Origin of the sequence: Pedobacter arcticus A12 (assembly GCF_000302595.1) — a bacterium.
Taxonomy (GTDB): domain Bacteria; phylum Bacteroidota; class Bacteroidia; order Sphingobacteriales; family Sphingobacteriaceae; genus Pseudopedobacter; species Pseudopedobacter arcticus.
Map to the genome: position 1 here is coordinate 1 of NZ_AKZJ01000015.1, position 57,671 is coordinate 57,671.

The following is a 57,671-nucleotide window of genomic DNA, read 5'->3' on the forward strand; positions in this document are numbered from 1 at the left end:
AATATGGACAATAAAAAAAGCCAGTATAGTGATTACTGGCTTTGAAATTATTATGTTGTTAATTGCTTACGCAGTTATTTTATTGATCTCGATTTTGATTTTTGAGCGTGTTGCTTCTGTTACTTTTACTAACGGCAAACGTAGGTTGTCTTCACAGATGCCTAAGTTTTTCATTCCTGCTTTAACGCCAGCTGGGTTTCCTTCTGCGAAACATAGGTATGTAAATGCTAGAAAACTGTAATGAGCCGATTGTGCTCCTTTAAAATCCCCTTCCAAACATTTACGGACCATTGCAGAGAGTTGCGCTGGTATGGCGTTCCCTATGACTGAGATAATCCCTGAGGCGCCCAAAGCAATCATCGGAAGGGTAACGGGATCATCGCCAGAAATCAACAAAAAGCCTTTTGGTTTGTGAGCAGCTATCTCGTTAAAAATATCAAAATTTCCCGATGCTTCTTTTACACCGAGTATGTTTTTAACATTGTTTGCTAAACGTAAGGTAGTCTCCGCGGACATGGTTACGCCCGTACGGCCTGGAACATTGTATAATAAAATTGGCAATTTACTAGCCTCAGCTACAGCCTTATAATGCTGATAAATACCTTCCTGATTTGGTTTGTTATAATAAGGCACCACAGAAAGCACAGCTTTATAGCCTGGCAAATCAAATTTGCTCACTGCGTCAACAATCTCGGCGGTATTATTACCTCCGATGCCTGCCATTAATGGAACTCGGTTGTTGGTAATCTTTGCTGTAAATTCAAAAATTTCTTGCTTCTCTTCCGCGGTTAAGGTAGCAGATTCGGCAGTAGTACCCATTACCACAATATAATCCACTTTACCTGCGATTAGGTGTTCGATGGTTTTCTCTAAAGCATTATAATCAACGCTTAAATCTTCAAGAAAGGGGGTAACCATGGCTACACCTGTTCCGTAAAAAATGCTCATTTTATTTTATCTAAATAGTATTTTAATTCGGTATTAAAACCGCTGATGCTTTGTTGTTGAGTGGCTAACATAAAATCGTAAAAAGCTGAATGTTTTTTATGATATGCGCCGACTTTGAAAAATGATTTTGAGAGCGCTGTAATGTAAACCAAAGGGAAACAAATTTCAGTGCACAAGTTAATCAGAATATCAAATTCATTGTTTACAAAGTTGATTATTTTTTCGCGTTTTGGCACAAAGTTCCAATTGATATCTTCTTTGGTGATGAGCTCAATATTGCTAGGAAAGAGCGTTTTTAAGTTAATGTTGGATGTGAAGGCCAGAAGACGTACTTTTTTATTTTGCTTTTGAAACTCGAGGGCTACTTTTTCAATTTCATCCAGCTGTTTCTGGTTTTCTACGGTAACAACGATGCCAATATACTGCGCAGCTTTAAGCGAGATAGATTTATTTTTTCTGCTGATTTTTTTGATTTCTTGTTTTAATTTATGAAACCCAGATTTTATTCTGTATTTACTTAATAACGCTCTCATTTTATCAGTTCTAACAAATCCTGCACTGTAATAATGGGGATCTGTAATTTATTTGCTTTTTCTAATTTAGCTGGTCCCATATTTTCGCCAGCTACAAGGTAATTTAATTTGGCAGATATGCTGATTAAAATCTTACCGCCGTTTGCTTCAATAATGTCTTTAAGATCATCTCTTGTGTATCCTTCGAAAACACCGGAAATGATAAAGGTTTTGCCTACTAAATTTTCGCTTTGTAAAACTACTTCCTTTTCTTCTATTTCAAAATTTAAACCGGCTTGTTTTAGTTTTTCGAGCTCTTCTTTGTGCTTGGGATTGTTGAAATACTCAATTACACTTTGTGCAATGCGTTCGCCTATTTCATCTGCAGTAATCAATGCTTCAAAATCTGCCTCGGCAATGCGCTCAATGGTTTTAAAATGTTTTGCCAATTTTAATGCAACTGTTGCCCCTACATAACGTATTCCTAAGCCAAATAATACTTTTTCAAACGGCATTTGTTTCGATTTCTCGATACCTTCAAGTAAGTTAGTAATGGATCTTTCGCCGAAACGTTCGAACTTTTTTAAATCTTCTTCGTGATTTTTTAGGGTGTAAATATCACTGATGTGCGTAAGCAGATTTTTTTGATAGAGCGCTTCTACTGTCTCTGCACCAATACCTTCAATATTCATAGCCTTACGGCTGATAAAATGCTGAATGCGACCAACTATCTGAGGTGGACAACCTTCGTCATTTGGACAGTAATGTACCGCTTCGCCTTCTGTACGAACCAAAGGCGTATTACATTCTGGGCATTTGTGGATATATTCAATTTTTTTAGCTCCAGGCAATCTTTTATCTAGGTTTACCTGAATTATTTTTGGAATTATTTCCCCACCTTTTTCAACTAAAACGGTGTCGTTTTCGTGTAAATCCAACCGTTCAATTTCGTTGGCATTGTGTAACGTGGCCCTTTTTACTGTTGTGCCAGCCAGTAAGACGGGTTTCAAATTGGCAACCGGTGTAACAGCACCTGTCCGCCCAACTTGGTAAGTCACTTTTTCCAAAACGGTTTCAACTTCTTGTGCTTTGTATTTATAGCTGATTGCCCAACGTGGGGACTTGGCGGTAAAACCTAACTCCTGTTGTTGTGCATAGCTGTTTACTTTGATTACAATTCCGTCGATATCGTAACTTAGCTTAAATCGTTTTTGTTCCCAATTTTGGATAAAAGCTAAAACATCCTGAATGTTATTGCAGAGTTTGCTTTCTTCCGAGATTTTGAAGCCCCAACTTTTTACAGCCTGTAAACTCTCCCAATGCGTTTTAAACGGATTGTTATCACTATAAAAAAAATACAGGAAACAATCTAATGGACGTTTTGCAACCTCGGCGGAGTCCTGCATTTTAACCGTTCCGGATGCAAAATTACGTGGATTGGCAAACGCTTGTTCTCCGTTTTCTATGCGTTCTTGATTTAGTTTTTCGAAAGCGGCGTGGTGCATAAAAACTTCGCCACGGATATCGAACTCCTTTGGCATTTTATTGCCATGGACTGCTGTTGGAATGGTACGAATTGTTCTTACGTTTGAGGTAACTTCATCGCCTTTTGTGCCATCGCCACGGGTAACTGCCCTGGAAAGTTTGCCGTTTTCATAAGTCAAACTCATGGATAATCCATCAAACTTTAACTCGCAAACGTATTCGAAATTTTCGCCGATTGCTTTTTTAATGCGTTGGTCAAAATCAAGTAAATCCTGCTCGTTATAGGTGTTGCCCAATGACATCATTGGCCATTTGTGTATAATGGTTTTGAAGTTTTTAGTAATTTCTCCGCCTACTTTTTGCGTTGGCGAATCGGGATTTAAATATTGTGGATTTGCCTTTTCTAAAGCTTCTAATCGTTTCAATTTCTGATCAAAATCATAATCAGAAAGTGTAGGCATAGCCAATACATAATAGTTGTAATTATGCTGTTTTAGCTCTGTTACTAATGAATCAATCTGCGCTTTTATATCGTTAGCTGACATGGGAACGAAGATACATTTTTGTGAGACGCTGTCTAAATTTCAGTCAAAAATATTTATGAAACATAACCGTGATTTATTTGAAGACTTACTTAAATATTCTTAACTACATAACTATCTTTCCATTAATTATTTGCGGACTTTTTACAGAAAGTCTGAAGAGGTCAAAGTTGGTTTAAAATTTCTATGTCTATAAGTAGTTAATTTTAAACCGATTACTAAAGTTAAATCCCTAAAACTGCCTTCAATTTTGGGTAACCTGTCTTACTTACCGGAATTTTTTGTCCGGTTTTTAAAATCAGCAGATGACTATCTTTTTCGTAGGCTTCAATTTTAGTTATTTGATCTATTTTTACTAAATGCGAGCGGTGAACACGTACAAAAAAAGCTGGATTTAGGTTTTTTTCGAAGAAAGCAAGCGTTTGGTTTTTCAGGAACTCACCTTCGGCCGTATGAATTTTCACGTAATCATCATCTGCAGTTATGTGGGTGATATCATAAATAGAAATCACTTTTATTTTATTGCCCAGTTTAATTACGATACGCTCGTTTTGGGTTTGGCTTGTTGCGGAAATAGCTTCTACAATATGTTGAACTGGTTTAGTTTGTTCCTCTCTGTTGCTAGATAAAAATTTATCTATTGCTTTTTTAAAGCGCTCTTCGTTAAAGGGTTTTAACAGATAATCCACTGCGTTTGCTTCAAATGCTTTGAGGGCAAATTCATCAAAAGCAGTGGTAAATATGATTGCAGGTAATTCATCTAGTAGTTCTAAAAGCTCGAAACCTGTAATTTTAGGCATTTGTATATCTAAAAAAACGAGTTGTGGTTGGTGCTGATTAATCGCCTTTAATCCCTCGAAACCATTCCCGCATTCTTCTACTACTTCTATTTTTGGAAAGTTTAAAAGGTATTCCTTAATAATATTCCTGGCTAAAGGTTCATCGTCGATAATTAGTGCTTTAATCATATTTGTGGTATTTTTAAAATGCTGATGAACTTCCCATCACGTTTTTCGGTAGTCAGCAAATCGGTGCGGTTGTATATAAGCTGTAACCTACGTTGGGTACTTGATAAGCCGAAACCTGTGCCTTTGTTGGTATGCGATGTTTGGGGGTCAAAGGGGTTGGTGATGGTGATCTGTAAGTAGCGATGTTGCGAAATTGCAGAAATATTGATGGTTACTTCGTCCAAAGTGTCATACAAACCAAATTTTATTGCGTTTTCTACTAATGGTTGTAAAAGCATGGGCGGTAAAGTTTTGCTTAAAACAGTGTCATCTGCTGAAATCTGTGTATTTAAGCGATTACCGAAACGTACTTTTTCAATATCGAGGTATAGTTCCAGATGTTGGAATTCCGTTTTTAAGGCGGTTAAAGTATCGTCTTTTCTTAAAGTACCTCTTAGAAAATCAGATAGTTGATGCACCATTTTACGGGCTTCTTTTGGTTGAGTAATGGTTAAAGCACTGATAGAATTTAAGCTGTTGAACAAAAAATGCGGTTGCAGTTTTTCTCTTAAAGATGACAACTCAATTTCTTTAGTGAGTTTATCTGATTCGTTTTTTCTGCGGGCAAATTCATTATTCTCTTCTTGTGTATACCACAATATGCTAATGGTTGCCATACTGCCTATAAACAACAGTGCGAACATAAATCGCACTGGCAGTGAGAGCTGTAGAAAAAAATGGTTATCACCATTGTAAAGTGCTATGTTATCAAATATAAGTATAAGTGCATACACATAAATACCTGCTAAAACCTTACACCAAACAATTACAAAAAGGTATTTATAGCCTTTCGGTTGATAGTAAGAAAGGCTGTTGCTGATTAACCAGCAACATAGGGCCAGCAGGATGTTGGCTATAATGCTATCGTTTATTGCGGTTCTGTTATCAATATGAAACAGTGTGAGCGTGTAATATTGGAATGCTGTGAAAACCGCAACCAGAAAGAGGAATACCCATTTGAACTTACTATTTGATAATGGAGAAGCGGTCACTTTATTCCTGGTAAATTGATTTTCGGTTTTTTAATTGCGCTGCCTTTACGCTAACTAAAGCTAAGTATTGTTCTACTTGTTCTGGCTCGTTAATTTTATAATGGATTTCTTTGCCATGGGCAATTTCGCCAATATTTTCTATTTCTGTAACTGCAACAAATTTCCATGCTACCTGATGGTTATTGCTGTTAATAATTTCTTCTTGTTGCATTGACCCTAGTTGATAAGCCATTTCTAACGCAAGTTCTTCGTTTACTGCTTCTATCAAGCGTAGTTGCTCATCAAATTGAGGGTGTTTACTGTCTTGAGTTTCTATCTCAAATATTAATTTAGCTACAAACCAGTTCATTTTATCGTTATTTAAAAATTACGGATGTCTATTCCTCCAAAAATGGACGTTCCTTTAATTACTAAAATTTTGCTTTTATCGGTTAAAACCTGAGTTAATATTCGTTTATCGTCGATACCCGCAAATATTGTTGTTGATATTTCTGTAACCACTTCCCAGGATGGGGGAACAATGATTTTTGTTCCGCCGAATACTTGCGTAACATCTAAAACTGCAATTCCATTGATATCGGCATGTTGAAAATTTAATTCGGCGCCACCCATAATATTGGTAACATCGCCTCCTTTAAAGTTTTTGGAAAGGATATTTTTTTTAGTACCGCCAAAGACAGAAACGCTGTCTATATATTCTTCACCCGCAACGTGGTACTTGTTTTTTTCTGTTGCAGGTTCTTCATTTTTTGGTGTTTCGGCATAAGCGAAGTGATCGGTATTTGGGTTGCCATAGCGTTTTTCCCATCGCCTCCTTCTTTTACAATCATTCTTTTTAAAATCCTTTCCAAAAATGAATAATAGACCAAGACCTATTAAAATTATTGGCCAAGTATATTGTGATACCGATAATTCGGGAGAAATTCGTTCAGCAAGGAATACGGACCCAATCAAGATCATTATAATCCAACCGTTGTTTCTAAATCGGTGTTTTATTCCGCTTGCGATACCAATAACAATTAAAAGCATTGGCCAACTTGCTAGCCATGTTGGAAACTGTAAGCCCATTTGTTTAGCTAATAAAACCAAACCGACTAATAAAATTACAGAACCTAACACTTTTTTTCCGTGTTGGTTTGGTGTTTTCTCTATTTCTGGATTTTCCATTTCTTTTGATTTAATGAGATAAATGTAGGTGTTGTTTTGCTTTTGGCTGAACGGTTTTCGATGGAATAGGCTGGAAATTCGGTGAAATGGGGTGATTTGTCGGTGAGCCTCGGCCGAAGCTTAAGGAAATTGGTGATTTTAAGCTGTTTCCAATGTTATGATTTAAGCATTTCGTCATTTTGAGAAGTGAAAACGATTAGTTCATCGAAGATAAACCAGACAAATAGATTACAAATTCTATGATCTTACCTTGCTTGTGAGACGTCTCGTCGCACCTCGACGTGACGGGGAACTCACTTAACTTAATAGCATTGGACATGTTCCAAATGGAATCTCGAACAATTTGGTTTTTAAAACTAATTTAGATTGGAAGAGTCTATTTTAAATTCTTCCAATCTAGATTAGCAAATGAGATTGTTAGATCGATATGATTAAAACAAACCCAACTGCCCTTTATCATCCAGTTTAATGTCATCTGGGTTGGTGATTTCAAAGTCCACTTTTTTAACAGGTTTTGGATTTGATGTGAAAGCTGGTTTTTTAACTTCTTCCGTTTTTGATGCTTCTTTGGGTGTTATTTCTTCTAACTTTGGAGTTTCTTCAGGTTTTTCTGCTGGTTGAGCGCTTTCTGTTGGTTTTACTTCTTCTTCCGATTTTTTATCTTCGTTCGGTAAATTATCTTCAGCGTTGTCGTCGTTATCATCTCCATTATCATCTTCGTCATGCTCTTCAATAATTTCAACTTCTTCATCTTCAACCACTTCATTTTCTTCCGAAATTAAAGTGATATGTTGCACATCATGCGGGCTTAATTTGTTCCCTTGTGCTTTCATTCCTTTTACATCAATTGCTTCGGATAAATCAATTTCCTGCTCGTCAAAAATCTGCGATTTACCTTTTAAAGCTTCCACTTTAACAATTGGATGGTCGGAAGCGCTTAGGATAAGCATTTTAGAACCTGGCTCTTCACTAATAAAACCTGCTCTCTTACCAATTGCTAAATCCTCAAACACAAAACGTTTAATGTAATAGTTTTTAGATTTTCCATCGAGGTGGATGCATGCGAAAACTTTTTCCGGACCAAATTTTTCAATACGAACCATTTTATCATCAAAGTGATTGGTTAAATCGAAACTCGATAGTTCGTAACTACCATCGTTAAACACACAAAGTATTTTGTCCTCTGCTTGGAATTCGCCCAAATAACGTCCGTGTCCGTTTTCATTGAGTCGTTTTGTGATGGGATCGTACCAGATTTTTCTTCCTGCCAAAGTAGAAACACCTTTGGATTTTAAAGTGATTTTTTTGATTGCAAATTTGGTAAGGATATTTCCTTGGGACGCTCTTCCTTTAATGGCCGTTTCGGCAAAATCGTGATCGAAAGTTAGTTTTCGTAGTTTCGACATCGGCTTTAAAGACACATTAATTACCTCTGCTTCTCCATTTGGATTTGCGGTAAAATAAAGAGTTTTGCTCCCTTTCGAGCCTTTGGTTAAATCGTATTCTTTATCGCGGGTAACGCCACCAATTGCGAAACGTTTAATATAAGCAACGCCGGTTTTACCGTCTTTATAAATCATATTATAGATGGTACGCTCATCGTTTTTCTTGAAAACGCCGATGTGTAGAATTCCTTTTCCTACAAAGGTTTTATCCTGTACTTTGGTTACCAAGCAAACGCCATCTTCTCTAAAAACTACAATATCGTCTAAATCGGAACAATCAAAAGCGTATTCGTCTTTCTTTAAACCTGTGCCAATAAAACCATCAATTCTATTTAAATAAAACTTGGTATTTGCCAAAGCAACTTGTGCTGCTTCTACCTTGTCGAAAGCTCTGATCTCCGTTTTACGCTCTCTGCCTTTGCCAAATTTTTCTTTTAATCGCTCAAAGTAAGCAATTGCATAGTCGGTTAAATGCCTTAGGTCGTGTTTTACACCTTTAATTTCCTTTTCGAGATTGGCCATTTGTTCATCCGCTTTTTTAACATCAAAACGGGTAATGCTACTCATTGGCTTATCAATCAGTTTCTTGAAATCCTCTGGTAAAATCTCGCGATATAAGCTTGGTTTAAAAGGTCCAAATAATCGGTGTAAAACTACCAGAACCTCGTCAAAATTTGTAGAATTTTCATAGTCGGCATGTTTGTACATCCCTTCCTGAATAAATATTTTCAATAGCGAACTAAAGAAAATTCGCTCCATCAAATCGTGAAGTTTAATCTCTAATTCACGTTTTAAAAGGTTTTTTGTGTAATGTGTACTTTCGACTAAAATATCGTTGACGCTCATGAAATGAGGTTTGTCGCCTTTTATGATACAGGTATTTGGCGATATAGAAACCTCGCAATTGGTAAAGGCGTAAAGCGCATCAATGGTTACATCCGGAGAAATGCCGGGAGCCAGATGCACCACAATTTCTACATCTTTTGCAGTGTTATCCTCAATTTTTTTGATTTTGATTTTCCCTTTGTCATTGGCGGAAATGATACTGTCAATCAGCCCGATAGTGGTGGTTGAAAAAGGAATTTCGGTGATAACTAAAGTCTTTTTATCGATTTCCGATATTTTCGCCCGAACTCTGATTTTTCCCCCTCGCTGACCTTCGTTATAATTAGAAAAATCGGCCATCCCACCAGTTAAAAAATCGGGGATAATATCTGGTCGGTTGCCTTTTAAAACTTCAACGGAAGCATCAATAAGCTCAATAAAGTTATGGGGCATAACTTTGGTAGCCAAGCCTACAGCAATACCTTCTGCTCCTTGCGCTAATAAAAGTGGGAATTTTACCGGTAAAGTAACAGGTTCTTTATTTCTACCGTCGTAAGATGATTGCCACTCGGTAGTATCCGGATTAAAAACAACTTCTAAAGCAAATTTAGATAAACGGGCTTCAATATAACGTGGTGCTGCTGCAGAGTCTCCAGTAACTGGGTCCCCCCAGTTTCCTTGGGTATCAATCAGTAAGTTTTTCTGTCCAATCTGTACCATTGCATCACCGATGGACGCGTCGCCATGCGGATGGTACTTCATCGTATTACCAATTACATTGGCCGCCTTATTGAAACGGCCATCGTCCATTTCTTTTAATGAATGGAGAATACGCCGTTGCACCGGCTTTAATCCATCAAAAATATGAGGAACAGCCCTGTCCAAAATCACGTAAGAAGCGTAATCTAGAAACCAGTTCTCGTATAGTCCGCTAAGGGAGGTGACGTTGTGTAAGGTTTCTTCTTTTTCGTAATTGTTATCGTCCATTGTTTTTTGTTGACCGCCGAGTTTTTTGGGCTGGGTGGCTAGTGTTTTTTTTAACCGCAAAGGACACGGAGGTCACAGAGCTGGGGTGTTATTATATTATATTCACTGCTTAGTTTTATTTACTAAGTGGCTAGTGTTTTTTTTAACCGCAAAGGACACGGAGGTCACAGAGCTGGGGTGTTGTTTATTTTTCTAATATTCGTTTATTACTCTTTTAACTCCATCTTTCAATAATAAAGTATTGAAATTGATAAGTAATCCTAGTTTACATTCCGATAATTTTAAATATGTTAAAAGTTGAGCTAAGTATATATCTTTCAATTCCTTAACTGATTTAATTTCTAAAATAATTCTATTTCCTACAAATAAATCTAATCTATAACCACATTCTAATTCAATACCATTATAAAATATCGGTAACGGCTTTTCTTTTTCAACAAATAACCCGCTCTTCTTTAGTTCATAAAACAGGCACTCTTGATATGCAGATTCTAACAGGCCCGGTCCAAGTTCTTTATGGACTTTGATTGCCAGACCAATCACTTTTGTAGCCAAAGAGTTTTCTAATTCCATTTTAAAATTTAAAATAATTAATTCTCCATCCAACTCTGTGATCTCTCCGTTCTCCGTGGTTAGAATTACACTTCAAAAGCAAAAACTGTGGTTATCCCCAACCTACAATCAACAAAAATAAAAGGTAATAAACTCTTTACCCCTTTTGCTTTCCATGCTAAGTTTATCAAGGCTTTTAACATTCTCAAAAGCAATTTTAATTTCCTTTTTTACCAATGATCTAGTTCTGAAATTTGATATATAGCTTCAACTTTAAGCACAATTAGGCTACCGATTCCTCCAAAGCTTCCGCTGCTGCTTTTGCATCAGCAATAATCTCTGCATCATCTTTTTCAACTCTTAAATTTTGTACAATATGCTGTTGCCTGTCCATGGTGTTTTTGCCCATGTAATATTCCAACAGATTCTTAATTTTGGTTTCTCCATGTAAAATTACGGGATCCAACCTAATATCCTCGCCAATAAAGTTTTCGAATTCGTCTGGCGAAATCTCTCCCAAACCTTTAAATCGAGTAATTTCTGGTTTCCCTCCAAGCTTGTCAATTGCCAAAACACGTTCTTCATCGCTGTAGCAATAAATAGTTTCCTTTTTATTACGAACCCTAAATAGAGGCGTTTGCAAAATAAAAACATGACCAGTTTTTACCAAATCCGGAAAAAACTGCAAAAAGAAAGTCATCAGCAATAAACGGATGTGCATTCCATCCACATCGGCATCGGTTGCAACCACGATATTGTTATAACGCAACCCATCTAATCCGTCCTCAATATTTAGCGCATGCTGTAATAAGTTAAATTCTTCATTTTCATAAACTACTTTTTTGGTTAAACCATAAGCGTTCAAAGGTTTCCCTTTTAGTGAGAAAACAGCCTGCGTTTTAACTTGCCGAGCTTTGGTAATAGATCCCGAAGCAGAATCTCCCTCCGTAATAAATAAAGTGGTTTTTTTACGATCTTCTTCGCTCAGCTTTTCATCATCCAAATGCCACTTGCAGTCACGTAGCTTACGGTTGTGTAAACTTGCTTTTTTTGCTCGGTCGTTGGCCAGTTTTTTAATTCCCGCAATATCTTTACGCTCACGTTCTGATTGTAAAATGCGTTTTAATAAAGCATCAGCTGCTTCTGGGAATTTGTGCAGATAGTTATCAAGTTCTTTTTTAACAAAATCATTGATGAATGTACGCACCGTAGGTCCGTCTGGACCAACATTTAAAGAGCCTAATTTGGTTTTTGTTTGCGATTCAAAAACAGGTTCCTGAATTCTAACCGAAATTGCTGCTACAATAGATGCCCTAATATCCGAAGCATCGTATTCTTTTTTGTAAAACTCTCTGATGGTTTTAACCACTGCTTCTCTAAAAGCTTGTTGATGGGTTCCACCTTGAGTAGTATGCTGACCGTTTACAAACGAATAATATTCCTCGCCATACTGTTGCCCATGCGTCATCGCAATCTCAATATCTTCACCTTGCAAATGAATTATTGGGTAACGGTTAGCTTCCGCATCCGTATTTCTGGTCAATAAATCGTATAAACCGCGTTCCGAGAAAAATTTTTGTCCGTTAAAGTTGATCGTTAAACCTGCATTTAGAAACACATAATTCCAGATCATGTTTTCTATAAACTCAGGAATGTAGCGGTAGTTCCTAAAAATAGAGTCATCCGGAATAAAAATCGTAGCCGTTCCGTTCCGTTGCGTAGTGTCAATTATAGAGTTGTCTTTAGCTAGCTCTCCTTTTTCAAATTCTGCTTTTTTAGTTTTCCCATCGCGGTAAGATTGTACCGTGAAAAAGTTCGACAATGCATTAACCGCTTTTGTACCCACTCCATTTAGCCCTACAGATTTTTGGAAAGCTTTAGAATCATATTTACCACCGGTATTAATTTTCGATACGCAATCGATCACTTTTCCCAATGGAATTCCACGTCCGTAATCCCTAACTGAAACCTTGTGGTCGCTTACAGTGATGTCGATAATACGTCCTGCGCCCATCACAAACTCATCAATAGAGTTATCTACAATCTCTTTCAGCAATACGTAAACGCCATCATCATAAGCAGAACCGTCGCCCAGTTTACCAATGTACATTCCCGGACGAAGCCTAATATGCTCTTTCCAGTCTAAGGACCGGATACTGTCTTCGCTATAATTTACACTTAATTCAGCCATTTGTTAGATTTGAGTATTGAGATAGGAGATACGAGATTCTGCAAATCACAATGAACCTTTACAAAGCTAAAATTTTGTGCAAAATAGACAAGTATAAGATTTCAACATATCAAGAATTATGGATAATAAAAGACGTTTTTTACTTGAAAGAAGATTTTTCAGTCGGAAATGAAGTGAATACTTTTGAAAAGTAAATACAGTTTTTCATAGGTTCCGCTAGTCCCGTGTTCTGCTTTACTCCTCGGTAATTTCCATAAACTCCAATTCCCTGCGGGGTATCACTGCCACTTGGGTTTAATTAATTTAAGACTATGCTTAAAATCGAGTACTAAAAAGCGATCTCTATTTTTTAATTTAAATTACTTCCGTTCAGGAGAACCAATAGAAACTTTAAAAAAAGTGCTTGGTTCTGCAAGGTAAGCGTCGGCAATTCCAATATCGCTCACTAATTTTTTTGAAACACGCTTTAGGTGTATTTTAACTTCAAAAATATCTTCGAAAGGATTAGAGTTGAATTTTATGGTGTTCCGGTCTTTGTAGGAAGCAATAATTTTTGATTCTCCATTTTCATGGAAAAATTCGGAATCTACAAAGCCTTTTCTGAATTGGGGAACCTCCTCTTCTTTGGTTGCGCCCGGTTTGTTCATGCAAATAAACAGAGAAAGCTCATCACAAAATTTGAGAAGTTTAAGTTGATACTGTAGTAAGCGGGTATGCGGAATCTTTAGTTTAGCAATCAAATGGTTTTGACGCAACTTTTCACGTTCAATAAACTGCCTTGCTGTTTCCGAAGCTGATGAAGATGCCAAATTACTATAGTGCATACTGCAAAGTAAGGCTGCATAAGAGTTCGCTTGGTTTACCTGTTCAATGCCCAGTTTGTAGAAGTAAAGCTTTAGTTTTTCTGGGAAATCTAAAAACGTAAAAGGTTTTTGGGTAACGTCGTTTAATAAAGGATGAGAATCTGGAATAACCCATGCCCGGTCATGCTGGTGGACCGCAAACTTAAATGATTCGAAATGCTCTACCGCTATAAATTCTTTTTTGAAATGACTGAGTAGTTCACCTGCAATGTATGCATGGTCGTGTTGGGTGATTAAGATGTAATTTTCTGAATCTTCGCGAAGTATCATTTTGAATTAAAAAAAATAAAAATACAAATCTTTACAGTTAAAAAGCACCTGTTTTTGATGTCAGATAAAAAACAGATTATGTATTTTATATTTGAATTGTTTTAAGTGTATTAAAATTATAAATTTTTATATTTATTTTTATAAAAAATACATGTTTATTCTTTAAAAATTAACATTATGATTATCGGTATACCAAGAGAAATGAAAAATCATGAAAATAGAGTAGGCTTAACGCCTTCCGGTACTCATGAATTGGTCAAAAGAGGCCATGAAGTGCTTATAGAGACGCACTCTGGCGCTGCCAGTGGTTTTCGTAATGATGACTATGAAGAAGCTGGTGCTCAAATTATCCAAACTGCCGACGAAATTTGGGGAAGAGCAGATCTAATTATTAAGGTAAAGGAACCTGAGGTACCGGAGTATAAAATGGCTAAACGTGACCAGATTATTCTTAGTTTTTTCCATTTTGTATCAAACCGTAAATTAACATATGGGATGATTGATAGTGGGGCTATTTGTATGGCATACGAAACAGTGGAAACCACCAATAAGGTTTTGCCAATATTAGTTCCAATGTCTGAAGTTGCAGGACGTATGGCTATTCAGCAAGGTGCCCGATACCTGGAAAAGCCGGTAATGGGGCGTGGTATTTTATTAGGTGGTGTCCCCGGAGTTACACCCGGGAAAGTGTTGATTATTGGAGCTGGTGTTGTTGGTGTGCAAGCTGCTAAAATGGCTTCTGGGTTGGGTGCTCATGTGACAATTATTGATATTGACATACAGCGCTTAAGGTATGTTAATGATGTGTTGCCACCTCATGTGGTTACAATGTACAGTAGCGAATATAATATCCGTAAGCTAGTTGCTAATCATGATTTAATTGTGGGTGCAGTTCTTCTTCCCGGTAGAAAAACGCCCAGGGTGATTACGCGTGATATGCTTAAATTAATGCGTCCTGGAACTGTTGTAGTTGATGTTTCTGTAGATCAAGGAGGTTGCATTGAAACCTGTAAACCCACCTCGCATGAAAATCCAACCTATATTGTAGACGGAATTCTGCATTACTGTGTCCCTAATATGCCTGGTGCGGTGCCTTATACTTCAACTATGGCATTAACTAATAGCACATTTCCTTATATTCTACAAATCGCAGATAAAGGGTGGAAAAAAGCTTGTTTGGATAATTACGAGCTTTTAAAAGGATTGAATATTATAAAAGGAGATGTAGTCCACCGGGGCGTGGCGGAAGCATTTGACTTACATTATAAATCAGTACATCACTTTTTAGATACCGGAGAGATTGAAGAGTAGGCCATCATTTAAATCCTGTTCCGAGTGAGAAGGATTTGTCTGTTTTATGGTTCAGTTAGGGATAGGCAAAAATCGTGTTTAATTCATACACGAACGCTAAAAACAAAAAAAGGTAGCAGAAAAACTTCTGCTACCTTTTTAAAAAGCGATTGAAACGTTACCTGCTCATTCCAAATTTAGCTTCGTAATTTTTCATTTTATTTTCGAGCTCTTTATTTAAGGCGGGTTCGCCGTATTGTTTGGTCATTTCTACAAACTGCGATAGCACAAACAGGTTTAATTGGATATCTCTGCTACCTAAATTTTCTTTTCGCTGTATAATGCTATAATGGTAATTCAATTCTTGTGTAACTAAGTTTTCGGTTTGTTTTAAAAGGCTAGTTGCATCAGTTTTTAAGCCTAACTCGTACATTAATTTAATCAGCTCGTATTTACTTAAAGCAAAGTTACTGTCGTAAGTTGTGTAAATAGGCAACACTTTTAAGCATTGTTTTACCACATTTCTAGCAAGGTCTGTTTTATCCTCAAAAATCAAGTTTTTAGCTAGTTCCGTGAATTTATTCACTGATAAAAACACCATTTTTTGAGACTCGGGATCTAGATAAGGAGATGTTTTTATAGTACCCCAATCAAACTTTTCCATCAAGTTTTTGTACATCTCTGTAGTATTCACTGCTTCAGTGTCGCCAAGTGGACTGTCTGATGGGATTTTTGCTTTTGTCTTTGGTTCTAATCTTAAAGCAAAACCTTCGTTAAACAGGTAATTATCCAAACCTAAGAAATTACTGCTAGGTACGGTAAACGCAAAATAAATTGGACGTTCCCAATTGTTATGGGCCAATATATCTACAATAGCTAACTGCCCTTTAGTTAAATAGTTTCCAGGGAAAGTCCATTCCATTGCCGGAACAATTTTACCGGCTTCGTTTGCATCAACGGTTTTGGTGGATAATACAGCTGCAGGGTCAATAGTTAACTTAAAGTTCTTTGTTGGTAAAAAGTTCTCTGACTTGCCACTTTGGTATTCTACTTTTGCTTCAGGGTTGCTTGACGTAACAAATTCAAAAACATCCTTAAGCTCTTGCGCTCCTTCTAAATTAAAGTTCTGGTAAAAAAGAACATCTCTGGTGCCAGTTTTGTACATTTCTGGCTTCATGGTAATTGGGAGCGGAGCTGATTCGTTAAACGGCCTTCTCAACTGGTTAATGTACCAATCGGTGTCAAATAAACTTAGGTTTACAATCCTAATATCTGGTCTAAAGTTTTCTACTTCCTGTACGTACCAAAGCGGGTAGGTGTCATTATCTCCATAAGTAAATAAAATGGCGTTTGGAGCACAGCTGTTTAAGTAGTTGCGGGCAAAATCTCTAGCTGTAGACTTTGTTGAACGATCATGGTCATCCCATTCTTGGCTCGCCATTAATACAGGAGCTGCCAATAATCCTATTGAAGTAGCCAGAATAGCTGCGGTTTTTGGTGTAACTACTTTTCGTAACCATTGCGATATCGCAAACACGCCTAAGCCAATCCAAATTGCGAAGGCGTAAAAAGAACCTACATAAGCGTAATCTCGTTCACGTGGCTGACTGGGAGTTTGGTTAAGATATATAACGATGGCTAATCCAGTAAAGAAAAACAACAAGGCTACAATCCCGGCGTCTTTCTGGCTGTATTTAAAGTGCCAAAATGCACCCAACAAACCCAAAATAAGCGGCAAGAAAAATAACTGATTATTTGATTTGTTTTTTGTGATGCTGTCTGGTAATTGAGACTGGTCTCCTAAGCGCATGGCATCTAAAAATTTAATGCCACTTATCCAGTTTCCGCTGGTGTAATCGCCAATGCCCTGGCTGTCATTTTGCCTGCCAGCAAAGTTCCATAAGAAATATCGCATATACATAAAGCCGACTTGGTAAGTGCCAAACCAACCAATATTTGTGGACATATTAGGGCTTTCTTGCGGACCTAAATTCATCCAGTCTCTGTAAACAGCGGGATGGTTTCCGTCATCACTATACATACGAGGAAACAAAGTGTTTTTGTCATACACATAAGCTTGTTTCTGTCCGGCAATTTCATATTTTTTTTCGCCTTTTACGTAGATGTTTCCGTTCTGTTTAGTTTCAATAGGTTTCGAATCAAAATATTGACCATACAACAACGGACGATCGCCGTATTGCTCTCTGTTTAAATAACTTAAGAAAGAGAAAGCATCTTTAGGATCGCTATTGTTTAAAGTTGGGTTGGCTTTTGCCCTAACCACAATCATTACAAAAGAGCTATAACCGAATAGGATAAATATGAAAGACAGCATCGCCAGGTTTAACGTTGGTTTTTTCTTTTTGATAGAATAAACGGTTAACCAAATGGTAGCTGTTAATAAAAGTAATGCAAAAACGGTAACTCCAGAACCAAAGCCAAAGCCAAGTGTGTTTACAAAGAAAAGATCGAAATTGGCTCCTATTTTTATCATGTACTGGATGATGCCGTACTGTATAAATCCTAAAATCAAAATCCCAACCGCCATTGCCATTAACACACCTTTTGTAGTAGCAACCTTGTTTTTTCTAAAATAATAAACCAAAGCCATAGCGGGTATTACCAGCAAGTTTAAAAGGTGGATACCAATTGATAAGCCCATTACATAAGCAATAAAAATCAACCACTTATCTGCGTAAGGCTCATCCGCATGTGCATCCCACTTTAAGATTGCCCAAAAAACAACTGCTGTTGATAAGGAAGACATTGCGTAAACTTCGGCTTCCACTGCAGAAAACCAAAAAGAATCTGAAAAGGCATAAGCCAATGCACCTACCAAACCAGCACCCATAATTCCAATAATTGTAGTTTTATTGAATTTTAGGTCTGTAGTTAAGCTTACTTTTTTACCTAAGGCAGTAATTGTCCAAAACAAAAACATAATGGTTGCTGCACTTGATAAAGCAGAGCTGATATTTACGGCATAAGCAACGTTTTCTGGATTAGTTGCGAACAAGCTAAATATTTTACCAATCATTAAAAACAATGGCGCACCTGGTTGGTGTACTATCTGTAGCTTAAGTGCAGCAGATATAAATTCGCCACAATCCCAGTAACTTGCAGTAGGTTCAAGCGTTAGTATATATACGGTTGCTGCAATTAAAAAGGTAAGCCAACCCAGCAGGTTGTTGATTTTGGAATAGGTCATTTCTATGATTCGATTTTAACCGCCGAAAATAATGAATTGAATTTAATTAATCGGTAATTTAACATTTATTAACCGGCAGGTAAACAAAAGGATCTGAAAAAGAAGCCGTTAGAGAGCTTCTGGAAATATTTTAAAATATATTTGCATCCTTTGTTTAATGCTTCTATATTTGCATTCCGTTTCAGGAAACGCGTTTCTTGGAATTTAATGATTGCCCGATAGTATAAAGGTAGTACAACGGTTTTTGGTACCGTTTGTCTAGGTTCGAATCCTGGTCGGGCAACAATTAAAATTCGGAAATTGAATAACTTGATTTCCGAATTTTTTATTTTAAATCCCCCGAAAGCTCATGCCTTCCACATTTAACAACATCAAACTTTTCTCTGGTACAGGTTCCAAGGCTTTGTCTGAAAAAATTGCGAAGTGTTACGGAAAAGAATTAGGAAAAGTAATTTTATCACGTTTTTCTGATGGTGAGTTTCAGCCACATTATGATGAATCTATTCGTGGTTGTGATGTCTTTTTAATTCAATCAACCTGCCAGCCCAACGATAATCTGTTTGAGCTTTTGATGATGATTGATGCCGCAAAAAGAGCTTCGGCGCATTATATCACTGCAGTTATTCCTTATTTTGGTTTAGCCCGTCAGGATAGAAAAGATAAACCAAGAGTTGCCATTGGTGCAAAGCTGGTAGCTAATTTATTAGTTGCGGCGGGGATTCACCGTATCATGACAATGGATTTACATGCTGCGCAGATTCAAGGATTTTTTGATATTCCGGTAGACCATTTAGATGCTTCTGTAATATTTGTGCCACATATTAAAAGCTTAGGTTTGAAAAATCTAACCATCGCTTCTCCAGATATGGGAGGTAGTTACAGAGCAAGAACTTTCGCTAAGTTTTTTAACGCAGAAGTGGTGATTTGTGATAAAACAAGAAAGCGGGCTAATGAGATCGAATCGATGTCGATTATAGGTGATGTTAAAGGTTTAGACGTTGTTTTAATGGACGACATTATAGATACCGGAGGTACCTTAGCTAAGGCTGCTAGTTTGATTATGGAAAAAGGTGCAAATAGCGTGAGAGCAGTTTGTACGCATGCTGTATTATCTGGAAATGCTTATGCAACTTTAGAGAAGTCTGCATTATCAGAACTGATTGTAACGGATACTATTCCGTTGAAGCATAGCAGTCCGAAGATTAAAGTATTATCAACCGCAGACTTTTTTGCAAAGGCAATTGCCAATGTAAATGAGCATGCGTCAATAAGTGAATTGTTCAAAATAGTTTAAAATTAAGTAATATATACAAATATGAAATCAATCGCAATTAGCGGTTCTCCAAGAGAGAACGTAGGGAAACGCGACGCAAAGGAATTGCGTTACGAAGGAAAAGTGCCTGCTGTATTATACGGCGGAAAAGAACAAATTCACTTTGCTATTGATGCGCCAGCATTAAGAGACTTAGTTTACACTCCAGAAGTGAATTTTGCTGAGTTGAATATTGACGGTAAAAAATTCAATGCGATTATGCAAGATATCCAGTTTCATCCGTTAACTGAAAAAATTGTACACATCGATTTTCTTCAATTATTTGATGATAAAAAAGTAACGATTGAAATCCCAGTAAAATTAACCGGAACTTCTCCAGGTGTTAAAATGGGTGGTAAATTGGTTCAAAAATTACGTAAGCTAAAAGTTAACGCTTTACCTAAAAACATGCCTCAAGAAGTAGAAGTATCTATTGAGCCATTAGAAGTAGGTAAGTCTGTAAGAGTGCGTGATTTAAAAGCAGCTGATTATGTGATTACTAACGTGTCAGAAGACACTATCGTTTCTGTAATTATGTCAAGAGCATTAAAGCAAGCAGAACAACAAGCAGGTACACAAGGAAAGAAATAGTTTTCCTTTGAACTTAAAAAAAACCTCGTTAATTAATTTAGCGAGGTTTTTTTTTGTTTAAAAATTGTTAGACTAAATACCCAAATTCAATTTGAAAAATTAACTTTGGACAGGAGTATTGAGATCTGAGTATTGGGTATCAAGATGTAAGTATAAAGTATCGAGATGCTTGTGATTGTGGATAGCTAGATTTAAACTGAAATAAAAAAGACTAAAGAATTTATAAGAAAATGGGAAGAGCATTTGAATTCCGTAAAGAGAGAAAATTTAAGCGTTGGACTAAAATGGCGGTACAGTTTACCCGTATAGGTAAAGATATCGTTATGGCAGTAAAAGAAGGTGGTCCGCATCCAGAAACAAACTCAAAGCTGAGAACTGCTATACAGAACGGTAAGGCTGTAAATATGCCGAAAGATCGTGTAGAGGCAGCTATTAAAAGAGCTTCAGATAAAGACATGGCTGGTTATGAGGAATTTGTTTACGAGGGTTATGCACCACATGGCGTTGCTATTTTAGTTGAAACCACCACCGATAACACCAATAGAACTGTAGCTAACGTAAGAAGCTATTTTACAAAAACCAATGGTTCTTTAGGGAAAACAGGTTCTTTGGATTTTATATTTAAAAGAGTTTCTACTTTTAGATTTGACCCGGGAGAGCTTGATATTGAAGAACTAGAGCTGGAACTGATAGACGCTGGGTTGGAAGATATCTTTGTAGAAGAAAACGAAGAAGGTGAAGCTATTGCGGTTATACATGCAGGATATGAAGATTTCGGCAACATGCAGAAAGCTTTGGAAGAGAAAGGAATTGAACTTAAGCAAGCTAAATTAGAGCGGATTCCGTTGAGTTATAAAGAAGTAACTGAAGAACAGGTACTGGATGTTACAAAGTTATTGGATAAACTAGAAGAGGATGAAGATGTGCAGGCGGTTTATCATAATATGGAAGAGTAATTAAAGCATAGAGCTCAAAGCAGAAGCTGAATCAGAAGTTTAAAAAAAGCAGTCGAAATGGGAATAGTTAGTAACCGTAGGAAAGATCAGGAATTAAAAGTTGTTTTTAATGATGATAGTTTGATTGTAGATTTAGAAGGTAAAGAAACAGCTATTCCTCTTTTATGGTACCAAAGTTTATTGAACGCTTCCGCTGAAGATAAAGCAAAGTGGAAGTTAAGTGGTGATGGAACCAAGTTGATTTGGGAGAATTTGAATGTGGAGATTTTGCTATGACTTTTGAAGAATTCTTTTTAAAAAAGAAAATAGATTTAGACCTTTTAAAATTGGGTAAACCCGATGTTTTTGCAGAGTTTGTTTCTCATTATGAACAAATGAGCGAAAAAAGTTTTGATCATACTAAAAAATACTGGTTCAACAATTTGCGTATTGCATATCCTTTAGCAGAGGAGAAAAAATTGCGATTGAAAGAAGCTTTTAAACCCAAGGAAGAAACTGCTAGCGTAAAGGAAATTGTGGAGCCCGCATCAGAGAATACGCAAGCAGCTAGTGCAGAGTCTATAGCTTTTAAGCCACGTTTTAAAGCTCCAGCAACGGAAGTAATTAGCTCTGCTGTAGCAGCCGAATCTATTAGGGAAGCTTCGCCGCCAGCACCCAAGCCAGCTGGATTTAAGCCTCGTTTTAAAGCAGGAGCTACCAAATCAGCGGGGATTATTGAAGAGCAACCAGAAGAGAAAAGTGAGGAAGTGCCAATAGTAGAGAAAGCTATTATAGCTAAGCCAGCTGGATTTAAGCCTCGTTTCAAAGCTGGAGTAACAACTGCCGTTCCGAAAGTTGAAGAAAATAAGCCTGAAGCATCTAAAAAAGAAGAAAGTCAATTAGGGCCAGAAACAATTACAGCAAAGCCAGTTGGATTTAAGCCACGCTTTAAAGCACCAAAAAAGGAAGAATAATGCGCTTGTCGGGATTTGCAATCCCGATGTTATAATAAAAGATTTCCAATCCGAGTTCTTCAATCCAAATTATAGCAAATTAACTTTCGGACTGAAATATAATAAAGATATGGATTACAAATCCCAATGAGCATAAGTACCTAAACCTTAAGCGTCAGACCCTAAACCTTTCGCCCTATTTTCTAAATCTAAGGCAACAGCCATTCCCATCATAGCCCAAAATATAACTGCGATTTTATCCTGATCTATAAAGTTATTGAGCAAACCGTGGAAAAAGTAGCTCAGCATCGCTAATAAAATAGCTAAGGAAAACATTTTAAATTCTGGCGTTGCAGGTTTGTAATAAATTCGCATTAAAACAGCAATGTACGTAAGGAACAAGGTGAGTATAATCAATAAGCCAAACACACCACTCTCTACTAGGGGACCAAAATACTCGCTGTGCATAGATCCCATGTCTCCGTGTGTGGTACTAATGCTGGTCATTTCATGCGCTCTTTGGTAGGGCGAATAGGTAAACATATAAGTGCCAGGGCCAAAACCAAAAAACGGTTCTTCTAAAAACATCCTATAACCCGACTCCCAACGGTTTATACGTTCCACATTTGACTCGTCGGTTTTTACGTTCGAAATAGAACGGATATCTGTGGCCAAATTTTTACCAGAAACAGCATTGTTGAATTTCACTGTTTGATAAATCTGCTTACTAAATGAAAAAGTTAGCGCAAGTATCACAAAAATCGAAGTCAGTATAGTCTTAAATTTTATCCGCCATTTCAGCAAAAGGCTAAACCCTATAACAAACAGCAAACCTAAAAAGGCAGCTCGCGAATAGGACAGCGTAACGCCAACAGCGCAAAAAATAATAAAGGTAAACAGAAATATTTTACTCCTTAGCTTAAGGTTGTTATTTTTAAAAGTTAATAGCACCAAAGAATAAATCAACACAATACTGCTAACGGCGCTATATACGGTGTGGTCGTCCATAATAGGTCGCATTACCACCATGGCTTTACCCTGAGAAAACCCTACGTCATAGTGATTAATGGTGGTGTAAATAATTACCAAACATAATCCCAAACCAAAGGCTGTAAAAAACGATCTGATGTTTTTGGTCTCCTTAAAAATGAGCGTTCCCCAGAAAAATCCGAAAATCACCGTCCAAATTCTTGCAAGTAAAAATTTAAACGAAATAATGGGTAAAGTACTGGTGATGGATGTGATAAGAAGCCAGCTTAGATTGATTAGAATAAGTACGGTTATGGGATGTTTTAATATGGGGCGAACAGTGCCAAAATCTTTAAACAGTTTGACTAAAAATAGGAGTAGAAAAACCAACATCAGCGGTTCATTGGGGATGTTAATTCCCGAATCACCGAACATGTATTTGATGGATATAGGTGTACAAAAAGCAACTAAATAATAAACCTGTTCAATAGACGCTAAAAAAAGTCCGATGCACAGTATTAGCATAGGGAGTATTAAAACGTAATATTCAGGCGAACCAAAAGTTAAAAAAGCACCTAATAAAATAATGATAATACTACCAATGTAAAGCTTTGTGATTGCTGGTTTTTGTAAATCCCACATTATTCTTTAAACCGTGGTGCAATAAATGCTAAGTAAAAAACCGACAGAAAGCTGATGATAAATGCCGAAAGCGCAAATAAAAACACCAGTAATGTTTTATTTGGATATTTGCTTTTTTCTGGAACTTCGGCTTTTTCAATCAAAAAATGTTGGGAGATAACACCTTTGTAATCTAATTCGGAAGCCTCAAACCTCAATTGCAAATTTGCTAAAGATTCCTGTTCTTTTTTTAGCAGCGTTTCTAACTCTAGGTATTTACCGCTTAATTTTCCAAAATTAGCCACCGTAGGTTGTATGGATTGATAAGTAGCATTGGCGGCAGCTACTCTTCCTTTTGCTCTAATTATTGTACTATCTGGAAGGTGGTTTTGATTCTGTTGATATACCTGCAGTCGGGCTTGTTCTGCTTTTACATTGGTTTGCGCTTCAATCATTGCTTTGCTCAACACCTTTGATTGTGCTTCATAGTCGAAAATACCCTGTGCCCTAATTTTTCCCAATGCTTTTAAAATCGAATCTACTTCGGCCTGTTTTTTATGATACTGTAATTTAATCAGCTCATAAGCCTGCTGCCCTCTAGCTTGTCTAATTTGGGTGCGCATGCTATCTAGGCAAACAGAGATGTAGTTTGCCATATCTGCTGCTAAAACGGGGTCTTCATCTTTTACCGCTACTTTTATAGCTAAGTTATCCGTTCGTTTAAACTCGGTGTTTGATGCTAGTTTTTGTCGTGTTTTTGTTTTTGGATATTTTGTTTCGCCACCAAGTTTATAATAGTTTATCAAATCAAATTTTGCGATAACTTTATCCTTTAAAATCTCAGAATTTAACATTTCCAAAGTCTGGTCAATCTGATCTTCATCGCCATAACTCATAAAATTTTCTAAGTTATTTTCGGCGAGCAGAGATTTGGAAATAGAGTTATTTCCCGGAATGTAAAATACCGTGTGCGCTTCATACTTCGGTGTAATTAAAAAAGCAACTGCTATGCCTACCACAATCCCGATAAGGGTAATTAAAAATATATGCTTGCGGTGTTTTAAAGCGACTTTTAACACGTCGATCAAGTCAAAATTTGTAGGTTTACTTTCCATAAATACATTGAAGTTGTGAATTTAAAGAAATATTTAGCTAATGGCTAATTTTAACATTTTAAGGTTTTGAGCCTAAGCTGTACCGAATACTTCTGATGTCGAAAAACTGAAGCAAGCCAGTTATTAGGGTTGCGAGTAGCAGGTAAAGAGAAAAACCTGACATCCAGTTTTGTGGGATGCAAATTGTTAAATAGCCTAATGCCGTTAAAAGCACAATAAGTGCAAAGATTTTAATCCATATAACCTTTGGGAAGGGGTGTTTGAATACCACATGATAAAAAATAAGGTAAGTTAAACCAATGATAAAAAAGCTAGCTAACGAGCTAAGTGCGGCGCCCAAAGCTTGATATTTTGGGATTAATAAAGTGTTTAATCCGATATTAACGGCTAAACCCGCGGCAGAAATTAGATTCAATAATCTTAAACGGTTGCTGGCGGTAAAAAAAGTGCTGAATACATAATAAATAACAACTAGGGGAAGGCTAAACATTAAAATGCCAAATATTAAAGCGAGCGTTGCGCCACCGTTTTGTGCATATAGTAAGGCCATCAAATGGTCTCGGTAAAACCAACTTGCCATTGCAATAATTATGGTAATTGGCATAAGAACAGCAATACTATTATTTATCAATTCAGCTGTCTTTTTTTTGTCGGATATTATTTTGCAAAGTACCGGAAAAAATAGGGTTGCAAATAAAATCGGAAACATGCTAGCGGCATCTAAAAAACGGTACGCGGCAACATAAACTCCGTTCTGCATATCGCCATCGGGCAACATTTTAGCTAACATTACCGTATCTATTTTGTTATAAGCCAACACCAAGAATGCAAAAACTGCGAATGGAGCTATTTTTTTTAGAATGGCTTTTTTCTCATTTCCTAAAATAAAACCTCCTTGCTGAGGAGGGAAGTGATTGACTTCTTGGGTTGCAAGATCCGGAATACTTTTTTGTACGCCAAAAACAAAAATCTTTTTTCGATATAAATGTAAAGTACACAAAATCAGCGCAAGCGTAAGTGCTATAATTTGGGCTATTACGTAAAAACTGACTGTCCAACTGAAACTATTGTCGAAAAACAGCACAGGAAGAAAAGCAATGATGAACAGCCCTTTATCCAAAACCGAAAAAAATATCTCTGATTTTAACAGCTGGTGACCTTTTAAAAAACTTCGTAAGTAGGTTAGCAGTGAAAATAAAACTTGGTAAAGTATAAGCAGGCCGAGTAAGTTATAATTGTTGAAACCAAGTAACAAGCCAATTGAAACACTAATAAATACGTATAAACCTGCTAAAAAAGTTTTGATATAGAACAGATTCGAAATGTGGTTTGTATGCGTTTCGCCTTTGTTTAGATACTGTACAAGATAGTTGTTTAAGCCGGGATCGTTTATTACACCTAAAATTAGAGTGAAACTAAATATGCTGTAATAGAGGCCGAAATTTTGGAAACCAACAGTGATTTGCACTTTGCGCTCGATAAAAAAAATCCAGATGAGCTTAACCAAAAGGTTAACCAGAACTAGTACCGTAACTTGGCTGGCAAATGTTTTTTTATCCATTGATAATGCCAAAATAAACCAATAATAGTAAACCAGCAATTTTAATATGCGCTGGCATTGGTTATCTTAGCAATTCATCATTTTTACCACATTGCGAATAGCTGTAAATACTAGATTATTAATAAAAGACAGTCTCGAAGGAATCGGTCGATTTACTTTAGAAACCTTGCGTAGGTTGGTGTTAAACCACCCCGAAGTTGAGTTTGTTTTTTGTTTCGATAGAAAGTTTGATCCCGATTTTATTTTTTCACCCAATGTAAAAGGTGTGGTGGTTTATCCGCAGGCCCGTCATCCTTTGCTGTATTATATTTGGTTTCAATACAGTTTGCCAAAGGTTTTAGAGCGAGAGAAAATCGATTTATTGCTATCGCCTGATGGATTTATTCCCTTGAATGGTAAAGTAAAAACACTTTCTGTTATTCACGATATCGCTTTTGAGCATGCTAATAATGGGGTAGATTGGTTACATCAACTATATTACAAGCATTATTTTCCAAAATTTGCCAAGCAAGCCACGCGGGTTGTCACTGTTTCTGAGTTTAGCAAAGCAGATCTGGTTAAAACTTATCAACTTGCACCAGGTAAAGTCGATGTAATTTATAACGGTGTTTCTGCTGTATTTAAACCAACAGAAAAATCACTGAAAGATAAAACGCCCTATTTCATTTATGTAGGCGCTATTCATCCCCGTAAAAACGTGGTGGGCTTGCTAAAAGCTTTTGAAGCATTTAAGATAGCACATCCAGAATTTAGCCATCAACTGTTATTGGTTGGGCGTAAATCGTGGCAGCTTTCTACCATTGTGCGATATTTAAAAACGATGAGGTTTAGGCGAGATGTTCTGTTCAATAAAAATGTGAGCGATGATGATTTAAACCTGCTTTTAAACAATGCAACAGCGCTAATTTATCCTTCTTTTTTCGAAGGGTTTGGCTTACCTGTAATAGAAGCTTTTAGTTGTGGAATACCTGTTGTTACCAGCAAAGGAACAGCAATGGAAGAAATTTCACAGGGTGCAGCTCATCTTTTTGATCCCGAAAACATTAACGAGCTGGCAGAGAAAATTTACGAACAGGCATCTGGAAAGGTAAGCAACCAAGAAAAAATAAATCTAGGTTTAAAATGCGCACAACAATATAATTGGGATGATACTGCAGCCCATATTTGGCAATCTATTTTAAAAACTATCAATTAATGCTTTTACCATTTTATCAGAATGAATTTTTGGAAGCCGGTTGTGATGAAGCCGGAAGAGGCTGCTTAGCCGGGCCGGTTTTTGCGGCAGCCGTTATTTTACCGGTAGATTTTTACCATCCGCTTCTAAATGATTCTAAGCAAGTGAAAGAAAAAGATCGTTTTGTTTTACGCACAGAAATCGAAACAGCAGCAATAGCTTTCGCAGTAGGTATTGTAGATCATCAGGAAATTGATAAAATCAACATTTTAAATGCTTCTTTTTTAGCGATGCATAGGGCAATACAAAGTTTAAAATCGGTTCCCGAGTTTTTGATTATCGACGGTAACCGTTTTAATCCTTATCCAAACATCAAACACCAATGCGTGGTAAAAGGAGATAGTAAATACTTTTCAATCGCGGCAGCATCTATCTTAGCCAAAACCTACCGCGATGATTTTATGGATATGATTGATAAAGAGTTTCCTGCTTACCAATGGAAAAAAAATAAAGGCTACCCAACAAGTGTTCACCGGCAGGCCGTTTTAGATCTAGGTTTTAGTCCCTACCACAGAAAAACTTTTAAAATTAGCAATCCTCAACTCTCCATTTTTTAGTATTTTGCAAACATGCGCATCCTATTATTAACCAACAGAGTCCCGTTTCCTGCCGATGGTGGATACGCTATTGTGGTGCACAACACCATTCAATCGCTGTTAGATTTAGGTTGTGATGTTACACTTTTTAGTTTAAACACCACAAAACATTACGTTCATGTTAATGAAATTGATGATCCCGTTTTTCAAAGAATAAAGTTTCATCAGTATAAAGTAGATAATAGGGTAAAGGCGCAAAATGCTTTTTTTAATCTTTTTTCGCGTAAATCTTACAACATCAGTCGGTTTTATTCTCCAGGTTGCGCCAGCAGGATAGTGCATCTTTTGAAAAAAGACGATTATGATATTATTCAATTCGAAGGTTTACAGGTTACGCCTTATGTTTCTATCATTAAAGCCAACTCTAAAGGCAAATTAATTTACAGGGCGCATAATATCGAACACCAAATCTGGAAACGCCTTACTGTAAAAGAGAGTTTTTTGATAAGAAAACTCTATCTGCACTTACTGAGCAGACGTTTAGAGAATTTTGAATTTAACATTTTGGGGAGCTTCGATGCTATTTTGGCGATTAGTTTTGTAGATGAGCATTTTTTTAATTCTTTAGGATTTAACCATCATGTGCATACTTTTCCAGTTGCTTTAAACTTAGAAAATTATCATCACGATTATAAGCTTTCGCCCAATAAAAGTGTGGGTTATATAGGTTCTATGGATTGGCGACCAAATATTGAAGGTTTAGACTGGTTTTTAGAACAAGTTTGGCCAAGTATTTTACAGTTAGGTTCGGGCATAACCTTTCATTTAGCGGGTAAAAACATTCCAGATAGTTACCGGTTTTTGGCAAACGACCATGTGATTATAGAAGGAAAGGTAGAAAATGCCATGGAATTTATTGCCCGCCAACATGTGATGATTGTTCCACTACTCTCTGGCAGTGGTATGCGTGTTAAAATTATTGAGGCTATGGCTTTGGGCAAATGCGTTATTGCAACCTCTATTGCGGCCGAAGGGATTAATTACCATCACGACAGGGATATTTTGATTGCCGATTCTAGCGATCACTTTTACAAACAGATTCTACGTTGCTTTACTGATAAAGCTTTGATTAACAGGATTGGTGCCGGAGCAAGGAAGTTGGTTGAAAAAGGTCACGATCAAAAAAAGTTTGGCGAAAAATTGATTAAAGTTTATGAGCAACTTTTAGAAGAAGAGTTTTAATTTATGTTAATTTCGCCTGCTAAATCCTGATAGTTTATTAGCTATCTAAACATTATTCTCAAGAATGAAAACTACAGCTTTAACCGCAAAACATATTTCTTTAGGAGCTAAAATGGTTCCGTTTGCAGGCTTCAATATGCCTGTGCAATATTCCGGCATTAACGCAGAACATGAAGCTGTTCGTAAGTCTGTTGGCGTTTTTGATGTTAGCCATATGGGCGAATTCATTTTAAAAGGCGACAAAGCACTGGATTTAATTCAGCAAGCATGCTCAAATGATACTTCGAAGCTGTTCGACGGAAAAATCCAATACGCTTATCTGCCAAATAAAACAGGTGGTATTGTAGATGATTTGTTGGTTTATCGCATTGATGAAAAAACCTATATGTTGGTCGTAAATGCATCAAACATCGAAAAAGATTGGGATTGGATTAGTGGTTTGAATACTTACGGAGTAGATATGAAAAATATTTCGGACCGTACCTCGTTGTTAGCAATCCAAGGTCCAAATGCGGCCAAAGCACTGCAAAGTTTAACAGATGTGAACCTTGCCGAAATGGATTATTACACATTTAAAAAAGGGCGTTTTGCAGGTTTCGATAATATTTTGATTTCCGCAACTGGTTATACTGGCGCAGGAGGTTTCGAGATTTACTTTGATAACGCTTATGCTGATGAGATTTGGGACGCCATTTTTAAGGCTGGTGAGGCTTATGATATTAAACCAATAGGCTTGGCTGCCCGCGATACTTTACGTTTAGAAATGGGTTTCTGTTTATACGGAAACGATATTGACGATACCACTTCTCCTTTTGAAGCTGGTTTGGGTTGGGTAACAAAATTCAGTAAAGAATTTACCAATTCCGAAGCTTTAAAAAGCGAAAAAGAAGCAGGTGTAGCAAGAAAATTAGTAGGTTTTGAAATGGTGGATAGGGGAATTCCTCGCCATGATTATGAAGTGGTAGATGCTGAAGGAAACACAATTGGAAAAGTAACTTCTGGCACACAATCTCCATCATTACAAAAAGCGATTGGTTTGGCTTATGTGAATACTGAGTTGTCTAAGGAAAATCAAGAACTTTATATTAAGATAAGAGATAATAAAGTGAAGGCTAAAGTGGTGAAGACCCCTTTTTATAAAAGGTGATTTATACTTTCTAGAAATGGCAATCAAAAAAAAGCATATAGAGGTAAATGGGGTTAAAATAACCATAGACTTTGCCAGCCAATCGGATTTTATTTCACTTACCGATATTGCCAGATTTAAAAATTTAGAAAGAACTGATACGATTATCCAGAATTGGTTAAGAAACAGAAATACCATTGAACTTCTGGGTTTTTGGGAGCAACTATATAACCCTAATTTTAAACCCCTCGAATTCGAGGGGTTTAGAAAGCAGGCGGGACTAAATAGCTTTACGCTTACTCCTAAACAATGGATAGAGAAAACCGATGCAATCGGAATAGTATCCAAAGCAGGAAAATTTGGGGGGACATTTGCTCACAAAGACATTGCTTTTGAATTTGCTTCTTGGATTTCCATCGAATTCAAACTTTATCTAATTAAAGAATTCCAAAGATTAAAAGACGATGAAAGCGATCGATTAAAATTAGATTGGAATCTTCTCAGTCCGAGCAGGGTCTCTCGAAGAGGACCCTGCGATATTCAACTCAACCAAATAGCCATTACCCAAATGAAATCATTATTGAAGAGTGTGGCACTAAAAAAAATAAACCCCTCCTAAAATTTATGCAAAAAAGAATACAAGTTTGCCTTACCCCCGCCTTACTTCCCCTTTACGATTTAACAAATTCAATCGTTGTAGTAATCGATATTTTTAGAGCCACAAGTTCTATCTGTTACGGAATTGAAAACGGTGCAAAAGCCATCATTCCTGTCGCATCTGTTGAAGAATGCCGAAACTACGGAAGTGATTGTCTTTTAGCGGCAGAACGTGACGGGAAAGTAGTTGACGGTTTTGATTTTGGGAATTCCCCATTCTCTTACACTGCAGAAAAAGTTAAGGACAAAACCGTTGTATTAACCACTACAAATGGTACTCACGCTATCGACGAATCAAAAAAAACCGCACATCAGGTAATTATCGGTTCATTTTTGAACTTAGATGCTATTTGTAATTACCTAAAAACTCAGCAACAAGATGTGCTATTACTTTGTGCCGGTTGGAAGAACAAATTCAATTTAGAAGATACTTTATTTGCGGGGGCGGTAGTGCATCAGCTTAAATCCGAAAATTACTTTTTAGATGATAGCAGTATCGCAGCAGAAGATCTTTATATTCTAGCTCAGGATGATTTAGAAGCATATACTGCTAAAACTTCACACAGCGAACGTTTAAAAAAATTAGGAATTGAAGAAGATATCAAGTTTTGCTTAAACGTAAATACTGTTACAAGCATCCCGGTTTTGGTAGGGTGCGAATTAGTAAAACTTTAACTCAGTTTTCTATAATACTTTTACAACTCTCAGTGGTCTAAAACTTTATATTTGTGGCGATCACAATTATACCTAAATATGAAAAACTTTAATCTACTGATGTCGTTTTTGCTGGTTATATCCTGTGCCTATGCGCAGGATAAAACAGCTCAGAAATATGCATCAACAATTAACCAAGAAGACGCTTTTAAAATATTAAGCGTTTTAACCTCTGATGCGTTTGAAGGCAGAGGAACAGGACAGCCCGGAGCAGAAAAGGCAGCGCAATACATTAAAGCTCAGTTTCAAAGTTACGGACTTGTTGCGCCTGTAAACCATAGCTATTTTCAGCCATTAGATCTTAAAGAAATAACACCGAAAGAGCGCAAAATAACTGTAAACGGAAAAGCACAGACATTTTTAAAAGATTTTTACGCCACACCCAATTTTTTTCAGGATATCAAAAAGAATTACCACGATTTTGTGTTTATAGGTTACGGCATTCAAAGCGAAAAATACGATGATTTAGCTGGTTTAAATTTAGAGGGGAAAGTTGCTGTGATTTTAGAAGGCGAACCGATTGTTGACGGCAATTCTCTGGTTACCGGAAATGCTACGCTATCAAAATGGAGTACCCAACGAAATAAAAAGATTGCAGCAATCACTAAACTAAACCCAGCTGCTATTGTGATTTTGGATTCCAATGTGTACAAAATGAAAGTTGACGCAGAGCCTTACAGTAGAACCTCGTTAGTGTTGGGTGAAGCAGAAAAAACACAATCGCCACTGGTTATTTACGCTTCAGCAAAATTTATAAATACTTTGTTAGCTTCTAGCAAAAGCATCGTTTCGCAGATCAGCAATAAAATAAGTAAAACAAAAAATCCTGCTTCTTTTGAGTTTAAAGCTAAGCTTGAACTTGACTTTACAGTAAATACCAATCAGCTCGACGCTAAAAATGTATTGGGCTTTTTAGAAGGAAGCGACCCGATTCTTAAAAATGAGGTATTAGTGATTACCGCACATTATGATCATTTGGGTATCAATGCCAAAGGTGAGATTTTTAATGGTGCTGATGATGATGGTTCTGGAACAACCGGAGTGTTAGAGCTTGCAGAAGCTTTTACTAAGGCAAAGCAAGAGGGTAACGGGCCAAAGCGTAGTGTTTTATTTATGACCGTAGTAGGAGAGGAGAAAGGATTGTTAGGGTCAGAATGGTATTCCGATCATCCGGTGTTTCCTTTAGAAAATACCATCGCTAATTTGAATATCGACATGATTGGGCGAGTAGGAGAGCTTTACAAAGGCAAGGCAGATTCTGCAAATTACATTTATGTAGTTGGGTCTGATAAATTGAGCACAAGTTTAAAAGCAATCAGCGAAAGCGTTAATAAAACCAACGACAATCTAAGTTTAGATTATAAATACGATGACCCTAAAGACCCAATGCGTATTTACTACCGATCAGATCATTATAATTTTGCGAAGCACAATATTCCAATCATTTTTTATTTTAACGGTATTCATGAAGATTACCATAAAACAACAGATGACATCGAGAAAATAAACTTTCCTTTATGGGTTAAAAGAGCACAGCTGGTATTTTATACAGCATGGGAATTAGCAAACAGAGCCGAAAGACCTGCGGTGGATAAAATAGATCCAACGCGAAACTAAAGCATAAAAAAAGGGATTAACCGACGTTAATCCCTTTTCGTTATAACCTAATATAAAACTAAGCAACCTGCACCACATTCAATTTCAAAAAGAAATTTTCGAAATTGACCGTGTTGCCACTCAACCAGTTTAATAAACTGAAAACTCCATTCTCCTCTTTTTTACTCGCTATGGTTTGGTGAATAAACTTGCTCATAATAATCGGCATAACCTGTTCACTTAACGTCTTCGCAGCTTTAATGTTTAAATTAAAGTAACTATTTAAACGGTTTGCGTATTTGTTCACCATTGCATCTGTTAAGTTTTGATAGTTTGATTCTTCTCCAGTGAAATACGACATTAAGTCGTTTGCTTTACCACGGTCTAGTTGTGCTTTTAAAACATCAACAATAACTCCGGTTGCTTCATGCATGGCATCGTTCAACGCATTTTTGCTAAGTTCAGATGCTAAGAAAATTTGCTCACTTTCTTTTACAATTTCATTTAATTTCTCAAACATATCAATAAATATTAGCGGGTTAACAAATAGGTTACAAAGTAGATGTGTAAATAATGAAATGTCAAGTGTTAGCGCTGTATTGCTGTTATATTGACCTCTATTTTACAATTCTTCTCACAAAAAGGGCTAAAAAAAGGAAATCCGTTAATTGATTTCCTTTTTTATAATATGATTGTACGCTGTTGACTAGTTTGTTGCAGATTTTGCTTCTTGCTTCATTTTGTCGTTTGCCACAATTACAATTTCTACTCTACGGTTTTGTGACATTCCTTCTGCAGTATCGTTAGAAGCAATTGGCTCATTCTCGCCTTTTCCAACTGTTTTTAACCTGCTTGAACTAACACCTTTTGAAACTGCATAGTCTTTTACAGATGCTGCTCTTTTTTGTGAAAGCGTCATGTTGTAACTGTCACTTCCAGATGCATCTGTATGCCCAATTACCATAATATCTGTATCAGGGTATTTGTTTAAAGATGCTGCTAGGTTATCAATATTTTGTTTTGCTGCTGATTGTAATTCTGATTTATCAACACCGAATAAAATACCAGAGTCGAATTTTACAATGATACCTTCTTCGTAAGGAATTACTTCGGCACCTGGAATGCTTTGCTGAATTTCTTTAGCTTGCTTGTCCATTTTACGTCCAATAAAAGCTCCAGCTGTTCCGCCGATTGCTCCACCAATAATTGCACCTACTGCGGTATTTCCTGCTTTTTTACCAATTAAGGCTCCAATTGTACCACCTGCTACTGCACCAATACCGGTTCCTTTTTGTGTGTTTGTTAATGATTTACATGCCGGCATAATGCTTGCAACGCCTAAAACTGCAACTAAACCTAATGCTGTAACTTTTAAATTATTAGCTTTCATAATTTCTATTCTTGTGATTGTTTTTACAACGATACAAACTAAATGCCAAAAAATAAAATTCTTATGTTTGTTTATCATGCAAAATAAATCTTTAAATAAAATAGCAATAATAGGATGTGGGTGGTTGGGTTTTCCTTTAGCAAAACATTTACAAAAAGCAGGTTATTTAATTAACGGATCTACCACAAGTGAAGATAAGCTTGAAGTTCTTGAGCGAAGCAATATCAAACCTTTTCTTATACAGCTTGACCATGAAAACACCAACCTAAATATCCAAAATTTTTTAGATGCTGATTTGCTGATTATAAATATTCCACCGGGACGGGCTACCAATAGTGCGGATTTATATGTGGATAAAATGCGCTATCTACAACAAGAGATTTTAAAATCGCGTGTAAAGAAAATCGTCTTTATTTCGTCTACTTCAGTTTATGCAGAGAACAATGCTACGCATACAGAAGATAGTGAAGCTTTGAGTTTAGAAACTACTGGTTTAAGGATGTTAGCAGCGGAAGAAGCTTTTCTATTCTTGCCAAATACCGAAACTACAGTTATTAGAATGGCGGGTTTAATTGGTCCCGAGCGTCATCCAGGGAGATTTTTCGCAGGAAAAACCGATATTCCCAACGGTTTAGCACCAGTAAATCTTATCCATTTAGACGATTGTGTCGGGGTAATTGCTAAAGTAATTGAAGATGGCTTGTGGAGTGAGATTTTTAATGGCGTGGCACCAACACATCCTTCAAGGATGGAATTCTATGATTTAGCCAGTTACAATCTTTACGGAAAAAACGCAGACTTTATCCCTGAAAAACATAGTTTTAAAGTGATTGATGCAACTAAAATTATTTTAAAAGGATATCAGTTCAAACATCCCGATTTAATGGCTTGGTTAAAAGTAGCTCATCAAAATTAAAAGAGGTTTTATCTAAGATATCCCAAGTAGAGTCTGAAAGTAACCTTACGGTGGATAAATACCTAGTGAATGATTTCGACCGACCCCATTCGTTTGGGGCAATCATACTGACCAAAAATTTGTTTTCCTCTTTTTCGTACAGGTAGTAGATTTGACCTACTACGGGTTTAAAGCGCATATCTGCTTTGTAAATCAGTTCAGAAATTTTGAGTCGCTCCTCAATTTCTTTTACCTGTTGCATAATGAGCTCTGCCTGTTTACGCAACAGGTCAATTTGTTGATGTGCCTGCATATGCATGGCTTCCACAGCATTTGCCTGCAACTTGTTTTTGTCTATCGGTTTTATTACCGGAGAACTTACGGTTAGAGGAACCGGTGAAAATTTAGCTTCGCCTTGGTAATAGTTATGCGTTTCTTTTTCCATAATGCCTTAACATCAATAAGTATTTTTGGTTTTGAGCTTTTTTAGTTAGGATTTGCGACATGTGAGCGAAGCAACCTCTTGGAAGTTTCAATTATCTCTTATCAATAGAAAATTAAATAGCACATATTTTCAAGAGGCATATCAATCGAGTAACATTAGGGCTCATTACATCTTGAAACTATTAAATATGCTATTACCTATGTAATACCCTTTAAAAGCTGTATAACAGAAACTAACGCTTCCTTATGAAAACTTAATTTTGTATTATTGCCATAATGAAAAAAATGATTGATTTATTTGCTGGTTGTGGTGGACTTAGTTTGGGGATGGAACAAGCTGGATTTACAACTGTATTTGCTAATGAGATCAATGAAAATCTTTTTGAAACATATCTTTTTAATAGAAATTTGGATAAAGAGTCTTATTTCAAAGGAGATATAAATGAACTCAATCAAAATCTAATATATTATAAATCAAAATTTACAGATGTGGATTTAGTTTGTGGTGGACCACCTTGTCAAGGTTTCTCTATGGCAAACAGACAACGAATTTTGGACGACCCCAGAAATAACCTTTATAAAGCATATTTAGAGTTCTTAAAAGAAGTTAAGCCCAAGTTTTTTGTAATGGAAAACGTAAAAGGTATGTCTAAAAAAATCGATGAGATTTCAAAAGATTTCAAAGAATATTTAGGAGAAGGATATTCATTTTCACATTCATTATTAAACGCAAAAGATTTCGGTTTTCCTCAGAATAGGGAACGTTTTTTTATAATCGGCAATCGATTAAATATTGATACTGCAAATATTTTTGTAGATATTAAAAACAGAAAGTTGGAAAAAAAATTTGTTATTAAAGATGCGATTAATGATTTACCCGAACTAAAACCAAATCAAATAAAGAACAATACACAAATCGAAAACCAAAAAATTGGTTTTTTTGAAACGGACTATTTATATCCAAAATCTACTTACGCAGATTTTATAAATAATAATATAAAAGTAACCAAACTTTATAATCACAAAAACCGATATAATAACGATAGAGATATTAAGATTTTTTCGTTGCTTCCACAAGGTGCAAATTCTTTGCACAAAAGCATTGAAGATATAATGCCATATAAAAGTAGAAATCATATTTTTAAAGATAAATATTACAAGCTAAAAGAGAATGAAGTATGTAAAACAATCACTTCCCATATGAAGTATGACTGTAATATGTATATTCACCCAAATCAAGCAAGAGGGTTGTCGCCAAGAGAAGCAGCAAGAGTTCAGACTTTTCCTGATTATTATGTGTTTAGAGGTACACCAAATAATTGGTATGCTCAGATTGGGAATGCAGTTCCTGTTAAACTAGCGGAATTTATTGGAAAAGAAATAATTAAATATTTGTAAATTATGAAACATATAGAATTGTTTGCAGGTATTGGTGGATTTAGAAAAGCGATGGATTTATTTGGAAATGACCATCATATTCCAATGGAATGTGTTGGTTTTTCTGAAATTGACAGCTATGCCACCAAAACTTATAAAGCCAATTTCGATACGGCAAACGAAGTTGAGATTGGCGACATTGTTTCATTTACTTCAGATAAGAAAAATATAGAATGTTTACAGGATTTTGATATTCTAACCGGTGGTTTTCCTTGCCAATCTTTTAGTATGATGGGGAAGCAAAAAGGCTTTGAAGATGTTAGAGGGAATGTTTTTTTTAATATTATTAAAATTTTAAAAACCAAAAAACCAAAGTTTATCCTACTTGAAAACGTTAAAAATTTATTAACTCACGATAATGGGGATACAATAAGGATAATTGAAAATGAAATTAAAAAAGCTGGGTATAAAAATATTTATTATAACGTTTTCAATACTGAAAACTTTGGTTTAGCTCAAAAAAGAAATAGACTTTTTATCTTTGCAACAACTGAAGAGCTACCTGATGATTTTATTTTCAATGAAAGAAATGTAATAGATAATTACAATAAAAACTTAAAAAAAAGTAGTCTTTTAAAGCAAAAAAGCACTTTAGAAATTTTAGAAAAAGAAGTAGAAGAAAAATATTATTTATCAGCTACATTAAAACCTACTATTTTATCGAACGGGACGAAAAATTTCAAATCTAAATCAGAGATTAACCAGTTAATTGCTCGCCCTTTAACAGCTACGATGGTAAAAATGCATCGAGCCTGTCAGGACAATTATTACTCTTATGAGTTTTTAAATTCAAACAAGCCTTTAGAATATTTAGAAACAAAATACTCTAAAGAAGAATTAGCTAAACATAGAATTAGAAAATTGACACCTCACGAAGCATTTCTATTACAGGGTTTAAATGGAAATTTTGTTACTAATGCTATGAATGAAGGTTTGAGCAACCATCAACTTTACAAACAAGCAGGAAACGCTGTAAGTGTAAACACAGTTTATGCGGTTTTGCATTATCTCTTTATAACGAATAATCTCAAGAAATATGTTCTTTAAACTCCACAAAGAGGGGAAAATCGCCTATAAACAGCTTACCGATGCAGATTTGGGTAGAACGAATGGACACACCACTCATATTGGATTATTCGGTAGTGTACTGACATTTTTGCCAGACAATGATTTCGAAGATGAAGCATTGTTTTTATATAATAAAACGAGCCAAAATGTCCCTTATTTTTTTGACCGAATAAACAGACAAAATGGTGATGTAAATTCACCAAAAATAAAAAAAGGTGGCAGAAATGTAATTTCTGTCACTACTTTAATTCAAGGAATTGCCAATGAAAAAATGGACAATAGAAAGTGGTTCCTATTATGGTTTGGTTTAGAAAGTGAAAAAGTTGTTTTTTATCTTTTTAGTAGTATATCTGATGACTATACTAACCTTTCTCAAATTATCGATTTACAAACAAATCTTGTAAAAAAACAAATAAACTACGGAGATGTAAATTATAATCGTTTATTAGATGATTTAGAAAACTATGTGAATGCCAGTACTTTAGGTGTTTTGCAAGAATTAGAGATTCAATCTCAAATTGGGGATCCAATCACCGAAAACAAGACATATAAACCAATTGATATTTTGAATGCAAATAAGATTTTTCAAGAAACTGGAAAGAAAGGAGAAGCACTTATAGCAGAGTATTTTGAAATTTTAAAATCGAAAAATCAAATTTTCGCTTATAATTGGTATAATAAAAGTATAGAAACAGGTCTGCCTTATGATTTTCATTTGCAAACAAACGACCAAAATCAAATTTTTATAGATGTAAAATCTACCAACTATAAATTTGAACAACCAATGATTTTTAGTAGCCAAGAAATTGAGTTTATAAAAAGTACACCACACTATAATATTTATCGAGTATTTGATTTGTCCGAAGAAATTGCAAAACCAAAATTAAAAATTTGCGAGAATAGCAAAAATTTGGCGAATCAAATAAATCCACATTTTCACATTTTGAAGACCTCATTAGAAAATCAAAATGTAAGACTGCAAACTGCAAAAATGATAATCAAACCAGCAAATGAGTTGCTGTCGTTTAATAAAGAAATTACACTCTAGAGATAGCTAGCGGATAGCTTCGCCTTGATAATAGGTATGCATTTCTTTTTCCATATTGCCTTAACATCAATAAGTGTTTTTGGTTTTTTAGAACCTGTAATAATTGTGGTTTTGGGTAACTATTAATTTATGGAAAACGGTTAACGATAGGAACGGCATCCTTTTTTTGGCTCCTAGGATGTGTGTAGACGGGCAAAAAAAGATAAAGTGCAAAGCGTGTTAAAACGCCCCAGTTCTATTAATAACCTGAAAAAATTAAAATAACGTTGACCAATTAAATGGTTTTTGATGTAGCAAAATAATTTACAGAATGTTAAGTTTGCCTAACGGTATGGAAAAAACAACGTGTTTGCTATTAGATGAGTCTGAGAAAGACAGAGCGAGTCTTATTTCGCTATTAAAAGCGATTGATTTTGTGGAAATTGTTGGTAGCACCAACAATTTTAAAGAAGGTTTAACTTTAGTGAATGAATTAGAACCTAATCTCTTGTTTTTAGACGTGAAAGGCGATGGTGCTGCCGCTTATAAGTTTATAGAAAAAATAAAAAAGCAACCCACTATTGTCTTTTTAACAGATGATGATGCAAATGTCAAAACCTTTTCTGCCAACCGACTTCATTATTTAAAAAAGCCAGTTACCGCCGAAGGCTTAACCTTTTTACTTAACAGTTTTCAACAAACCCACCAACAATTGGCCGATAAAATGAAAGGTTTATTGGGTCAATTGAAGCTGGAAAACTAACCACCTAACAAACTAACAACCTAATAAACTCTACAGAGCAGTCCTTTTAAATATTCACCCTCCGGAAAAGAGATCCTAATTGGGTGATCTTCGGGTTGGGTAAACTGATAAATAACCTGCACTTCTTTGCCAGCATCTAAAGCGGCCCATGCTATAATTTGCTTAAATGTTTCAATGTCTACGGCACCAGAACAGCTAAATGTAGCTAACAAACCACCGTGTTTTAAAACCTGCATTCCCAAACGGTTTAAATCTTTATACGCTCGGGCAGCCCGATCTAAAGCAGAGCGAGACGGCGCATATTTTGGCGGATCTAAAATAACCACGTCAAAAGTTTCTTCGTTTTCTTTAAAAACACGCAACTGTTTATTTACATCACTTTGTATAGCTTCGTACTGGTCTGCGGTGAAGTTATTTAAACTGATATTCTGTTTTAAAGTTTCTATTGCCAAGGCAGAGCTGTCAACAGCGGTTACTTTTTGTGCGCCATTAACCAAAGCATTTAGCGTAAAACCTCCGCTATAGCTAAAGCAGTCCAATACGTTTTTATCCTTAACATAAGTTGCAAGCATTTTTCTGTTAAAGCGTTGGTCGCAATAAAAGCCAGATTTTTGCCCGTCGATAATGTTAATATGGTATTTAATGCCGTTCTCCTGTACCTCTACAAAATCTGGCGGTAAGCTGCCGGCAAGTAAACCGTTTGCTTCGGCTAAGCCATCATGCGCTCTTGAAGTGGCGTCACTTTTGTCGAAAATACCTTTTGCACCAGTCAGTTTTTGCAATTCGTCTAAAATCACAGCCTTCATTTTCTCAATTCCCGAGGTGGAAATCTGTACAGAAAGGTAGTCTCCGTATTTGTCCACTATCAGTCCCGGTAGGTAGTCAGACTCACTAAAAACCAATCTGCAGGTGTCGTTTCCATTAGTCAATAAATGCGCTCTACTATTTACGGCAACCTGTATTCTTTTACGGTACCAATCTTCATCAGGCAAAGTAGGCTCGTCCCAACTTAACAGGCGTACGGCAACTCTCGACTCTTTATTATAGTAGCCATAGGCTAAAAATCGATTGTCGGATGCATGTACAGCTACCAAATCTCCGTTTTCGGGGTTTCCGTTAATGTTTTGCAATGCGCCAGAAAAAATCCATGGATGTTGGTGTAGGACAGCTTTTTCTTTACCTTTTTTTAATAGAATCGATACCATAAGCGGCAAAGTTATAATAATGCTTTTTTTAAAAACAATTAATCGCACAAAACTGATTATAAAATGTAAACTGCTTATTCATTGATAGATATAAACTAAATAAATTTTATGCTTTATTGGTTAAATTTGTATCTTGCGCCCTCTAAAATAAAGCATAGTTTACAATATGGGTATAATGGGTTTTTTGCGCAACCGAGCAGGAGTAATCATAGTGGTTGCTATCGGTGTTGCAATCGTTGCATTTCTTTTAAGTGATGCAATAAGAAGTGGGCAAGGTTTTATTGCCGATTCTCAAAGTGAAGTTGGGGAAGTTGGTAGCGAATCTATCTCTTACAAAGAGTTTAACGAGCGGGTTGAGCAAAATTCGCAACAGTTTAAGCAGCAAATGGGCAGTTTGAATGCTCAGATGACGGCTTACGTTGTAGAAAACACTTGGAACCAAACAGTTTCTGGGATAATTTTGAAAAAAGAGACTGATAAGTTGGGTATTACCGTAGGCGAGTCTGAATTGTTTGATTTATTGTTCGATAATCCTTCTCAACAGGTTCAACAGATTTTCACCAACCAACAAACCGGTCAATTTGATAGAGCTACTGCATTAGGTTCTAGAAAAAGCGCTGATACTGATCCATCTGGTCAGTTAAAGTCTCAGTGGGTTGCTTTAGAAGAGAGTGTACACCAACAGCGTGTAAACGAAAAGTATATCAACTTGGTTAAAAATGGTATTTACGTAAACTCTTTAGATGCTAAAGATGATTACACCAACAAAAACAAGCTGGTTAACTTTGAATACGTTTATAAAGATTACGCTAGCGTACCAGATGCAGAAGTTAAGGTTACTGATGCAGATTATAAGGAATATTACGAGCAGAATAAATACAAGTTCAAAAATGTAACCGAAACCAGAAGTTTCGAATACGTTGCTTTTGATGCAGCGCCATCAAAACAAGATACTTTAGATGCTAAGGTTAAAATTGATAAAATAGCTGAAGGTTTAAGAGCTTCAACCAATGATTCTTTATTTGTAGCTATCAATGCAGATACCAAAGCACCTATCGTTTACCAGAAAAGAGGTCAATTAGATCCAGCTTTAGATTCGGTAATGTTTAGCGCAGGAAAAGGATTTGTTTACGGCCCTTATTTCTCAAACGGTACTTATAAAGTTGCAAAATTGATTGATTCAAGAGTAAGTCCAGATTCTGTTAAAGCCCGCCATATTTTAATTAACCCAGCTACCGAAGGTGGTATGGATAAAGCGATGGCGAAAGCAGATTCATTAAAAAAATTAATTATAGGAGGTGCCGATTTCGGAAAATTAGCTGCACAATACGGTACAGATGGTTCTAAAGATAAAGGTGGTGATCTAGGAACTTTTTCTAGAGGAGCAATGATTCCCGCATTTGAAGATGCTGTTTTCAACGGTTCTGTAGGTCAAACCCTAATTGTACCAACACAGTTTGGTATTCACGTAATCAATATTCAAAGCCAGATTGGTTCTTCAAGAGTTGTAAAAGTAGCAGTGGTTGATAAAGGATTGATCCCTAGTTCAACAACAGAACAAGTAGCTTACCAAAAAGCACAAAGCTTTTTAAGTAACGTTTCAGATTTGAAATCTTTTGAAGAAACTGCACAAAAGCAAGGCTTAAATAAAATGGTAGGTGCAGATGTTACGCCTCTACAATCTTCTTTACCAGGTTTGGATGATGCAAGATCATTAGTGCGTTGGGTTTATAAATCAGAAAAAGGAGATATCTCAAATGAGATTTTTGATATTGGCGACAAATACGTTGTAGCCGTTTTAACCGCTGTTAAGCCAGAAGGAACTTTATCATTAGAAGATGTTAAAACACAGATTGAACCTGATGTAAAAAGAGCAGTACAGGCTAAAGTGTTGAAAGCAAATTTCGAGAAAGCAGTTAGCGGTGCATCATCTTTAGCACAAGTGGCTCAAAAAACCGGTACCCAAGTTACACCAGTAGAAAACGTGGTTTTTGCTAATCCGGTAATTCCTGGAGTAGCACAAGAAAACAAAGTTATTGGTAGTATTTTTGGTTCACAGCCTAATAAAGTTTCAAAAGTTATTGAAGGAGATCGTGGCGTTTATGTTTATACTGTAAAAAGTTTTACTAGCCCAGCACCTATTACTAACATGTTGAAGATTAAGGGGCAAATGGAACAAGCTATCACACAGCAAGTTGATGCTTCTGTTTTTGAAGTGTTACGCAAAAAAGCAAACGTAAAAGATTTTAGAGCTAAGTTTTATTAATAGATAAAATACTTAATTTTAAAGCCGAGGATAATAACAATCCTCGGCTTTTTTAGTTTAATGAGATATGGAGATTCAGGAGAATATTGTAAATAAAGTTGCATTAAGCGGATTGGTTACCTTTGACCTTGCAGAGCTGCACCACGCAGGCGAGCGAGTGGTTTATGATATTGTAGATAATCTTTTTCAAGGTTTGATGCTTAGGGAGAAAGATTTTAGAGAGTTCGTAAAAAACCACGATTGGACACAATATACTGGTAAAAATGTTTCGGTAATCTGTTCTGCAGATGCTATTGTGCCAACTTGGGCGTATATGCTCATTGCATCTAAATTGACACCTTATGCAAATTTCTTTGTTTTTGGCGATTTAGAAGTTTTGGAAACCTCCCTTTACCTTTTGGCTTTAGAAAAACTACCCTTAGAGCAATATAAAGATCAACGTTTAGTAATTAAAGGCTGTGGTGATATTGCCGTACCGACTGCTGCATATATGGCTATAACTGGCAAACTGAACACCATTGCAAAAAGTGTAATGTATGGCGAACCATGTTCAACAGTACCCATCTTTAAGCGTAAAGATTAATTTGGTGCAAAATTTGTAATTACTCCTTTTATGAAGAAGCTATCAATTTTAATATTAGCACTTGCTTTTTGTTTAACCGAAGGTTTTGGACAAGGTTTAGATTATTTAAACACTTCTACGTTTAAGGAGGGCGAAACCTTGACTTATAAACTTAAATATGGTTTTCTAACAGCGGCCGAAGCAAAACTACGTGTACTGACAAGCGATGTCAGGTTTGATAACAGACCAACCTATCATCTTTTGGTTGAAGGAAACACGTCGGGTACTTTTGATATCTTTTACAAAGTACGTAACCGCTACGATTCATACATCGATAGGGAAAATTTCAGCCCATACCTATACACCGAAAACGTTCGCGAAAATAAATACAGACGTAGCGACAAGGCTAGGTTTTACCAAGACGAGAAAAAGATTGTTGCAAAAAAAGGAAGTTTTAAGTCGCCGGTTAGCCAAACATTTGATTTAGTAAGTGCTTATTACTTTATGCGGAATATTGATTTAACACATGTAAAAGTAGGAGATAAGATTACCATCAACTATTTTTTGGACGACGAGGTTACCCCATTGACCGTAGAATACTTTGGTAAAGAAACGATAAAGACCGAGCTAGGTAGAATAAAATGCTTAAAGTTTAGCCCTTCTATTAGACCGGGAAGGGTGTTTAAAAAAGACAGCCGTATTTATTTGTGGATTAGCGATGACGTCAATAGAATTCCGGTAAAAGCGCAAGCAGAAGTAATTGTTGGTGCCATTAATATGGAGATTTCATCTGCTAAAGGTTTGGTTAAGCCCTTGCAAACGGACTAAAACTCTTTGTTTTTTATGGAGTAGGGCATTTCCCTAAAAAAGGTCACGTCGTTCGCTGTACTCCTCGCTGGCAAAAAAAGCCAGACTGCGGGGTGTGGCTTCCACCGTTAATGCGAATCCGCTCTTTTCTTTAGAACTATACGATCCTCCGCGTCATGTCGAGAATACGAGACAGCTCACAAGCAAGGTCTCCAATATTTGATAATTTTTTTGAGATGTCAAGCTATTAAACATGATAGAGCGGGCTTGAAATTACCAGATTTGACGTTACGTTTAAATGTTCAAAGGAGCGTTGTGGCTAATGCTTCGACTCCGCTCAGCAGGACAGAACGATTAGCTATTAGTTATAATTCAAATAGACTCTTTTTAGTAAAACCAACCGAAAGAAAAGACGGAAATACCTTTCCAAAAAAAGAGACAAAATAACCTTAGAATTCAATTTATACTCGGTATAAGCGGGTGTCATCCTGAGCGGAGTCGAAGGAGAGTGTTGGACTTTATGCTTTAACATAAGATAAAAAAACTGTTCACTTTTAGTTAAAATAAGCATGGTTAAGCTTTTATTCATCTATTTAAAATATCAATTGCTTTGAAAATAAAAAAAGCGATTCCAAATCCGGAACCGCTTTACTAAACCAAACTAACGAAACCATCATTTAATTAATGAACCGTTAGCTCGGTACTTTTATCATAGTATTTAATAGCCTATTAATTTAAAACGCAGCTCCCGTTGCAGCAGCAGAACCAGATTTTAAGGTGAAATTTGGAGCAGTTAGACTGAAAGGGCTGTTTAATAATGTTTGTGAACTAGCTTCGGTTAAGCTTACATTTCCTTTTGCAGTAAAATATGTTTTTAACAAATCTACCGAAGTAAATGATGGAGTAGAACCCGATGCGATGATGTCGAAATTTGCAACATAAGACTGGTAAATGTTGTTAGAAATTATTGAAGTTCCATCAGTTAAAGCATCACCAGTTTCTTTATCGCGGATGTTTAAACCGTATTTAAAGCCAATAAAGACAGAGTTTCCTAATACCATTTTAGATCCTCTTCTCCAAAGATTTGCATGTTCGTGTTTAGCATCTACAGTGGCTAAAGCAGCTAAGTTAGCAACAGGACCAACAATCGTCATGTTTGAAATCACCGGACGAGTTCTTGGGCTTGAGTTAAATACTTGTTCAGAGTTATCAGATTCGATACCATTTGATTGTCCGGCTTGATCTGCTAATTTAGGATCTCTTTGCCCTACACAGAACTGCAATTTACCTTGAAATCCGTTATCAAAATCAAAAGAATCATCCACGTTTGAAGTAGAAATTAAGTGTTTTGCATTTACAGTACCACCAAACCATTCGAAAGAATCATCACCAGAGAAAGCTACTTGAATATAATCTAAAGTAGTACCAGTACCAACAGAACCTAATGTTAATCCGTTAATTTCGTTGTTTGATTGGAAAGCAATTCCTGGATATTCTATCCTCACATATTTCAATGTACCTGAATTATCATCGGCAATTGTACCACCATGCACACCAACGGTATTATCTACACCACCTTCGATAGTTCCAACACCACCTGGGATATTGTTTGGCGCTTTACCCAATAAAATAATTCCTCCCCAATCGCCCGGAGCTCTTGAGCCTTTAGCAACGTTTGAAGTAAAAATAATTGGTTTAGCTAAAGTTCCTTCTGCTATCAGTTTAGCGCCTTGAGTTACAATAATAGCGGCTTTTGAGCTTTTATCTCCTCTAAGAACGGTTCCGGCAGGGATAGTTAAAGTAGCACCTGCTTTTACGTAAATAAAGCCAGATAAAAGATAAACTTTGTTTGCATCTAAAGTGGTGTTTGTAGTAATATCTCCACTTAAAGTAGCAGTAGTCGCAGGGTAATCAGTTTGTTGAGGATTGTAGTTTGCCCAACCTGCAGACCAATCTGTTGTGCCAAATGCACCTTTGTATGCAACTTTATCAAAAAAGGAGTTTGCTAAAGTTTCTGTATTATCCACCGGTGGTTCTACAATCGGATCTGAACTGTCTTTTTTACAAGCCGTAAAAGCAGATAAACCTACTAATGATGCTACCAAGAATTGTGATTTCAAATTTTTCATTGCTATTGTTTTATTTTTTTATAAAAGTACAGGGCTTGAGTTAGCTTAAGATTACCAAAGTATTAAGTGTACAAAAGGTTTTAGTTAAGCTAATGTTAAGTCTTATTTAAAAGTATAGGCAAAACTGATTGATACGCTTGATCCATATTTCTCAGAAATATTAACGTAATCTGTGTTTTTGTCAAAACGGCCGTTGTTATTGGCATCTTGGTAAAACACTCCTTTATTGTTTAAGATATCACTGTAATTGATTTTAAACTCTCCTTTAGATTTTGCAATCTTTTTAGATATTTGGAAATCTAAGATGTTGCGTGGATTTTCGTAAATGTCTTTATCAGACACGTTACCTACAGCCCATATTCTTTTTCCAATTCTGTTGTATAACAAGCTAAAGCCAATAGCGTTAGCAGATGTTGAGCTGTATTGTATGCCCGTATTAATTAGGTAAGGAGATTGTCCTTGCAATGGTCTTACGCCGTCTTTGTTTACCAGTTTAGAAACCACCACTTCAGATTTTATAAAAGAAGCATTTGCACTAAATGTGAAATTTTTAAATCTATCATCAATAAATTTCAACGATTTACGTACTTCAGCTTCTACACCATATAAAGTTGCAGACTCGGAATTCTCGTACCCTAATGTTCTGCCGCTTGTACCCAATTGCAAAGTTTGTTCAATAGGTAAATCAAACCTTTTAAAGAAAGTGGATACAGAGAAGGTTTCACCGCTGCTAGGATAAGTTGCAAAGCCTAAATCAACGTTTATAGTACTTGATTGTTTAAGTTTTGAATTACCTTGTACCGATACGTTTTTATTGAAATCGTAAAAAGAAAAGGGAGCAATTTCTCTAAATTCTGGACGGCCAACCGTTTTAGAACCCGATAACCTAAAGCTTGATTTTTCTGTTAAGTTATAAATCATGTTAACAGAAGGCAAAATATTGATGTAAGTAGTGTCAACTACTATTGGTGTATAAGCATTATCAGCACTGTTTAGGTGTTGGTTGTAGGCTTCTAATCTTGCGCCAGCTCCAACTCTTAATTTCTCTGTCACAAAGCCATCAAACATTGCATACCCAGCATTCAAAAAAGATTTTGCGTGGTAAGTATCAGCACCGTTTGTAATCTCATCTAAAACAAAACCACCTGGGCGAATGTTAACTGGTGCAAATATTTGATCTTGTGGCAAAGCTAATGCTGCATTGTTATCAAAGTTATTGTCCCTAATAAAACCAATTACTCTGGCGCTAAAATCTCGCTCACGTAAGTTTCCAAAATAACCCAATTTGATTTTGTTATTATCCGCAAACCATTTTATTGGAATGCTTAGGTTTGTTGCTGCGCCATAAGAATTTTCGTTTAGCTTAGAAGAAAAACTACCTGCTAACCTTGGATCTGCAGAACCCGTTTGCACAGAAGCAACGCCTTGCGAATATTCCATACGTTTGAAACCAGGCTCTTTACGGTCGGTGTTTGCAAAATTAAGATTCCAGTCTAACTTTGTTTTGCTACTTTCTGATAGTAAATGCTCCCCACTTAACTGGTTGCTAATTAAAGAGCGTTGCAATAGATAATCGGCTGTTCTGCTAAATGCTTCATTACTTTCGTCAATTCCGTTTCTGCTGGTAAATTTGCTTTCGAGTACGCGATTATATATGTTTTTGAAGGCTATTTTGTTGTTGCCAAATGTGTAAGCAAAATTTGCCAATCCCCCAATATTGGTATTGTAGCTATAAATCTGATCATTCAACTTATCGCCAACGTTTTGACCTGCATAAGCAATCTGATCAACATCTTTTAGGCGTTCATCATAACGGTAGGATAAGGAAAGAATAGTTCCAAATTTATTGTTGTTTTTGAAGATTTTACTGTCGCCGTAATTAGCTTGAAAAGCAGGTCCTAATTTGGATTTAACGCTGTTATATCCCCAGTTATTTTTAAAGGCTTTAGATAACTCAAAACGTTCTGGACCTTGGCTCGGTAAAGCTAAATATTCGGCTTTGGAAGGGAAACTTTTGGGAATATCTCTTCCTTTATCGTAAAAGCCAAAAACGTTGTTCCCACTGTTTGGTGCCGAAATAAAGTCTTTGAAGGTAGATTGTGTGTTGTATGAGGTGCCTAAAGACAAATTGAAGAATTTATTGTCGGGGAAATCTTTGGTGCTTACTTGCACCACGCCTCCAGAAAAATCGCCAGGAATATCTGCGGAGGCAGTTTTATTGACGACTATCGCATCAATCAAATTTGAGGGGATAATGTCGAAAGAGAAGGCTTTTCTGTCTACCTCGGTATTAGGTAAAACGGCATTGTTCAGCATTGCCGAGTTGTAGCGATCAGAAAGTCCGCGTACAATAATAAACTTGTTATCCTGAATGGATGCACCACTTACTCTTTTTAATACTTCCGAAGTGTTTTTATCTGGCGATTGTTTGATCACATCAGATGAGATACCGCTTGAAATACTGATGTTGTTTTTTTGCTGTGCATATAGTGCGCCCACAGATGCTCTTCTGTAAGAAGCAGTAACTACAACCTCGTTTAGCGCTTGTACGTTGGACTCTTGCATCGCAACATTAAGCGCCGTTGCCACACCATCTTTAACTTCAATATCTGTAACGGTATGCGTTTGGTAGCCTAAATAACGGAAGGTTAAATTATACTTTCCAGGATTTAGATTCGCGATAACAAAACGACCTTCAATATCTGTGGAAGTGCCTTTTGTTGTGCCTTCAATACCTACAGTTAAGCCAATTAGAGTTTCTCCGCTAGCCTTGTCCACTACTTTACCAACCAGCTTACCAGTATCTGCAAAGCTTGTTGTTGAAAATGCCATTAGTACTAAGGCAATTTTTATTGTTTTTAAAATATAATTTTTCAATTTTACTTTTGTTTGGTTGCCACAAAAGTATTAGCGTAATGTTAAGCGCTTGTTAGCGTAGGATTATTTAAAGGTGATGCTATTGTTAAGAGAACGTTAAGCAGGTTTGGAATTGGTGTTTTAAACCGCTGATAGGTTGCGTGTTAAAGCAGACCTGATTTGTTGATTTAATCTGATTTTGCTAGGTAGCTAAATTGTCTAAAACTTATAGGTAATAGCAAAGCCGTTAGCGCCTTGTATATAAGTAGGGGATAAGCTCAAATTATTTGATTTGTTGTCGGTAATTAGCTTTTTTATTTCTGGATAAATTAGGTAAGCAACCTTTGTTGATAACAAGCCAAAGCCTGCTCCAGCAACAACATCACTCACCCAATGAGCTTTATTGTACATTCTGAAAACGCCTGTGGCTGTTGCTAAGCTATAACCTGCAACGCTATACCAAACAGACTTATCTTTATATTCTTGATTCAATAATTCTGCTAACATAAAAGCCGTAGCGGTATGTCCAGAAGGAAAAGACTTTTTGTTTGATCCGTTTGGTCGTAATCTATTTGTACTGATCTTTAGCAAACCAACGCTAGTTGCCATTATTGCGGTAGATAAAACTAAGGTTGCACTACGGTCAACAATATTGTGTTTGGCTTTTATCCCTAAAAAATCTAATCCATAAAATGCAACAAGTGGTGCATACTGTGTGTAGTTATCTAATCTTACGCCAAACAGCGGAAAATCTTCTTTAAGCTCTCCATGAGTGGAGTGGTCTAGCTGGCGTATAAAATTGTTGCCGGCAAATGAAATAGCACCATAGCCTATAAATACAGCAGGAGCAACGTAAGAACTTAGCTTTTGTGTAGCGAAAGGTTGTGTTTTGGTACTGTCTAAATCCTGACTAAATGTTGAGCTACTTGTGATAAAGATGAAGGTAAAAAGCGTAAAAATGTACTTCGGCATAAAATGATTCTTTGTTATAGGTTGCTTGTTTGTTTAACTGATTTTTTATGGCTGTAAATTACGAGTAAAATAATTAGCGTAGCACTAACGCAGGTGGCTGGAATGGTACCTAAATCCAAACCACCCTTTGTGGTGGGCTTGGTAAGCAAATCGCCGAAGGTTGCGCCAAACGGACGGGTAAAAATAAAAGCAATCCAAAACAAAATGATTTCATTAACCTTGGTAAAGTAATGAACCGCTATTACAATAGCAATGATTCCAGCAGTTAATAAGGCACCGTATCCATAGCCTAAATTTAAATTATCGCTCAAAAAATCGCCGAAAGCAGTTCCCAAACTATTGGAAAACAGAATAGCAACCCAATAAAATATTTCTACCCTCTTTTTTTTAATCGGATAAACAGCAAGATTTCCTTCGGTTTTAAACCAAGTTAACAAAGCCAGCAACAGACCCACGAAAAGTATTAAGGAACCTAGAACGTAACCTAATTTTAGTGTCCTGTCCATAAAATCAGATATTTCGGTGCCTAGCGTGGTGGTTCCTGTAATCACCAGCCAGTATAAGGCCGGGTAAAACTTTTTTGCGTTCAGTTGAAAAAATAGTGCTACTGCAAAGCCTAAGCCCGTGGCTAGTAAGCCAATTCCGTAGCCCAAGTTGAGTGTCATGGAGAGTAAATCTCCTAAGGTTTCGCCTAAGGTGGTCGAAAGAATCTTCATTACCCAAAACAATAGGGTAATCTGCGCAACCTTATTTAATTTTTCCATGTATTAAAGGTAGTTTATAATTTTCGCTGAATTTAGCATCGGCAATGTATATTTTAGATTTATTGCTGTGGCATTATGATTGTTTAGTGTGATTAAATATAAAATCTACTGTTATGAAACTATTGAAATTAATTGCACTAGGTGCTGCCGTAAGTTATGGATACAATTACCTTACAAAAAGAAATGAATCTGGAAGGTCTAAACTAGATGAAATTAAAGAAAACGGCCCCGAATGGATAGAAAAGGAAAAAAAGATGGCGAATGATGCCATTCATGATTTTCGCCAGAAGAAAAATGAATCTGATTACGCTAACAGAAATTACTAATTAAAGCTTGTCTTGTTTGATCTACAATAAGATAACCTTTCCTAAAATATAACAAGATGAACAGTTTTTTCAAAACGATTATTGCCGGTTACGGAGCAAAAAAATTGGGTGGCGGTTGCTTATCTACCATTATTATTTTTGTTCTGATTTATTTTGCATTAGGACAGTGCAATAGGGCTGATGCGCAGGTCAATCACAGGAATTTGCCTGTGAAAGCGGTTTCGGACATGTCTATGGAGTGCAAAACGGAGTAGTTTAACCCGATATGGTTGTAAATTTATTAATTACTTTTAGCCTACACGCATTTAAATAAAACAGGAGACAATCGTAAAGGTTGTCTTTTTTTTGCTTGGGCTGATATAGTAAAAAGGTATAAAAGCGGATTTTTACGTATGAGGTTACAACCTGAGGAATGAATTTTTAGAAAGTGTTGTTGAGAATGATGGAAAAATATAATTTAAGAGCCTATGATAAAAATAATATTACCAAGTTTATATTGAAGGTCAAGTCTTTTAAAAGTGATTAGTAAAATGAACAAGGTTGAAAACCTACTGCAATATATTAGTCTGTAATTTTAGAAAAGGAGAGACATGAGTTAAATAATTTTCTATTCGTTGAGGGTCTAAAATATTTATAATTTTATAGAAATAATTTAATTCTAATTAGTTAATTAAAACTGTTTTTATATTTTTTATTCAGCATTAATAAGAAATTATATAACTTTAAAGTTATATATGTAAACCAATTAATTTTAATAAATTAACATGACTAAAACAAAAGAAATTTACAGAGCTTCAGTAGGCTTCAATGCTGATGCAATCAAATTAGAACCGCTTGAAGACCTTAAACTATCAGAAGACTTAAGTATAAGACTTTTTGAGAAAGTTAAAACAGCATTAAGCTATTATGGATGTGCGCAAAGTGATCATAAAAAATCTGAAGCAAATCCTAAACAGTATTTATCTGGGGAAGCAAGTATAAATTGGAAGTTAGAAGATGAATCTCGTGGGCTTTGCTGTGATGGATCTAAGCCACAAATCGTGTGTGAAATTAATTTAGATACGGGTGTAGAGACTTGCTGGGCTGAATGTCCTGATTCAGAAAACTTAGAAATGCGAGTAAAGTTTGGTCCAGGGAGTAAAGGAGTGTCTTATTGATGCTTTTAGCTGTGGACTTGGCATAACTCTATGTAAGAATAGATTTAATTTCAGTAGTATTTAGAGGAATTAAAAAAAGAAAGGTAAACGAATGTTTCCCTTTCTTTTTCTAATTGCAAACGAGTGAGAACGTGGGGTATTAGATAGGCAAATACAAAGCACAGTAGAATATGCCCTAAGCCTTAGCCTTTCGCCTACTATTGTAAAAGAAATTACATGAATTGTTTAATTCATAATAATAGAAGAATAATCTAAAAATAGATGATATATTTTAAAAGGTTCTCTATCATTAAAGTTTTTCCGGTGTTTAGATTTATATGATCCATCAAACAAATCACTTATTTGATGACTTTTTAAATAATCTAAAGTTGATATTGAAGGGTTGCTCTCTAATTTTTTATTTATGTCCTCTACAACTAGACTATGTGTCAATAAAGAGTTTTCTATAAACGCCATTTGTCCCTCAATTGGTAAACGAAATGTTGTTTGATATCTTTCTGTAAATTTTTTAATATCTTTAATGTACTCCTTACAGTCATCATTACTAATAAACCTTTTGCATTCAACTGCAAATGTTATTTCATCATCAGTTTTTTTAGACCATAATTCTTGAATCCCGCTTTCATAAATTGAAATATCAATTTTATCATTTCGTTCTTCTTTTGTAACGGAATCTATATAGGTTTTTGTTTCTTCTGGATGAAAAGTTATGTCAACAAAAGGATTGTCCGAAATATTTTCTTTAAAATACTTCTTGTTGTATGATTTGGATAAATAATCATTTATCAATCCATTTCTTATATAATCTTCTTGAGCAATCTTGCCTCTTTTTGAATAATCATATTTTTTGTTATCTGCCAAAGTTTTTTGATAACAATAGATTATATATTTCATAACTGACCGAATTCTATATTCAGTTAGTTTATTTACATTCTTTTTAAAATTATCAGCAGCATTAATCATTGGCAGAATTACTATTTAGTCGTTTTAATTCTGCTTTTTGAATTGCTTCTTTAAATTCTGCTACATCATACCAAGCCATTGCTCTGTGCCAGCATTTATACTCGTTTGGCTTAATGATATAGAAAGAGTTACTTTCAAATCCTTTAATGTCTTTTTGTATAAATAAATTTTTTGTTGGGTCTTCTGTATTTGTTATTTGTTCTATACTTAAATTATTAGCTAGTCTTTTAAGAACTTCCTTTTCATCTTTTTTATCAGAATAAATAATTGATTTATCAGGCTTTGAATCTAAAAAGACAAAATTTAGTGCAACAAAATAATTTAAAGGATAAACCTCAACTTGTATAAATTCATCATCATAAATTTTTTCAAATTCCAGTATGAATACATCTGCATATCTTTCGAGAAAGTCTTTATCGAAATCTATCGCTCTTGTAAATAAATGTTGTTTGCTTTCTTGAAATTGGTATCTCGAAACATTTAAAACATAATCAATAAGGTCTTTTTCGTACTCTTTGATTTCGTATAACTTATTAATAATTGAATTAATTTCATTGAATACTTGTTCGTTTCTTTGAGCTGCTCCTGGGTTGAACTTACTATAAAATTCTTCGTATGTCTCAAGAAATCTATCGACTAACCCTATTAGATTATTTTTTATTTCGTTACTTGGTTCAATTAAAGGAAAAGAAAGATATTCTTCTTTCCATCTAATTTGAGGTCTTGTAGATGTTCCCCAAGAGCCCGAAGTAATAAATATGTAATATTCATATAAATTAGAAATTAAAAATGAATAAAGTTGTTTTAATAAATTATCATCGTTACTACTTAAACCGAAAACTCCTTTTTTATATACAGAAGCATCTTTGTTAAAAGAAATAACTATATCACTTTCGTTTTCAGCTTGTTCTTTGAATAAGATTTTATTATTATTAAAATTATAAATACTCCTTCCTGCTTCCAAATAAACATCTTTAGCACTTAAAATAGTATCACTATTATTCGTGTAATATTTCTTTATTGAATAATTTTCATTTATGGGTAAACCTATTAAAAAATTAAAATTATCTTTTGGAGAACCTTTTAAAATACCTGAACTAGCATATAAATTTACATTATTTACTAAATCTGAAATTTTTGATTTTTGATTTAGCAATATTTTAGATAACAAAGAAAAATCTAATGTGTTACCATATAATGCGACTTTAAACATCCAATCATTCTCTATAAAATATTTTTGTAGGATTTGTTTCTGGTCAAACTTTTCAATAACTATCATCTTGAAATATTTCAAGAAACGATTTGATTTTATAGATTGATGATTTATAACATTGTTTAAATGCTCTTTAGCTTTTGAAAGTCTATAATAAACAACAGTTGCAGGGCTGTTTTTTTGTTCAAAAATTAATCTTCTTACTGGAGATAAATCAAAAAATTTATCTAAACAAAAAGTAGATAAAAATTCATTTTTGAATTTTTTTGTAGTGCTGGATACATTATAAAATATGGTACTTGTAACGATTAAAGCTGTTCTTGTATCATATTTCATAAAATCTTTTGTTCTCAAAAGAAAAGATTGAGCAATTTCAAAATTCCCAACTGTTTTTTTGTTTTGTTTTAACCAATTTGTATGTACTATATCATCTTTTTTGCTTTTCCAAGGTGGATTTCCTAAAATAAATTTCGGAGTTTTATTTTTTACAACGTCATTAAACTTATGAGTTGTATCAAAGAAATTTGCTTCAAATAGATTTTCATCCAACAAGTTGGGGAATGGGTATTTCTCAACATCTTTTGGTTCTTGATAATCCAATAAAGCAATGTAAATTGAAAAACAGGTTACTTTTAGTGCTTCTCTATTAATATCTATTCCAAAAAGATTATTTTTAGCAATGTCTCTTATTTTGTTACTAAATGCTTCTTTATCATCTTTTCCCTTCAATTCAATTTCTTTTTCAATCATTCTTCTTAATGACTGAACGAGGAAAATCCCAGAACCAACCGCAACCTCAAAAATAGTACATTCAGAAGATTGTGTTTTGTTTAGATAATCTTCAACTGTATCGTTTAAGATGTAATCAACTAGAAAAGATGGCGTATATACAGCCGAGTTAAGTTCTCTGGTTTCTTCATCAATTAAAGATTCATAAATTCCCGAAATTACTTCTACTGGAATTAGAGAGAAATCAAAAATTTCAAAAAAGAATCCATTAAATAAAGACTCCCGTTCTTGTAATTCTCCTTTAAAAACATTGGCTAAAAAATCAGATTGAGTTTGATTAAGTTGAATATCTAATTCTTTAAATAATACACCATTGAACTTTTCATTCAGGTTTGCAAAAAGTTCATTTAAACGTTGAGGTTGTTTAATTAAAGTACTGAAATTTTTTCTTTTATCATTGGTAGCCTCTCCAGAGATAAAACTATCATCGATTTTAATTCCCCTATCAATTAAGTAACGAATAAAAATTAATCGCAATATTAAGGAGTTAGCCTGTTTGTCATCCAGATGATTTAACTCTTCCTTATTTGTAAGATAGTGCCTTACTTCCTTAATATTTTGGAAAAGCCTTTCATTTACTCTTTTTCGAGTTTGCCTTTTCTTTGTGTTTTCTAAATAATCATTTTGAAACCATTTCCAAGTTTCTCCACTTTGTAAATTCCAAAAAGAAAACTTATTGTCTCGCTCTTCATCGGTTAAATTCAGTTCTTCAAGTTTACCATCATTACCGTTTTTATCCTTTATATAATTTAAGGCATTGAAAATTTGAATTTCAGAGTTTTTAACTATAAAAATAACAGGAGAGTTATCAAAAGACCATACCTTTTTGTGAATTTCATTTTCAGTAACAGAATTATTATCTGTCAAATCAAAAAATAAAATAAAAGGTTGCTTATTAAAGACATAGATAGCATCTGGTTTAATAGCATCCAGTTTGTTTTTAATGTCTATGTGGAGATCAAAATTATAAGCGTTGTTCTCCTTATCTCTAAAGAAAACTGTGTTTTCCAATCCTAATCGGATTAATAGCTTATTTAATTGATTATTTTTTTTGTTCATTACAATATTGCAATTTAGTTTTTTTTCTGTTCGTAGAGAATTGAAACTAATTTATAACATCCCAAATATAGTTTAATTTTATTACTAATATAATTAGTAATGTGTTTTCTGAAAGACCCTATAAGTTTATAAA

At 35.6% G+C, this 57,671-nt stretch carries 49 protein-coding genes and 1 tRNA gene; 25 read left to right on the top strand and 25 right to left on the bottom strand.

Annotated elements, in window-relative coordinates:
- Positions 1-66: 66 nt before the first annotated feature.
- The 11 genes from dapA to B176_RS0100880 form a co-directional block, all read right to left on the bottom strand.
- A complete protein-coding gene (dapA, locus tag B176_RS0100825) occupies positions 67-948 on the bottom strand; it encodes a 4-hydroxy-tetrahydrodipicolinate synthase (protein WP_017256878.1) in 882 nt (293 codons plus the stop codon).
- Positions 945-1,481, bottom strand: coding sequence for a DUF6913 domain-containing protein (locus tag B176_RS0100830; protein ID WP_017256879.1), 537 nt, complete (start codon positions 1,479-1,481; stop codon positions 945-947). The genes dapA and B176_RS0100830 overlap by 4 nt, the downstream gene beginning before the upstream one ends.
- The gene (gene ligA, locus B176_RS0100835; RefSeq protein WP_017256880.1) at positions 1,478-3,490 is read right to left on the bottom strand and encodes an NAD-dependent DNA ligase LigA; all 2,013 of its coding nucleotides are present in this window, start codon (positions 3,488-3,490) and stop codon (positions 1,478-1,480) included. The genes B176_RS0100830 and ligA overlap by 4 nt, the downstream gene beginning before the upstream one ends.
- A gap of 221 nt (positions 3,491-3,711) precedes the next feature.
- On the bottom strand, positions 3,712-4,455 hold the full coding sequence (locus B176_RS0100840; RefSeq protein WP_017256881.1) for a LytR/AlgR family response regulator transcription factor: 744 nt from the start codon (positions 4,453-4,455) through the stop codon (positions 3,712-3,714).
- The gene (locus B176_RS0100845) at positions 4,452-5,486 is read right to left on the bottom strand and encodes a sensor histidine kinase (RefSeq protein WP_017256882.1); all 1,035 of its coding nucleotides are present in this window, start codon (positions 5,484-5,486) and stop codon (positions 4,452-4,454) included. The genes B176_RS0100840 and B176_RS0100845 overlap by 4 nt, the downstream gene beginning before the upstream one ends.
- Before the next feature lies 1 nt (position 5,487).
- Positions 5,488-5,835 (bottom strand): DUF4288 domain-containing protein, encoded by a 348-nt coding sequence (locus B176_RS0100850; RefSeq protein WP_017256883.1) that lies wholly within the window; start codon positions 5,833-5,835, stop codon positions 5,488-5,490.
- 11 nt (positions 5,836-5,846) lie between these two features.
- On the bottom strand, positions 5,847-6,653 hold the full coding sequence (locus B176_RS0100855; protein ID WP_017256884.1) for a LiaF transmembrane domain-containing protein: 807 nt from the start codon (positions 6,651-6,653) through the stop codon (positions 5,847-5,849).
- A gap of 431 nt (positions 6,654-7,084) precedes the next feature.
- The gene (locus tag B176_RS0100860; RefSeq protein WP_040539680.1) at positions 7,085-9,910 is read right to left on the bottom strand and encodes a DNA gyrase/topoisomerase IV subunit A; all 2,826 of its coding nucleotides are present in this window, start codon (positions 9,908-9,910) and stop codon (positions 7,085-7,087) included.
- Between the two features lie 192 nt (positions 9,911-10,102).
- Positions 10,103-10,483 carry a GxxExxY protein gene (locus B176_RS0100865; protein WP_026063074.1) on the bottom strand — a complete coding sequence of 127 codons (381 nt, stop codon included), beginning with the start codon at positions 10,481-10,483 and terminating at the stop codon, positions 10,103-10,105.
- A gap of 262 nt (positions 10,484-10,745) precedes the next feature.
- Positions 10,746-12,653, bottom strand: coding sequence for a DNA topoisomerase IV subunit B (locus tag B176_RS0100875; RefSeq protein ID WP_017256888.1), 1,908 nt, complete (start codon positions 12,651-12,653; stop codon positions 10,746-10,748).
- A 359-nt stretch (positions 12,654-13,012) separates the two neighbouring features.
- Positions 13,013-13,786 carry a DUF3891 family protein gene (locus B176_RS0100880; RefSeq protein ID WP_017256889.1) on the bottom strand — a complete coding sequence of 258 codons (774 nt, stop codon included), beginning with the start codon at positions 13,784-13,786 and terminating at the stop codon, positions 13,013-13,015.
- 177 nt (positions 13,787-13,963) lie between these two features.
- Between B176_RS0100880 and ald the strand changes: the two genes are divergently transcribed.
- On the top strand, positions 13,964-15,097 hold the full coding sequence (gene ald / locus B176_RS0100885) for an alanine dehydrogenase (protein WP_017256890.1): 1,134 nt from the start codon (positions 13,964-13,966) through the stop codon (positions 15,095-15,097).
- A 157-nt stretch (positions 15,098-15,254) separates the two neighbouring features.
- Here ald and B176_RS0100890 read toward each other — a convergent pair whose 3' ends face one another.
- Complete coding sequence (locus B176_RS0100890) at positions 15,255-18,284, bottom strand: glycosyltransferase family 117 protein (RefSeq protein ID WP_017256891.1); 3,030 nt, start codon at positions 18,282-18,284, stop codon at positions 15,255-15,257.
- 212 nt (positions 18,285-18,496) lie between these two features.
- Between B176_RS0100890 and B176_RS0100895 the strand changes: the two genes are divergently transcribed.
- The 6 genes from B176_RS0100895 (at position 18,497) to B176_RS18750 (ending at position 22,096) form a co-directional block, all read left to right on the top strand.
- Positions 18,497-18,567 (top strand) — tRNA-Gln (locus B176_RS0100895).
- Between the two features lie 66 nt (positions 18,568-18,633).
- Positions 18,634-19,578 (top strand): ribose-phosphate pyrophosphokinase, encoded by a 945-nt coding sequence (locus tag B176_RS0100900; protein WP_017256892.1) that lies wholly within the window; start codon positions 18,634-18,636, stop codon positions 19,576-19,578.
- Between the two features lie 21 nt (positions 19,579-19,599).
- Positions 19,600-20,187, top strand: coding sequence for a 50S ribosomal protein L25/general stress protein Ctc (locus B176_RS0100905; protein WP_017256893.1), 588 nt, complete (start codon positions 19,600-19,602; stop codon positions 20,185-20,187).
- A gap of 230 nt (positions 20,188-20,417) precedes the next feature.
- Positions 20,418-21,143, top strand: a complete 726-nt coding sequence (locus tag B176_RS0100910) for a YebC/PmpR family DNA-binding transcriptional regulator (protein WP_017256894.1) — start codon at positions 20,418-20,420, stop codon at positions 21,141-21,143.
- A 57-nt stretch (positions 21,144-21,200) separates the two neighbouring features.
- A complete protein-coding gene (locus B176_RS0100915; RefSeq protein WP_017256895.1) occupies positions 21,201-21,419 on the top strand; it encodes a DUF2442 domain-containing protein in 219 nt (72 codons plus the stop codon).
- On the top strand, positions 21,416-22,096 hold the full coding sequence (locus B176_RS18750) for a hypothetical protein (protein WP_017256896.1): 681 nt from the start codon (positions 21,416-21,418) through the stop codon (positions 22,094-22,096). Before B176_RS0100915 ends, B176_RS18750 begins: the two co-directional genes overlap by 4 nt.
- 147 nt (positions 22,097-22,243) lie before the next feature.
- Here B176_RS18750 and B176_RS0100925 read toward each other — a convergent pair whose 3' ends face one another.
- The 3 genes from B176_RS0100925 to B176_RS0100935 are packed head-to-tail and all read right to left on the bottom strand — an operon-like array spanning position 22,244 to position 26,341.
- Positions 22,244-23,686 carry an O-antigen ligase family protein gene (locus B176_RS0100925; protein ID WP_017256897.1) on the bottom strand — a complete coding sequence of 481 codons (1,443 nt, stop codon included), beginning with the start codon at positions 23,684-23,686 and terminating at the stop codon, positions 22,244-22,246.
- Complete coding sequence (locus B176_RS0100930) at positions 23,686-24,780, bottom strand: Wzz/FepE/Etk N-terminal domain-containing protein (protein ID WP_017256898.1); 1,095 nt, start codon at positions 24,778-24,780, stop codon at positions 23,686-23,688. Before B176_RS0100930 ends, B176_RS0100925 begins: the two co-directional genes overlap by 1 nt.
- Before the next feature lie 58 nt (positions 24,781-24,838).
- Positions 24,839-26,341 (bottom strand): oligosaccharide flippase family protein, encoded by a 1,503-nt coding sequence (locus tag B176_RS0100935; protein WP_017256899.1) that lies wholly within the window; start codon positions 26,339-26,341, stop codon positions 24,839-24,841.
- Between the two features lie 91 nt (positions 26,342-26,432).
- Here B176_RS0100935 and B176_RS0100940 point away from each other — a divergent pair, with 91 nt between their 5' ends.
- The 7 genes from B176_RS0100940 (at position 26,433) to B176_RS0100970 (ending at position 33,467) form a co-directional block, all read left to right on the top strand.
- A complete protein-coding gene (locus B176_RS0100940; protein ID WP_026063075.1) occupies positions 26,433-27,536 on the top strand; it encodes a glycosyltransferase family 4 protein in 1,104 nt (367 codons plus the stop codon).
- Positions 27,536-28,132, top strand: coding sequence for a ribonuclease HII (locus tag B176_RS0100945; RefSeq protein WP_017256901.1), 597 nt, complete (start codon positions 27,536-27,538; stop codon positions 28,130-28,132). Before B176_RS0100940 ends, B176_RS0100945 begins: the two co-directional genes overlap by 1 nt.
- A gap of 12 nt (positions 28,133-28,144) precedes the next feature.
- A complete protein-coding gene (locus tag B176_RS0100950; RefSeq protein ID WP_017256902.1) occupies positions 28,145-29,353 on the top strand; it encodes a glycosyltransferase family 4 protein in 1,209 nt (402 codons plus the stop codon).
- A gap of 64 nt (positions 29,354-29,417) precedes the next feature.
- Complete coding sequence (gene gcvT / locus B176_RS0100955) at positions 29,418-30,500, top strand: glycine cleavage system aminomethyltransferase GcvT (RefSeq protein WP_017256903.1); 1,083 nt, start codon at positions 29,418-29,420, stop codon at positions 30,498-30,500.
- Positions 30,501-30,516: 16 nt separating this feature from the next.
- On the top strand, positions 30,517-31,098 hold the full coding sequence (locus B176_RS0100960; RefSeq protein WP_017256904.1) for a KilA-N domain-containing protein: 582 nt from the start codon (positions 30,517-30,519) through the stop codon (positions 31,096-31,098).
- A gap of 5 nt (positions 31,099-31,103) precedes the next feature.
- The gene (locus tag B176_RS0100965) at positions 31,104-31,811 is read left to right on the top strand and encodes a 2-phosphosulfolactate phosphatase (RefSeq protein ID WP_017256905.1); all 708 of its coding nucleotides are present in this window, start codon (positions 31,104-31,106) and stop codon (positions 31,809-31,811) included.
- A gap of 78 nt (positions 31,812-31,889) precedes the next feature.
- Complete coding sequence (locus B176_RS0100970) at positions 31,890-33,467, top strand: M28 family peptidase (protein WP_017256906.1); 1,578 nt, start codon at positions 31,890-31,892, stop codon at positions 33,465-33,467.
- A gap of 58 nt (positions 33,468-33,525) precedes the next feature.
- On the opposite strand, the gene B176_RS0100975 is transcribed toward B176_RS0100970, so the two are convergent.
- Both B176_RS0100975 and B176_RS0100980 read right to left on the bottom strand, forming a co-directional pair.
- On the bottom strand, positions 33,526-33,966 hold the full coding sequence (locus tag B176_RS0100975) for a hypothetical protein (RefSeq protein ID WP_017256907.1): 441 nt from the start codon (positions 33,964-33,966) through the stop codon (positions 33,526-33,528).
- A 186-nt stretch (positions 33,967-34,152) separates the two neighbouring features.
- Positions 34,153-34,836, bottom strand: coding sequence for an OmpA family protein (locus tag B176_RS0100980; protein WP_026063076.1), 684 nt, complete (start codon positions 34,834-34,836; stop codon positions 34,153-34,155).
- A 76-nt stretch (positions 34,837-34,912) separates the two neighbouring features.
- Here B176_RS0100980 and B176_RS0100985 point away from each other — a divergent pair, with 76 nt between their 5' ends.
- On the top strand, positions 34,913-35,752 hold the full coding sequence (locus tag B176_RS0100985) for an NAD(P)-binding domain-containing protein (RefSeq protein WP_017256909.1): 840 nt from the start codon (positions 34,913-34,915) through the stop codon (positions 35,750-35,752).
- On the opposite strand, the gene B176_RS18755 is transcribed toward B176_RS0100985, so the two are convergent.
- The gene (locus tag B176_RS18755) at positions 35,703-36,176 is read right to left on the bottom strand and encodes a DUF2452 domain-containing protein (protein ID WP_017256910.1); all 474 of its coding nucleotides are present in this window, start codon (positions 36,174-36,176) and stop codon (positions 35,703-35,705) included. The genes B176_RS0100985 and B176_RS18755 overlap by 50 nt on opposite strands.
- Positions 36,177-36,451: 275 nt before the next feature.
- Between B176_RS18755 and B176_RS0100995 the strand changes: the two genes are divergently transcribed.
- The 4 genes from B176_RS0100995 to B176_RS0101010 all read left to right on the top strand — a co-directional run bounded on the left by B176_RS0100995 (position 36,452) and on the right by B176_RS0101010 (position 40,470).
- Positions 36,452-37,573 carry a DNA cytosine methyltransferase gene (locus B176_RS0100995; protein ID WP_017256911.1) on the top strand — a complete coding sequence of 374 codons (1,122 nt, stop codon included), beginning with the start codon at positions 36,452-36,454 and terminating at the stop codon, positions 37,571-37,573.
- Between the two features lie 3 nt (positions 37,574-37,576).
- Positions 37,577-38,659 (top strand): DNA (cytosine-5-)-methyltransferase, encoded by a 1,083-nt coding sequence (gene dcm, locus B176_RS0101000; RefSeq protein WP_017256912.1) that lies wholly within the window; start codon positions 37,577-37,579, stop codon positions 38,657-38,659.
- A complete protein-coding gene (locus B176_RS0101005; protein ID WP_017256913.1) occupies positions 38,649-39,728 on the top strand; it encodes a protein NO VEIN domain-containing protein in 1,080 nt (359 codons plus the stop codon). The genes dcm and B176_RS0101005 overlap by 11 nt, the downstream gene beginning before the upstream one ends.
- A 331-nt stretch (positions 39,729-40,059) precedes the next feature.
- Positions 40,060-40,470 (top strand): LytR/AlgR family response regulator transcription factor, encoded by a 411-nt coding sequence (locus B176_RS0101010; protein WP_161603003.1) that lies wholly within the window; start codon positions 40,060-40,062, stop codon positions 40,468-40,470.
- A gap of 20 nt (positions 40,471-40,490) precedes the next feature.
- On the opposite strand, the gene B176_RS0101015 is transcribed toward B176_RS0101010, so the two are convergent.
- The gene (locus B176_RS0101015) at positions 40,491-41,675 is read right to left on the bottom strand and encodes a class I SAM-dependent rRNA methyltransferase (protein WP_017256915.1); all 1,185 of its coding nucleotides are present in this window, start codon (positions 41,673-41,675) and stop codon (positions 40,491-40,493) included.
- A 175-nt stretch (positions 41,676-41,850) separates the two neighbouring features.
- Between B176_RS0101015 and B176_RS0101020 the strand changes: the two genes are divergently transcribed.
- The 3 genes from B176_RS0101020 to B176_RS0101030 all read left to right on the top strand — a co-directional run bounded on the left by B176_RS0101020 (position 41,851) and on the right by B176_RS0101030 (position 45,331).
- On the top strand, positions 41,851-43,941 hold the full coding sequence (locus tag B176_RS0101020; RefSeq protein WP_316928449.1) for a SurA N-terminal domain-containing protein: 2,091 nt from the start codon (positions 41,851-41,853) through the stop codon (positions 43,939-43,941).
- Positions 43,942-44,008: 67 nt separating this feature from the next.
- Positions 44,009-44,524 (top strand): DUF2480 family protein, encoded by a 516-nt coding sequence (locus tag B176_RS0101025; protein ID WP_017256917.1) that lies wholly within the window; start codon positions 44,009-44,011, stop codon positions 44,522-44,524.
- A 30-nt stretch (positions 44,525-44,554) separates the two neighbouring features.
- The gene (locus B176_RS0101030) at positions 44,555-45,331 is read left to right on the top strand and encodes a DUF3108 domain-containing protein (RefSeq protein ID WP_017256918.1); all 777 of its coding nucleotides are present in this window, start codon (positions 44,555-44,557) and stop codon (positions 45,329-45,331) included.
- 713 nt (positions 45,332-46,044) lie between these two features.
- Here the strand turns inward: B176_RS0101030 and B176_RS18760 are convergent.
- From B176_RS18760 to B176_RS0101055, 4 genes are all read right to left on the bottom strand, one after another.
- Positions 46,045-47,439 carry a hypothetical protein gene (locus B176_RS18760; RefSeq protein ID WP_017256920.1) on the bottom strand — a complete coding sequence of 465 codons (1,395 nt, stop codon included), beginning with the start codon at positions 47,437-47,439 and terminating at the stop codon, positions 46,045-46,047.
- 102 nt (positions 47,440-47,541) lie between these two features.
- Positions 47,542-50,271, bottom strand: coding sequence for a TonB-dependent receptor (locus tag B176_RS0101045; protein WP_040539696.1), 2,730 nt, complete (start codon positions 50,269-50,271; stop codon positions 47,542-47,544).
- A 243-nt stretch (positions 50,272-50,514) separates the two neighbouring features.
- Positions 50,515-51,267: a phosphatase PAP2 family protein gene (locus B176_RS0101050; protein WP_017256922.1), complete on the bottom strand. Its 753-nt coding sequence runs from the start codon at positions 51,265-51,267 to the stop codon at positions 50,515-50,517.
- 14 nt (positions 51,268-51,281) lie between these two features.
- Positions 51,282-52,031 (bottom strand): COG4705 family protein, encoded by a 750-nt coding sequence (locus tag B176_RS0101055; protein ID WP_017256923.1) that lies wholly within the window; start codon positions 52,029-52,031, stop codon positions 51,282-51,284.
- A gap of 113 nt (positions 52,032-52,144) precedes the next feature.
- Here B176_RS0101055 and B176_RS21200 point away from each other — a divergent pair, with 113 nt between their 5' ends.
- The 3 genes from B176_RS21200 to B176_RS0101070 all read left to right on the top strand — a co-directional run bounded on the left by B176_RS21200 (position 52,145) and on the right by B176_RS0101070 (position 53,514).
- The gene (locus B176_RS21200) at positions 52,145-52,357 is read left to right on the top strand and encodes a hypothetical protein (RefSeq protein ID WP_017256924.1); all 213 of its coding nucleotides are present in this window, start codon (positions 52,145-52,147) and stop codon (positions 52,355-52,357) included.
- A 56-nt stretch (positions 52,358-52,413) separates the two neighbouring features.
- Complete coding sequence (locus tag B176_RS21155) at positions 52,414-52,611, top strand: hypothetical protein (protein ID WP_017256925.1); 198 nt, start codon at positions 52,414-52,416, stop codon at positions 52,609-52,611.
- 510 nt (positions 52,612-53,121) lie between these two features.
- Positions 53,122-53,514: a hypothetical protein gene (locus B176_RS0101070; RefSeq protein ID WP_017256926.1), complete on the top strand. Its 393-nt coding sequence runs from the start codon at positions 53,122-53,124 to the stop codon at positions 53,512-53,514.
- A 225-nt stretch (positions 53,515-53,739) separates the two neighbouring features.
- Here the strand turns inward: B176_RS0101070 and B176_RS0101075 are convergent, their stop codons facing one another.
- Complete coding sequence (locus B176_RS0101075) at positions 53,740-54,477, bottom strand: hypothetical protein (RefSeq protein WP_017256927.1); 738 nt, start codon at positions 54,475-54,477, stop codon at positions 53,740-53,742.
- Positions 54,470-57,538, bottom strand: a complete 3,069-nt coding sequence (locus tag B176_RS0101080; RefSeq protein WP_017256928.1) for an Eco57I restriction-modification methylase domain-containing protein — start codon at positions 57,536-57,538, stop codon at positions 54,470-54,472. Before B176_RS0101080 ends, B176_RS0101075 begins: the two co-directional genes overlap by 8 nt.
- Positions 57,539-57,671 lie beyond the last annotated feature (133 nt).

Excerpts from the sequence above, each read along its gene's own strand:
- dapA (WP_017256878.1), bottom strand. The coding sequence starts at position 948 with ATGAGCATTTTTTACGGAACAGGTGTAGCCATGGTTACCCCCTTTCTT.
- B176_RS0100830 (WP_017256879.1), bottom strand. The coding sequence starts at position 1,481 with ATGAGAGCGTTATTAAGTAAATACAGAATAAAATCTGGGTTTCATAAA.
- ligA (WP_017256880.1), bottom strand. The coding sequence starts at position 3,490 with ATGTCAGCTAACGATATAAAAGCGCAGATTGATTCATTAGTAACAGAG.
- B176_RS0100840 (WP_017256881.1), bottom strand. The coding sequence starts at position 4,455 with ATGATTAAAGCACTAATTATCGACGATGAACCTTTAGCCAGGAATATT.
- B176_RS0100850 (WP_017256883.1), bottom strand. The coding sequence starts at position 5,835 with ATGAACTGGTTTGTAGCTAAATTAATATTTGAGATAGAAACTCAAGAC.
- B176_RS0100855 (WP_017256884.1), bottom strand. The coding sequence starts at position 6,653 with ATGGAAAATCCAGAAATAGAGAAAACACCAAACCAACACGGAAAAAAA.
- B176_RS0100860 (WP_040539680.1), bottom strand. The coding sequence starts at position 9,910 with ATGGACGATAACAATTACGAAAAAGAAGAAACCTTACACAACGTCACC.
- B176_RS0100865 (WP_026063074.1), bottom strand. The coding sequence starts at position 10,483 with ATGGAATTAGAAAACTCTTTGGCTACAAAAGTGATTGGTCTGGCAATC.
- B176_RS0100875 (WP_017256888.1), bottom strand. The coding sequence starts at position 12,653 with ATGGCTGAATTAAGTGTAAATTATAGCGAAGACAGTATCCGGTCCTTA.
- B176_RS0100880 (WP_017256889.1), bottom strand. The coding sequence starts at position 13,786 with ATGATACTTCGCGAAGATTCAGAAAATTACATCTTAATCACCCAACAC.
- ald (WP_017256890.1), top strand. The coding sequence starts at position 13,964 with ATGATTATCGGTATACCAAGAGAAATGAAAAATCATGAAAATAGAGTA.
- B176_RS0100890 (WP_017256891.1), bottom strand. The coding sequence starts at position 18,284 with ATGACCTATTCCAAAATCAACAACCTGCTGGGTTGGCTTACCTTTTTA.
- B176_RS0100900 (WP_017256892.1), top strand. The coding sequence starts at position 18,634 with ATGCCTTCCACATTTAACAACATCAAACTTTTCTCTGGTACAGGTTCC.
- B176_RS0100905 (WP_017256893.1), top strand. The coding sequence starts at position 19,600 with ATGAAATCAATCGCAATTAGCGGTTCTCCAAGAGAGAACGTAGGGAAA.
- B176_RS0100910 (WP_017256894.1), top strand. The coding sequence starts at position 20,418 with ATGGGAAGAGCATTTGAATTCCGTAAAGAGAGAAAATTTAAGCGTTGG.
- B176_RS0100915 (WP_017256895.1), top strand. The coding sequence starts at position 21,201 with ATGGGAATAGTTAGTAACCGTAGGAAAGATCAGGAATTAAAAGTTGTT.
- B176_RS18750 (WP_017256896.1), top strand. The coding sequence starts at position 21,416 with ATGACTTTTGAAGAATTCTTTTTAAAAAAGAAAATAGATTTAGACCTT.
- B176_RS0100925 (WP_017256897.1), bottom strand. The coding sequence starts at position 23,686 with ATGTGGGATTTACAAAAACCAGCAATCACAAAGCTTTACATTGGTAGT.
- B176_RS0100930 (WP_017256898.1), bottom strand. The coding sequence starts at position 24,780 with ATGGAAAGTAAACCTACAAATTTTGACTTGATCGACGTGTTAAAAGTC.
- B176_RS0100935 (WP_017256899.1), bottom strand. The coding sequence starts at position 26,341 with ATGGATAAAAAAACATTTGCCAGCCAAGTTACGGTACTAGTTCTGGTT.
- B176_RS0100945 (WP_017256901.1), top strand. The coding sequence starts at position 27,536 with ATGCTTTTACCATTTTATCAGAATGAATTTTTGGAAGCCGGTTGTGAT.
- B176_RS0100950 (WP_017256902.1), top strand. The coding sequence starts at position 28,145 with ATGCGCATCCTATTATTAACCAACAGAGTCCCGTTTCCTGCCGATGGT.
- gcvT (WP_017256903.1), top strand. The coding sequence starts at position 29,418 with ATGAAAACTACAGCTTTAACCGCAAAACATATTTCTTTAGGAGCTAAA.
- B176_RS0100960 (WP_017256904.1), top strand. The coding sequence starts at position 30,517 with ATGGCAATCAAAAAAAAGCATATAGAGGTAAATGGGGTTAAAATAACC.
- B176_RS0100965 (WP_017256905.1), top strand. The coding sequence starts at position 31,104 with ATGCAAAAAAGAATACAAGTTTGCCTTACCCCCGCCTTACTTCCCCTT.
- B176_RS0100970 (WP_017256906.1), top strand. The coding sequence starts at position 31,890 with ATGAAAAACTTTAATCTACTGATGTCGTTTTTGCTGGTTATATCCTGT.
- B176_RS0100975 (WP_017256907.1), bottom strand. The coding sequence starts at position 33,966 with ATGTTTGAGAAATTAAATGAAATTGTAAAAGAAAGTGAGCAAATTTTC.
- B176_RS0100980 (WP_026063076.1), bottom strand. The coding sequence starts at position 34,836 with ATGAAAGCTAATAATTTAAAAGTTACAGCATTAGGTTTAGTTGCAGTT.
- B176_RS0100985 (WP_017256909.1), top strand. The coding sequence starts at position 34,913 with ATGCAAAATAAATCTTTAAATAAAATAGCAATAATAGGATGTGGGTGG.
- B176_RS18755 (WP_017256910.1), bottom strand. The coding sequence starts at position 36,176 with ATGGAAAAAGAAACGCATAACTATTACCAAGGCGAAGCTAAATTTTCA.
- B176_RS0100995 (WP_017256911.1), top strand. The coding sequence starts at position 36,452 with ATGAAAAAAATGATTGATTTATTTGCTGGTTGTGGTGGACTTAGTTTG.
- dcm (WP_017256912.1), top strand. The coding sequence starts at position 37,577 with ATGAAACATATAGAATTGTTTGCAGGTATTGGTGGATTTAGAAAAGCG.
- B176_RS0101005 (WP_017256913.1), top strand. The coding sequence starts at position 38,649 with ATGTTCTTTAAACTCCACAAAGAGGGGAAAATCGCCTATAAACAGCTT.
- B176_RS0101010 (WP_161603003.1), top strand. The coding sequence starts at position 40,060 with ATGGAAAAAACAACGTGTTTGCTATTAGATGAGTCTGAGAAAGACAGA.
- B176_RS0101015 (WP_017256915.1), bottom strand. The coding sequence starts at position 41,675 with ATGGTATCGATTCTATTAAAAAAAGGTAAAGAAAAAGCTGTCCTACAC.
- B176_RS0101020 (WP_316928449.1), top strand. The coding sequence starts at position 41,851 with ATGGGTTTTTTGCGCAACCGAGCAGGAGTAATCATAGTGGTTGCTATC.
- B176_RS0101025 (WP_017256917.1), top strand. The coding sequence starts at position 44,009 with ATGGAGATTCAGGAGAATATTGTAAATAAAGTTGCATTAAGCGGATTG.
- B176_RS0101030 (WP_017256918.1), top strand. The coding sequence starts at position 44,555 with ATGAAGAAGCTATCAATTTTAATATTAGCACTTGCTTTTTGTTTAACC.
- B176_RS18760 (WP_017256920.1), bottom strand. The coding sequence starts at position 47,439 with ATGAAAAATTTGAAATCACAATTCTTGGTAGCATCATTAGTAGGTTTA.
- B176_RS0101045 (WP_040539696.1), bottom strand. The coding sequence starts at position 50,271 with ATGGCATTTTCAACAACAAGCTTTGCAGATACTGGTAAGCTGGTTGGT.
- B176_RS0101050 (WP_017256922.1), bottom strand. The coding sequence starts at position 51,267 with ATGCCGAAGTACATTTTTACGCTTTTTACCTTCATCTTTATCACAAGT.
- B176_RS0101055 (WP_017256923.1), bottom strand. The coding sequence starts at position 52,031 with ATGGAAAAATTAAATAAGGTTGCGCAGATTACCCTATTGTTTTGGGTA.
- B176_RS21200 (WP_017256924.1), top strand. The coding sequence starts at position 52,145 with ATGAAACTATTGAAATTAATTGCACTAGGTGCTGCCGTAAGTTATGGA.
- B176_RS21155 (WP_017256925.1), top strand. The coding sequence starts at position 52,414 with ATGAACAGTTTTTTCAAAACGATTATTGCCGGTTACGGAGCAAAAAAA.
- B176_RS0101070 (WP_017256926.1), top strand. The coding sequence starts at position 53,122 with ATGACTAAAACAAAAGAAATTTACAGAGCTTCAGTAGGCTTCAATGCT.
- B176_RS0101075 (WP_017256927.1), bottom strand. The coding sequence starts at position 54,477 with ATGATTAATGCTGCTGATAATTTTAAAAAGAATGTAAATAAACTAACT.
- B176_RS0101080 (WP_017256928.1), bottom strand. The coding sequence starts at position 57,538 with ATGAACAAAAAAAATAATCAATTAAATAAGCTATTAATCCGATTAGGA.